The organism is Salipiger sp. PrR007, from assembly GCF_010499845.1.
GTDB lineage: Bacteria > Pseudomonadota > Alphaproteobacteria > Rhodobacterales > Rhodobacteraceae > Salipiger > Salipiger pacificus_A.
This window is the reverse complement of sequence record NZ_JAAGOZ010000026.1, coordinates 1-57671: the sequence shown is the minus strand read 5'-3', so window position 1 is coordinate 57671 and position 57671 is coordinate 1. Positions and strand designations below refer to the sequence as shown.

The following is a 57671-nucleotide window of genomic DNA, read 5'->3' as shown; positions in this document are numbered from 1 at the left end:
TCGCGGCTGAGGGTCAGCACCGATTTCGCCAGCACCGCGCGGAACAGCCATTCCGAGAGTGTCACCGTCACCGAGATCATCCGCCCGCCGCGCGAGCGGCGGACGATCTCCCAGCTCTCGATGAGACCGAAGCCGCGGGTGGTCTCGAGGCCGCCGGTGGTCATGTTGGTGGTGATGCGGGTGCCGGCGAGCCGCTCGAAGGCATCCTTGAGCCGGGTATAGCCGTCGCCCGAGGTGTCGCGGTTGGTGGCAACCAGCAGGTCATGCGCCTTGAGCTGCAGCGTGCGCGAGACCTCGCGGCCGGCGTTCAGCGCCGCCATCAACTGGCTGACGCAATAAATCAGGATGTCCTTGTCGTGGATCGTGGCGCGACCCTTGACCGAGGGGATGACGTCGATCTGCGTGCCGTTGTGCACGTAGCTCAGCAACCGCCGGTCGGGCCGGGTCGAGAGCGAGAAGATCGGGTGCTCCATCGAGCCGAGATCGTCCTTGGGCGCGGCATCGAAGATGTCACAGACGAAGAAGTCGGCGGTCGGATGACGGTCGGGCAGCAGCCCGCCGCCGGAGTGGTCCGCCCCCTGCGCGGGAGGCTGTGTCGCTGCGCTCATCGTCCCGTCCTGCCTGCCCGGCCCCCGGTTTTTCGCGGCGGATCTGCGCCCGCCCGCTTTCGGGGTTTCAGTGACGCTCAGCCTAGTTTTATCCACAGTCCCCGTCCAGCCCGAGTTCGGGGGATCGGAGTCGCTTTGCCGTGGGTTCAGAGTCGGCCCAACGTGGGTTCAGAGTCGCGGTTGCTCGCAGCGATGCATTTTTGCCGTTCAATATCAGAGACTTGGGAAAGGTCTTCCCAGACCGTAACGAATAAACTAACAAAAAATAACAACACTGCAGAAAGGGGCTGCCCCGGATCACATCGGTCCGCCCTCTCCCAAAGCCGTGAATTTGCGGAGAAAATCTGTAGATGTGCAGCTTTTGCTTTCATGTGCGCAGTTTTTCGTTATCCTGCAAAAAACGCCACACATAAAGGCCGAGCAGGGACATGAAAGCCGAGATCAAGACCGAGCTCCCCCCCTATTTCAACATTGATCCCGATGCCGCACTGAGCGCCCTCGGCAGGCCCTTCGAGACCTCCGGGTTCTCCGCCATCGCCCAGGCCTGCGAGGCGGGCCGGGGCGATCTTGCCGGGCGCGGGCTCGAGGAGAACGGCGGCCGCAGCCTGCGGCTCTTCTCGACCTGGGAGATCACCCGCTACCTCATCCCCGTCGCCATGGGGCATTTCCGCCGGGTGCTGAAACAGAACCCCGAGCTGCCGCAGGGCCGCTCCGAGACCGAGGGCGGCGCCAAGTGGTTCACCTTCGAGGAGGTGCTGCGGCTGCGCGCGCATTTCGCCGCCGGCGGGTCGAAGACCAAGAACTACCTGCCCTGGCGCCCCGAGGGGCTGCCCGCCAAGATGGTCGCCGTGGCGAACTTCAAGGGCGGCGTCGGCAAGACCTCGACCTGCGCGCATCTGGCGATGTCGGCGGCGCTCGACGGCTACAAGGTGCTGGTGATCGACCTCGACAGCCAGGGCTCGATGACCTCGATCTTCGGTGGCAAGGTCGAGGACGAATGGCAGACGGTCTTCCCGCTGCTGGCGCGCCACTACGGTCGTCACCTGCGCGGCGAGAACCAGCGTCGGCTCGACCGCGGCGAGGCCCCCCTGCCGCTCGACGACACGCTGACCGAGGCGCTGGAGGTCAAGGCCCCGGACCTCGTGCAGAAGACGCATTGGCCGAACATCGATCTCATCGGCGCGCAGCTCAACCTCTACTGGGCCGAGTTCCAGATCCCCGTCTGGCGCATGCAGGGCCGCGGCTGGAAGCTTTGGGATGCGCTGACCGAAAGCCTCGAGGAAGACGGCATCCTCGACCAGTACGACGTGATCTTCCTCGATACGCCCCCGGCCCTTGGCTACCTGACGATCAACGGGCTCGCCGCCGCCGACATCCTGCTGGTGCCGCTCGGCGCCTCCTTCCTCGAGTTCGACTCGACGGGGCGCTTCTTCGACATGCTGCATTCGACCTTCTCCTCGATCGAAGAGGCCGAGAACATGGCAGCCCGGGCCCTGGGCCGCGACGGGCTGTCGTTCCAATGGGACGCAGTGCGCGCGGTGATCACCCGCTACGACGGGACCCAGCAGGCCGAGCTCGCCGCGCTGATGCAGGCCTACCTCGGCCCGGTGCTCTCGCCGCACCGGCAGGATTTCACCGCGCTCATCGGCCAGGCCGGCGAGCAGGTGCGCGGCATTTACGAGGCCGACTACCGCGACTTCAACCGCGAGACCTACGCCCGCGGCCGCGAGACCTTCGACGCCACCTACGCAGCGCTGAAGCAGCTGCTGCTCGGCAGCTGGCGGCGCGACGAACAGGCTCTGAAGGCCGCCGAATGAGACTCTGTTTCGCTGCGAAACAATTTTCTGCGCGACGGGCTTACCCCGTCTTAACCAAGTTCGGGCGGGCTTGTGCCTGGACCCTTTCCTGACAGGAGCAGACGGATGGCCAAGCGCAAGAGACTGACCCCGCTCGAGACCGGCCCGCAAAGCAGCGAACCCGCAGCCGCGCTCGAGACCAAATCCATGTTCACCGCCCCGCGGCGGGCGGCGCCGATCGCCGACGTGGCGGCGGGGGCGGCGGCCAGCGCCGCGCTCGAGGAGCTTTCGGAACGCTGGGAGGCCGCGCGGCGCGAGGGCAAGCTGGTGCTGGAGCTGCCCCTCGAGCAGATCGAGATGACCCATTTGGTGCGCGACCGCATCGCCGAGGACCCGGAGGAGGCGCAGGCGCTGCGCGACAGCCTGCGGGCGCGCGGCCAGCAGACGCCGATCGAGGTGGTCGCCCTGCCCGGCCGCGCCGCCTACGGGCTGCTCTCGGGCTGGCGCCGCTGCCGGGCGCTGGCGGCGCTGCGAGACGAGACCGGCGAGGCGCGTTTCGGCACGGTGCAGGCGCTGCTGCGCCGCCCCGAGGACGGCCACGCGGCCTATGTCGCGATGATCGAGGAGAACGAGATCCGCGCCAACCTCAGCCATTACGAGCGCGCGCGCATCGTGGTGAAGGCCGCCGAGCGCGGCGTCTTCGCCTCGGAGAAGTCCGCCCTGGCCACGCTCTTCGCCTCGGTGCCGCGGGCACGGCGCTCGAAGATCAATTCCTTCATCGCCATCGTGAAGAGCCTCGACCGGGTGCTGCGCTTCCCCGAGGCTCTGAGCGAGCGGGCCGGACTGGAGCTGGCACAGCAGCTACGCGACCGTCCGGGACTCGCGCAGGAGATCGCGCAGGCGCTGAAGTCCGCGCCCCCCGCCGATGCCGCGGCGGAGCGCGAGATCCTGACCCGCTGCATGGCGGCGAAGCCGGTCTCCGAGCTCGCGCCAATGCAGAGCCAAATCCCTGAAGTAGAGCCGAAGCCTACGCCTGAGACACTGGCGCAATGGCCGGGGCTCACCCTGCGCCGCCGCGGCTCACGGCTCGAAATCGACGGGCCGGGCGCGGATGCAGAGCTGGGCGCGGATCTCGCCGCCTGGCTCTCGACCCGGTTCGGCGGATAAACACCATGACAGGCTCTGTTCCGGCATTTGTTTCGCTGCGAAACATTTTCGCGCGGCGCCCCGTTGGAGCTGCGGCTTGCGGCGGGGCGGTCTGCCCCGTAAGCCGGGCGGAAGACTGAAGGAGACGACGCGTGCTGCTGGGCCGGATCTACCGCATCTTCGAGCGCTATGCCGAGATGAACATCGCGCGGGATCTCCCGGGCACCTCGCTCACCGATGAAGGCGGCGCCGCCTACGGCGAGATCACCCGCATCGCCCTGCGCCGGCACCGCATCCACGTGGAGGGCTGGGCCGAGGCCCAGCGGATCGGGCTGGCGGTGAACCGCACCCGTGCCTGGACGGTGCCCGACCTGGTGCAGGGCGGCAGCGCGCGGCGCGGCTTTGCGCTCGACATCCCCTGCGAGACCGGGCCGATCGATCTCATCGCCGAGCGCGGCGAGGGTCTGCCCAGGGCCGGCCAAAGCCTGCCAGGCTTCTCCCAGGCCACGCTTATGCGGGCGCGGCTGCCCATGGCGCTGCGCTTCGTGGCGACGCTGGGGGCGCTGGCGCCGGTGATCTACCGCTGGAAATGGCAGGGCGATCTCGGCGCGCGCGAGGTGGTCAAGGAGCGGCTCGGGCTGGTGCCGCGCTCGGAGGCGGTGGAGATGATCTCGGCGTTGCTGCCGGAGGTGCCACCGCCTTCGCCGCCCGAGCGGGCCGCGACGCTGATCCTGCCGGTCTACAATGCCTTCCACCTGCTGCCCGAGGCGCTCGAGCGGATTGCGACGCACTCCGGCACGGCTTGGCGACTGCTGCTGATCGACGACGCCTCGCCCGACCCCGAGGTGCTGCCCTTCCTGCGCGCCTGGGCCGAGGGGCGGCCCGAGGTCACCCTGCTGGAGAACCCCGAGAACCTCGGCTTCATCGGCACGGTCAACCGCGGCTTCACCGAGGCGCTGGAGCACTGGCCCAAGGATCCGGTGGTGCTGGTCAATTCCGACGCCATGGTGCCCGCAGGCTGGCTGCCGCGGCTGCTGGCGCCACTGGCCGACCCCGATGTGGCCTCGGTCACCCCGATGTCGAACGATGCCGAGATCTTCACCGTGCCGGTGATCTGCCAGCGCAACGACCTGGCGCCCGGCGATGTCGATGCGCTCGACCGCGTGGCGGCGGGGTTCGACCCGCGTGCCGGGCTCGCCGAGGCCCCCACTGGGGTCGGCTTCTGCATGGCGCTGGCGCCGCGCTTCCTTGCCCGCGTGCCGCAGTTCGACACGGTCTTCGGCCGCGGCTACGGCGAGGAGAACGACTGGTGCCGCAAGGTGGCCGAGCTTGGCGGGCGGCATCTCTGCGCGCCCAATCTCTTCGTCGAGCACCGCGGCGGGCAATCCTTCGGCAGCGCCGACAAGCAGCGGCTGCTCGAGCGCAACCTGCGGGTGCTCGCCGGGCGTTACCCGGGCTATGACGCCGAGGTGCAGGAGTTCATCCGCCGCGACCCGCTCAACACCCCGCGGCTGGCGCTGGGGCTGGTGCTGGCGGCGCGGCGGCAGGCCGCGCTGCAGGCGGGGCCCGTGCCGGTCTACCTCGCCCATGCGCTCGGCGGCGGTGCCGAGACCTACCTGCAGGGCCGCATCGCGCAGGACGTGGCTGCGGGGCGCGCGGCGCTGGTGCTGCGGGTCGGGCAGGGCCATCGCTGGAAGCTCGAGCTCTACGGGGCCACGGGGATCACCCAGGGGCTGACCAATGATTTTGCCCTTGTCGAGAGACTGGTGGCGTTGCTGCCCGAGCGGCGCATCGTCTATTCCTGCGGCGTGCATGAGCGCGATGCCTCGGAGCTGCCGGACCGGCTGCTGCGGCTGGCGGACCGGCAGGACGGGCAGGGCAGGCACCCGGTCGAGATCCTGCTGCACGACTTCTTCCCGGTGAGCCCCTCCTACACGCTGCTGGGTGCCGATGGCCTCTACCGCGGCGTGCCGGTGGCGGGCGGCCCGCTCGAGGCCGACCCGGCGCATGTCTACGAGCGGCCCGGCGGCAAGCTGGCCTCGCTGTGCGACTGGCAGGAAGCCTGGGGCCGGCTGATGCAGGCCGCCGAACGGGTGGTGGTCTTCTCCGGCTCGAGCCGGGACATCCTGCTGCAGGCCTATCCGCAGATCGCGGGGCGCATCGCCGTGGTGCCGCATGTGCTGCCCGCCACGCCGCCACGCATCGCGCCGGGCAACGGGGCCGATGGCGCGCCGGTGATCGGCGTGCTGGGCAATATCGGCGAGCAGAAGGGCGTGGCGCTCTTGCAGGAGCTGAGCCGCGATCTCGCGCGCTCGGGGGCCGCGCGACTTGTGGTGCTGGGCCATATCGATCCGTCCTACAAGCTCGCCCCGCCGAGCCTCGTGCATGGCAGCTACGAGCTGCGCGACCTGCCGGGGCTGGTGGCGCGCTACGGGATCTCGGGCTGGCTGATGCCCTCGATCTGGCCCGAGACCTTCTCCTTCACCACCCACGAGATGCTGGCCACCGGCCTGCCGGTGGTGAGCTTCGATCTCGGCGCACAGGGCGAGGCGGTGGCCAGGGCCCTGGCGCAGGGCGCGCCCGGGGCGCTCTTGCCGGTGCCGCAGGGGACGCGTATGGATCCCGCCGATCTGCTGGGCGCGCTCGCCGAGGCGCGGTTGGTCTCTACGCCAGGGCTTCAGCTTCGGAACTGAGGGCAAACAGGGGCTCGTCGCGTCCGAGGAAGCGGCGGGCAATCTGGCGGTTCTTGTTGCGATAGAGCGCTTCGATCACCTGCAGCATCTCGTCCGAAAGCAGCTGGTGGCGGTAGAAGGCTGGTGCGCGGTGCCGCTCGATGATGGCGGTGCGCTCAGCCTTGAGCTGCTCGGGGTCGCCGGCGAGCCGGCGGTTGGCCTCGAGCATGGCCTGCAGGCCTTCGCGCGTCAGCCCGGAGTTGAGTGCTGCCTGACGTATGGTGAACCCGCGGGTGAGATCGATGCTGAGCCGATCGGCCATGTCGGAGATGATGTCGCCGTTTTTCATGTGGCTCTTCTGATAGAGCCGGACCTCGATGGCGCCGGTGCCGAGTCCATGGGCGGCCACGTTCAGGTAGTTCTGGTAGTCGAGGCGGGGGGCGACCTGGGCAATGAACTCGAGAATGTCGCGTTTCTCGCCCACCGATTTGACATGGTGGTTGTAGAGCGAGGCGATCATCTCCGCCTGCGGCCGCAGGTAGCAGATCAGCCGGACATCGTAGCCTTCGAAGATCTGGGAAATCAGCTTGAAGGGTGCGGGCCCGGGCAGGTTGGCGAAGGGCAGAAGCGAAAGCTCCTCGGAAGAGACCACCACGTTCGGCAGCCCGGCGTCACCAGCTTCCTTGCGCAGAGCCTGCCATATCTCGGTTCCTTGGGGCCGATGGCGCAGGGCATAGGCCAGTTCGTGGTGCCCCCAGTTCACCGGCTTCTGGGAAAGGCCCGTGCGGGGGTAGAGAAACCCCTGGCGTTCAAGCGCGGCGCGATTGTCGAAAAAGGCCTTCTGCAGGCTGGTGGTGCCAGTCTTGTGCAGACCGACATGGAGGAAAAGCGTGGGCATGTGGTTCCGGATGGATGAAGTATAGGACAGTGGAGGAGAATAGGCTCAGCGGTTCAGGATCTCGGCATGGTAGCGCCGGAGCAGCAGCAGACCGAGGGTCAGGCTGATCAGCGCGATGGAGAGCACGTAGACCGGCGAGGCGTAATTGGCGTCATAGGTCGGGTAGAAACCCTTGCGCATGATGCCGATGATATGCACCAGCGGGTTGTACCACAGGTAGCTCTGGTAGGGATGGGGGATGGTCTCGTAGAGGTAGAAGATGCCAGAGACCAGGAACAGCGGCTTGGTGACGATGCCCCAGGCCTGCTGCGCCAGCGGAAAGCGGGTGAAGACGAAACAGGTGAGCGTGCCAAGCCCCAGCCCGAGCAGCCCCGCCAGGGCGAAGGCCTCGAAGATATGCAGGAAGTCTAGGGTCACCCGGGTCTCGTAGATCAGCATGATGCCGCCGAAGATGATGTAGCTGACCAGCAGCTTGGTCATCACCGCCAGGATGAAGCGCCCGGCGATGGCATCGACGAACGTTACCGTCGGATAGGCCAGCAGCGGTTTCGAGAAGTTCAACGAACTGGCGATCTTGCCTTGCAACTCACTGTACATGACGAAGGGCATCATACCGGTGGCGTAGAACATCGGGAAGCTGATCCCGAGGCTGGGGTGGCGCAGGAAGGCCGAAAAGGCCAGAGACAGCATCACGATGCCGCCGATCGGCTCGAGGATGGCCCAGATGTAGCCGCCCGGCGAGCGGCCGTAGCTGGTGGCCATCTCGCGCAGGATCAGTGCCGCGACCGAGCGCGCGCCGGGAAAGGAGCGCCGGCCGGAAACCGTGGCCGTGGCAGGCGTCTGGGGGGGGGGCGCAAAACCTTCGGTGCTCATGCGTGGGGTCTTCCGGAAACTGGTATCTTGTGCGTCTGAGGTGTATTAGCATCGCCTTGAGGTAAATGACATTCCCATGGGGCTCGTTTGACACAACCCGCCAAGGACAAGGCTGCCAAGCAGGCGCAGCCGCAGCAGGGAGGGCAGGCCAAGCCCGGTTCCGCCCAGCCCAGCAGCCCCGCCGAGCAAAAGGCCGCAGCTGGATTGCCGCGCCCGGCGGTCGTGCCGGCACCCGGCCAGAAACCGGGGCCGAAGGCCGTAACCCAAGCTCCGGCCCGCCCTCCGGCGGGGGCGGCGAAGCCCCAGCGCAGGCACCGGTTGATGCTGCTGAGCTTCCTGGGCTGCGTCGTGCTGCCGGGTATTCTCACCGCGCTCTACCTCTGGCTGGTGGCGGCGGATCAATACGCCTCGAAGGTCGGCTTCACCGTGCGCCAGGAGGACGCCGCCTCGGCGGTCGACTTGCTGGGCGGGCTGACGAACCTCTCGAGCTCGAGTTCCTCGGACACCGACATCCTCTACGAGTTCATTCAGAGCCAGAAGCTGGTCTCGGACATCGACAAGAAGATCGACCTGCACGCGATCTGGTCGCCCGAGGGCTGGGACCCGGTATTCAAGCTCGAGAAGAATGCCTCGATCGAGCAGCTGCTGGCCTATTGGGGCGATATGGTCCGCATCTCCTACAGCGCCGGGCTGATCGAGGTCGAGGTGCGCGCCTTCCGTCCCGAGGATGCGACGCTGATCGCCCAGACCCTGCTCGACGAGAGCGCGGACGTGATCAACGAGCTCAGCGCCGTGGCCCGGGCCGATGCGATCAGCTATTCGCGCGACGAGCTCGACGAGGCGGTCGAGCGGCTCAAGGTGGCGCGCGAGACAGTCACCCGCTTCCGCAACGAGACCCAGATCATCGACCCGCAGATCGACCTGCAGAGCCAGGCCGGGCTGCTCAGCAACCTGCAGGCGCAGGAAGCCGAGCAGATCATCGAGCTCGACCTCCTGCGCGAGACCTCGCAGCAGAACGACCCGCGCGTCGCCCAGGCCGAGCGCCGGCTCGACGTGATCCGCACCCGCATCTCGGCCGAGCGCCAGAAGCTCGGCTTCGAGGGCTCGGGGGCGAACGGCCAGGTCTTTGCCGATCTCGTGGGCGACTACGAGCGGCTCTCGGTCGACCGGGAGTTTGCCGAGCGCGCGTACCTCTCGGCGCTGGCCGCCTATGACAGCGCGCTCGCCGAGGCCAAGCGCAAGAGCCGCTACCTTGCCGCCTACATGAAGCCGACCAGCGCCGAGACCGCCGAATACCCGAGCCGTCTCACGCTCCTGATGGTGGTCTCGCTCTTCCTTTTCCTGCTCTGGTCGACCGCGGTGCTGCTGGCCTATTCGGTCAAGGACCGCCGCTGAGGGCGCGCCGGAGATGATCCGCTTCGAGAACGTCAGCAAGACCTTCGTCATGGAAGGCAAGCGCAAGACCATCATGGAGAATGTCTCCATGACCTTCCCCAGCGGTCGCTCGGTGGGGCTCCTGGGACGCAATGGCGCGGGCAAGTCGACGCTGCTGAAGATGATCGCCGGCACCGAGCCGCCGACCTCGGGCAAGATCAGTTCCTCGGGCTCGATCTCCTGGCCGGTGGGCTTTGCTGGCTCCTTTCATCCCGAGCTGAGCGGCGCGCAGAATTGCCGCTTCATTGGGAGAATCTACGGCGTCGACACCGACGAGCTCATTGCCTTCGTCGAGGATTTCGCCGGGCTCGGTGTGCATTTCCACCTGCCGCTGAAGACTTATTCCTCGGGAATGAAATCGCGACTCGCCTTCGGCACCTCCATGGGTATCGCCTTTGACACCTACCTCGTGGACGAGATCACCGCGGTGGGCGATGCTTCCTTCAAGGCGCGCAGCGACGCGCTCTTTAAGGAGCGCATGCGCAACGCCGGAGCGGTGGTGGTGAGCCATTCGATGAAGCAGATCAGCCAGCTCTGCGACGCGGTGGTTGTGCTGGAAAACGGTCATCTGACCTTCCACGACGACGTCGACCGGGGCATCCGCGAGCACGAGGAGAACATGAAGCGCCGCGCCTGAACTTGCCCGCCGTTTGGTCATATTGCCCCTGATTAGAGACTGTTACGCTCAGACCCGCCCCAGCGCTGCAGCGAGGTAGAGGCTCGCCGTGGTCAGCCGGGTCTGCCGGTGCAGGCCGAGCCGGCGGAAGGTCAGCATCCGCGACAGCCCCGGTTGCGGTCGCTCCGCGCGCAGGGTCTCGATCAGAGCGCGGTTCTCCGGTGTGAGCAGCCCTGAGACCCTCTCCAGCGCCGCGAGGTTGGCGGCCATCCAGTTCGCGTAGGTCCGCCCCAGCACCTGCCGCGCCCGCACCAGCCGCGCCGAGAGACCCTGGTGCGCGCCCATGGCGTTGCTGAGGTGCTGGCGGTAATAGAGCACCTTGGCCGGGTCGATGACGATCTCGCCGCCAGCGCCGCTGACCAGCTGGTAGAGCCACCAGTCGTGGTAGGGAATGCCCTCGGGCACGCCCGCGCGGCGCACCAGCTCGAGCGCCCCGGCGCTGAGCGTGGCGCTGTGCCCGCTCACCACGTTCTGGGTCAGCGCATTGCCGAAACAGGGCCTGCCACGTGGCGGGCGCGAGCCGCCGATGCGGCGCAGCGCCTGGTCGGTGTGGATGCTCTGCGCGCCGTAGAGCGCCACCGGCCCGGCATTTTTCAGCGCCGCGAGCGCCAGCGCCAGCTTGCCGGGCAGCCAGACGTCATCCTGGTCCGAGAGCGCCACCGGACCGGCGGGCAGCTCGGGGTGGCACAGCAGCGACAGGAAGTTGGCGGCATGGCCGCGTCGCGGCCCCGCGACGATGCGCACCTCGCGGCGGGGGCTCTCGGCGGCGCGGAAGGCCTCGAGGATCGCCGGCGTGCCATCGCTGGAGCCGTCGTCGCTGACCCAGAGATCCCAGGTCTCATGGGTCTGCGCCCGGTAGGACTCGAGCTGCTCCTGCAGGTGCGCGGCGCCGTTCCAGGTGGCCAGCAGGATGGTGATCCGGGTCTGCCCCGAGGGGGGCTGGGGCGCGCGCATGGAGGGTCTCTCTGCCGGGGCTCTTGCCCTAGGTCATGCCGGAGCGCGGCGGAGCGCGCAACCGCGCGCGGCAGTTCTCGACAATGCGAGACATTTTGCGCGGATTTCAGGGCACGGCGTTAACCACGTGGCGAGGGTCGCGCGGGCATAGCTGGAGCTCATGCCGGTCAGGACCGAGGAGCCGAAATGGCGCAGCTCCGCCATGTGACGACGCAGTTTGCCGGGGGCGCACTCGCTCCGGCGGGTGCGGCGCAGATGGTGGGGATATCGGCGCTGCGGGCGTGGCCTGCGGAGGGCGGCCTGCATCTCTACAGCGCCGGGTCCGGGCTGCTGGGCTGGTCGGCGGGGCTGGGGATCACCGCGGTCCAGGGCTATGCAGGCTCTCATTCAGGACTTTCCGCGCCACGCCGGCTGCTCGCCGCAGAGATCGGCGGCGAAGATCTGCTGCTGGTGCCGGGCGGCGCCGGCGCGGGGATCGAGGGCTGGCGGCTCGGCGCGGGTGGCGCGCTCGCAGAGCGGGTTTCGCTGCGTTACGGCGATGGCGCGGCGCGGGCGCTGGCGGATCTGGCGGTGCGTCCGGGGCAGGGCGGCGGCGCGGATCTTCTGGTCGGCGCGGCGCGGCAGGGCGCGGGGATCGAGGTCTGGCAGGCCGGAGCCGGGGGCGTGCTGCGCTCGGTGGCCGCGGCTGGCGGCACGGGCCCGATTTCGGCGCTGGCGGTGGCGGAGCTTGGCGCGCAGGGCCGAGTGCTGGCGCTCTCGCCCGGGGAAAACAGTCTCTATTCATGGGAAATATCGCCCTCCGGCGCGCTCGGCGACATGCGCCAGCTGCGGGTGTACGACGGGCTCTTTCTCGACACGCCGACCCTGCTCGAGGTCACCCGGGTGGCCGGGCAGAGCTATGCGCTGATCGGCGCGGGTTCGGGGCACCTGGCGGTGGTGGCGCTGGCGGCGGAGGGCGGCATGCGGGTCACCGATCTTGTCGGCGACGATCTGCACACGCGCTTCGCCGGGGTCACCGCGCTGGCCAGCCTCACGGTGGACGGGCAGCTCTACCTGGTGGCGGGTGGCCGCGACGACGGCCTCAGCCTGCTGACCCTGCTGCCGGGCGGGCGGCTTCTGCACCTGGCAACGCTGGCCGATGACGCGGGCATGGCGCTGAGCGATCCCGCGGCGCTGGCGCTGGCGCGCAGCGGCAGCGGGGCCGGCACCGCGCTCGAGGTCTACGTCGCCGGCGGCTGGCCCGAGGGGCCGCCCGGCGCCGGGGGCGGGATCAGCCTGCTGCGCGCCGAGCTGGGGCAGATCGGCGCGAGGCTGCAGCTTGGCGCCGGGGCGGACAGCTGGCAGGGCGGCGCGGGCAATGACCAGGTCGCGGGCGGGGCAGGCGATGACACGCTGCGCGGCGGCGGCGGGGACGACGTGCTGATCGATGGGCCGGGGCGGGACCGGCTGCACGGCGGCGCCGGGGCGGATGTCTTCGTGATCGGCGGCGATGGCGAGCTTGACCGGATCGACGATTTCGAGCCGGGGGTGGATCGCATCGACCTCTCGGGCATGGGGCGGTTCTACACGGTGGCGGCGCTGACCATCACCCCCAGTTCCACCGGCGCGCGGATCAAGATCGGCGGGGACGTGCTGCAGGTGCGCAGCGCCGCGGGCACCCCGCTCTCGGCGGCGGATTTCGACATCGGGGACCTGCGCGACCTGTGGCATCTGGGCACCAGCCCGATCCCCGAGCCGCAGCCGGTGGAGGAGGTGCCGGAGGAGGAAGAGCCCGGATCAGAGCCTGACTCGCCGGAGGAGCCGCCGGGCGAAGGTCCAGGGGGCTCTCCGGGTGGAACGCCGACCGCCGCCGGCAGCCTGCTGCTCGGCGGGCCGGGAGACGATGTGCTGAGCGGCGCGGTGAGCGATCCCGGCTTTGATCCGGTCGCGGCTTCGGTCTACCGGCTCTACCGCGCCACGCTGGACCGCGCCCCCGACGCGACCGGGCTCTGGAGCTGGAGCACGCGGCTGCTCTCGGGCGAGCGCGATCTTGTCTCGGTGGCGGCGGGCTTCACCGGCGCGCCCGAGTTCCGCCAGACCTATGGCGCCCCCGATGACGCCGGTTTCGTGACGCTGCTCTATCGCAACGTGCTGGGCCGGGAGCCCGAGCCGCAGGGGCTGGGCAATTGGACCGCGCGGCTCGAGGCAGGCCTGAGCCGCGAGCGGGTGGTGCTGGGGTTTTCCGAAAGCCCCGAGTTCATCGCCGCCAGTGCCGCGGGGGCGGCCGGGCACAGCCGCGAGGCGCTGCAGCAGGGCTGGGCAGACGATGTCTTCCGGCTCTACCAGGCGGTTCTGGACCGCGCGCCCGACCTGCCGGGCCTGCTGAACTGGAGCGCCCGGCTGGCGCAGGGCCGGCCGTTTCTGGAGGTGGTCGAGGGGTTCACCGCCAGCGCCGAGTTCCGCCAGAGCTACGGTGCGCTCGACGCGGCGGGCTTTGTCGCGCAGCTCTACCGCAACGTGCTGGGTCGCGAGGGCGACGCGCCGGGGCAGGCCAACTGGACCGCGCGGCTCGAGGCGGGGATGACCCGCGCCGAGGTGGTGCGCGGCTTTTCCCAGAGCGCCGAGTTCACCGCCCGCAGCGCCCCGGACCTGCTGGCTTTCCTGCGCGGGCCCGGAGAGGACGACCTGCTCGACGGCGGCGGCGGCGCCAACCTGCTGGTCGGCGGCATGCTCTCGGACCGCTTCGTCTTTCGCGCCGAGGCGCGGGGCACCCATGTGGTGGCCGATCTCGAACGCTGGGACCTGCTGGTCTTCGAGGGGTTCGGTTTCGGCTCGGCGGCGGAGATCCGGGCGCATCTGGAGCAGGGAGAGCAGGGGGTGGCGTTTTCCGCCCAAGGCAGCAGCGTCACCCTGCAGGGGGTGCTTCAATCTGATATTCACGATGACATGTTGCTGGTCTAGGGCCAGCCAGTGTCAGGGCAGTGTCGGGCCTATACGGGGCTCGCGCGAAACCCCGTCAAGCCTGTGGCCGGTGAGGGGGGAGTGAGCTAGCTTTGGCAAGTTAGACCTACCTGTAAGCCCGGCTTCCAGCGGTTTCAGAGTTCAGAAGTTCGGAATTTCCCAAGCACCAGAGTAAAAACACGAAGGACATCATGTCGACCCAGACCCCCACCGCCTTTGAACAGCAGATGCTGGAATACATCAACCGCGCCCGCCTCGATCCCACGGGGGAGTTCGACGCGCTGATCACTGACGCCGCCAGCGGCACCGGCGCCCAGGCCAACATCACCCAGGCGCTGGACTACTTCGGCGTCGACCTCGATCTCTTCAAGCAGCAGCTCGCCGCCTATGACCCGGTGGCGCCGCTGGCCTGGAACAGCGCCCTGGCCGATGCCGCCGACGGCCACACCCAGCTGATGATCGACACCGAGACCCAGGCGCACCAGATCGGCGACGAGCCGGTGCTGCGCGATCGGGTCGTGGCGGCGGGCTACACCGGCTGGACGCGGCTCAACGAGAACGTCTTTTCCTATGCCGAGGATCCGCTGCACAGCCACGCGGCCTTCTACATCGACTGGGGCGCCGACCCCGGCGGCATGCAGAGCCCGGCCGGGCACCGCAACGCCATTCTCTCCTCGGGGGTGACCGAGATCGGCATCGGCGTCGCCGCCGCCTCGGGCAAAATCGGCCCCTACGCGATGACGCAGGATTTTGGCACCCGCGCGGACTACCAGTCGCAGCTGCTGGGCGTGGTGATCGACGATGCCGACGGCGATGATTTCTACGACATGGGCGAGGGGCTGGGCGGCATCACCGTCACCGCCACCGGCGCCGCGGGCACCTACACCACCACCAGCTGGGGTGCAGGCGGCTACCAGCTGGTGCTGCCGGACGGGGTCTACGAGGTCAGCTTCTCGGGCGCGGGGATTTCCGGCGACCTGAGCTACACGGTGCGCATGGATGGCGAGAACCTCAAGCTCGACGCCATCGCGGGCGAGGCGGCGGCAGGAGACCTCGTCTCTTCGGCGGCGCTGATCCAGGGCACGGCGGCGGACGAGCTGCTGCAGGGCACCGGCACGGTGGATCAGACCCTGATCGGGGGGGGCGGGTCGGACACGCTGCTTGGCGGCGCGGGCGATGACGTGCTCTTCGGCGATCATGCTCTCGAGCGCCCGGCCGAGGGCGACACGGTCTACCGGCTCTACCTGGCTACGCTGGATCGCGCCCCCAACCTCGAGGGCTACGGCAACTGGTCGGAGCGGCTCGAGAGCGGCGAGATGACGCTCGAGCAGGTCGCGGCCGGCTTCACCGGCAGCCCCGAGTTCCAGAACACCTACGGTGCGCTCGACAACGAGGGCTTCGTCACCCTGCTCTACAACAACGTTCTGGATCGCGACCCCGATGCCACCGGGCTGGCGAACTGGACCGCGCGGCTCGATGATGGTTCCTGGAGCCGCCCCGAGGTGGTGCTGGGCTTCTCGCAGAGTCCCGAGTTCATCGGCAACACCGCGGCGGATGCGGCGGCCTATGGCATCCACCACCACGCCATGACCGGCGAGACTGTGGCCTCCTGGGGGGACGATGTCTTCCGGCTCTACCAGGCGACGCTGGACCGCGCGCCGGATGTCACCGGCTTCGACAACTGGAGCGGCCGGCTGGCCGACGGGCAGTCCTATCTCGGGGTGGTCGACGGATTCGTGCAGAGCCGCGAGTTCCAGAACACCTACGGCGCGCTCGACAACGGTGATTTCGTCAACCTGCTCTACAACAACGTGCTGGGCCGCGAGGCCGATGCCACGGGGCTGGCGAACTGGACCGAGCGGCTCGACAACGGCATGAGCCGCGCCGAGGTGGTGCAGGGCTTTGCCCAGAGCGCCGAGTTCACCGCCGGCACCGAGGCCGATTACGAGGCCTGGATGCGGAGCCAGGGCACCGATGACGTGCTCGACGGCGGCATCGGCGAGGACGTGCTGGTCGGCGGGACCCATGCGGATCTGTTCGTCTTCACCAGCGGCGGCAGCGCCACGATCGCCGATTTCGAGGGCTGGGACACGCTGCGCCTCGAGGGCTTCGACTTTGCCGATGCGGCAGAGGCGGAAGCGGCCTTCGTGCAGGACGGCGACGATCTGCTGCTGACCGCGGGCGGATCGGACCTGGTGCTGCTGGGCATCGATCTCGACCTGATGACCGGGGCGCGGCTCGAGCTGGCCTGAGGGCCGGAGCCGAAAACAGTCTCTGATCCGGGCGATTTCGCCCGGATCGATCCTCTCTCAAGGCGTCCCCAAGGGCCGCCCGGGCCGTTGCGCCTTGCGCGCGCGGCGGGGCAGGATCCGCTTAAGGGCGCTGCGCCTACCCTGCCTGCCATGAGCCTCCGCGAGGGGGTATCGCGCAGGGAGCCGCCGCATGTCCGATCTGTCCGCCAATCTCTCACTGCCCTATCTCGCCCCGGCGCAGGCGCAGAAGCACGTCACCCACAACGAGGCGCTGCTGCGGCTCGACGCGCTGGTGCAGCTGGCGGTGCAGAGCCGCAACCTTTCCGAGCCGCCTGCCGCCCCCGCGCCCGGGGCGCGCTACCTGCTGCCCGCGGATGCCGGCGGCGCCTGGTCGGGGCAGGGCGGGGCGCTGGCCTTCTGGGACGGCACGGCCTGGCAGTTCCTCGCGCCGGGGCCGGGCTGGCGGGCTTTCGTGCTCGACGAGGCGGCGGCGCTGGTCTGGCAGGGGGGCGATTGGCAGGAGATGCCGCTGCCCAGCCGGGGCCAGATGCTCGAGCTTGGGGTGAATGCCGCGCCCGACGCGGTGAACCGGCTGGCGGTGGCCTCGGAGGCGACGCTGCTCAGCCACGTCGGCGCCGGTCACCAGCTGAAGATCAACAAGGCGGCGGTGGGGGATGCCGCCAGCCTGCTCTTCCAGTCCGGCTGGTCGGGCCGTGCCGAGATGGGCTGCGCCGGGGGCGATGATTTCGCGGTGAAGGTCTCGGGCGATGGCGCGACCTGGCGGACCGGGCTGAGCGTTTCTGCGGCCACCGGCGTCGCGCATCTGCCGCAGGGCGCGCGGGTCGATGGCGCGCTCGGCGGCTCGGGCGTGCTCGGCACGGTGGCGCAGGCGGCCGGCGAGAGCACCGGCGCGCTGCTCGAGCAGGGCTCGGGCGCCGAGGGCAGCTATTTGCGGCTGGCGGACGGCACGCAGCTTTGCTGGCATAGGCTGACCAGCAGCGCGGCGGGGGCGGTCGGCTGGAGCTACCCGGCGGGGTTTGCCGCGCCGCCCGTGGTGAGTGGCAGCTGTGCCTCGGGGGCGGCGCAGCTGCTCTCGGTCGGCGCGGTGGCCGCGGGCAGCGCCGAGATCTCGGCCTGGGATCTCAGCGGCGCGCGGGTCGCCACCGCCTGCGCGGTGCTGGCAGTGGGCCGCTGGGTCTGACGCCCCGGGCTCAGCGCGCCCGCGGCGCCTGCAGCTCGGCGAGGATGTCCCGCAGCCGCCCGCCGTAGCGTCCGGCGATGGCGTCTACCGAGAAATTCTCCCGAATGTGGGAATAGGCCGCCTCGGCCTTGGCGCGGCTGGCCTCGGGGTTGTCGCGCGCGGCGCGCAGCTGGCGGGCGGCATCGGCGACCGAGGGCTCGGCCCAGAGCGAGCCTTCGCGCACGAAGATGTAGTCGCCCTGCTCGAGCGGCACCTCCTCGTAGTCCACCAGCCAGGCGGTCTCGTCCGAGCAGAAGTCCATGTTGCCGGAATAGGCGGTGCAGATCACCGGCACCTTCAGCGCCATGGCCTCGATCATGCCAAAGCCCCAGCCCTCGGACTTGTGCAGCGAGATGTAGCAATCCGAGCCGGCCTTGAGCTGCAGAAGGTCGCGGTAGCTCAGCGTCTCGTTCATCACGACGATGCGCGGATCGCTCTCGATGATCGCGTCGACGCGGTTCCAGAGCGCCACCTGCACCGGGTCGAACACCTTGGTGCGGTTCTGCGTCTTCACCACCAGCCGCGCCTCGGGCACGCCCTCGAAGGCCTGCTGGAAGGCTTCCAGCACCGCCACCGGGTTCTTGCGCTGCACGAAGGAGAAGCTGTCGAAGGCGACGAGGCAGACGTGGTGGCTCGCATCGAAGCCGAAGCGCGCCTCGACGAAGCCGCGGGCGGTCTCGCGGGTGATGTCGGGGTGCTCCTCGTAGCACATGCCGACGTTGACCACCGGCTTGCCCTCGGCCCCCGGCTTGTAGATCCGCAGCCCGTAGTCGGTGGAGACCCAGATCTCGTCGAGCAGCGACATGCCGAGGTAGTGGCAATAGGCCGGCATGTCGAGTTCCCAGAAGAAGTAGCCGATGTTGTAGGCGCCCGAGAAGACATCGGGCTGGTAGGCATAGGCCAGCGGCACGGATTCCGCGTTAAGATGCAGCAGGTTGATCTTGGCCGGGCCGTAATCCTCGATCAGCGTCTCCGAGGAGAAGCCCTCGGGCGCCGGGTTGTCGAGGTCGAAGTCGACGCCGCGCACGTCGAGCCCGGTGGCGCGCAGGATCTCGGCCGAGAGCCGCGTGGCCTGGCCGAGGCCCGAGGCCTTGGCCAGCGGGCCGATGAGTTGCACGTCGACCTCGCGGCGGGCGGGATCGGGCAGCGGCATGGCGGCGGCCTCGAAACGGTTGCCGGCCTGGTCGAAGGTCAGGAAGGCGCGACTGCCGAGGTCGAAGTACTTGCGGCGCAGCGCCGCGGCGTAGCGGGCGCGGGGCAGGGCAATGGGCTGGACGGTGGGCTGGAGGGCGGGCTCATCACCCTCTTCGAGAAGGGCGTTGACGAAGAGCTCGAGCTCCGAGGCCCCGCCGGAAGCGTCCGGGGCGAGCAGCGCGTCGATCTGCTCCTGCGGGATGTAGCGCAGCAGGTCGGGGCGCTGCGCCGCCTGCAGCAGCAGCACCAGCATCAGGGTCTTGCGGCCCTCGGCGGTCTCGATGTCGAGGAACTTCAGCTTCGGGTTCTCGGCGTGGAAGCGCGCGGCGAACTGGCTCATCGGGAAGGCGGCGAGCCGGCGTGCCGGGGGCACCTCGCGCAGCGCCTCGGCGACCTCCTCCGGCACCAGGCAATCCTCGAAGTAGAGCGTCGCCACGTCCTGATGCGCCCACCAGAACAGCACGTCGAGATAGGCGTCGCGGTCGTTGAGGTTGAGCCGCCCCAGCATGTCGGGCCGGCCCATGAGCCGCCACCACATGACGCGGGTGAGCGTATTGGTCTGCCCGCCCATGGTCTGCGGCGCGTTGAGATAGGCGATCTGCTGCGCCGAGACCGGGATGCGGTGGTTCTCGCCGCTGCGGTAGGCGCTCATGTACCAGTAGAGGTAGTGGTCCTGGCATTCGAGCCCCGGCTCCACTGGGAAGCGCTCGTTCAGCCGGTAGCGGTAGCGCACGTAATCGAGATAAGCGGGCTGGCCGCTTTCGGGGATGTCGGGCACCAGCCGCTCGGTGGTCAGGAGGGTGCCGTGGCGCTGAAGCGCGGGCCGCGGCTCCGGCGCGGAGGGCAGGGCCTCGACCGGGGGCGTCTCGTCCAGAAGCGCGCGCAGGGCCGCCAGCTCGCGCTTCAGCGCGAAGCGGCAGCGGGTCACCAGGTCGGCCCCGGCGCCGGGTGCGGCGTCCTCGACCTTGAGCTGCAGCCGTCCCAGCTCGATCCCCTCCGGCCCCTCGATGCGCAGGCGCAGCGCGCCGCCGGCCTCGGCGATCTTCTGGTGGTGGATTTCCGACAGGCGAAACTGGAAGCCGCAGGTCGTCTCGCCGCCGGTCACGTCGCGCACGTCCTCGCGCAGCTCATCGGCGACGCGGGCGTCGATCAGGGTGGTCCCGGCGTAGAGCCCGACCGGCACCCGGCCCTTCTTGCTGTCGTGGCGGATCACCCAGCCGCGCAGAACACCGTCATCGGAGAGCCCGTCGAGACTGCCGCGGAAGGCGCCGTGGTACTGGTGGCCATCGGGCGGCGGCGGTGGGCCCTTCAGCACCCGGCGGGCGGTGGAGCGGAGCTTGGAGAGCAGCGGGCTCATCGGGATTTCCTTGGGCAGAAGGGCAGTCGGTGGGTCAGGCGGCTCAGGCGAGCGCGTCGTAGTCGGACTTGACCATCATCCGCGCCAGGGCGCGAATGTCGGTGCGCGCCTCCCAGCCGAGCTTCTCGCGCGCCTTGGTCGCGTCGCCGATCAGCAGGTCGACCTCGGCGGGGCGGTAGAACTTCGGGTTCACCTTCATCACCAGCTTGCCGCTCTTGCGGTCGGTGGCGGTCTCGGCTTCGCCTTCGCCTTCCCAGGCCAGATCCATGCCCAGCTCCTCGGCGGCATAGGTGAAGAAGTCGCGGATCGTCGTGGTCACCCCGGTGGCCAGAACGTAGTCATCGGCCTCGTCCTGCTGCAGCATGCGCCACATGCCTTCGACGTAGTCGCCAGCAAAGCCCCAGTCGCGCTGCGCGTCCATGTTGCCGAGCTCCACCGCCGCCTCGCCGCCGCGGGCCAGCGCCGCCAGGCCGAGGGTGATCTTGCGGGTGACGAACTCGGCGCCGCGCAGCGGGCTTTCGTGGTTGAACAGGATCCCCGAGCTGGCGTGCAGGCCGAAGCTCTCGCGGTAGTTCTTGGTGATGTAATGGCCGTAGACCTTGGCCACGCCATAGGGCGAGCGCGGGTAGAAGGGCGTGGTCTCGCTCTGCGGCACGGCCTGCACGAGGCCGAACATCTCGGAGGTCGAGGCCTGGTAGAAGCGCACGTCCGGGCGCAGGCTGCGCAGCGTGTCGAGCACCCGCACCACGCCCATGGCATCGACGTCGGAAGTGTAGATCGGCAGGTCCCAGGACGCGCCGACGAAGCTCTGCGCCGCGAGGTTGTAGAACTCGTCCATCTCGATCTTTTGGAGGGTCCTGAAGATGTTGTTCTGCTCGGTCAGGTCGAACTCGTGCAGGGTGACCTGGTCGGCGATCCCCAGCAGCTCCAGCCGCACGGTCTCGGAATGGGAGATGCGCCGCACCCCGCCGTGGACCTCGTAGCCTTTCTCGAGCAGCAGCTTCGCGAGATAGGCGCCGTCCTGCCCGGTGATGCCGGTGATGAATGCTGTCTTCATGGGGTCCTGCCTCTGAAACGTCCGTGTCCGGGCGGTATGCGCCGCCTTCTTGGTCCCTCTCCTGCGCGGGAACCCGTGCAGGAGCAGGACAAGTCCGTAGATTTGATAGAGGCCCGGTGGGGGGGGATCAAGCGCACAGGGCCAGCACCGTACCCCGGGGGCAAGGTGCTACATGCAAGACACGGCCTGGGGGGGTGACCCGCGCAATGATCAGCCGCGCCGCAGCCGGGACAGCACCGCGTTCAGGCGCCGGCGCAGAGGCCAACGCGGGGTGACATCGAGGAGCGCGAGGCCGAGCTGGCGCTCGTCGGGTCCGGCGCCCTCCAGCAGCGGGCTGCCGAAGAGGTCGAAGGCGAGGGTGAGCGCGGTGCTTTCCGCTCCCGGCGCGTGGCGCGGCGTCGCCAGCAGCAGGGTGACCGGCGCGGTGCTGCTGAGCACGCGCTGCAGAACCGGCTGGCCGGGGCTGAGCAGGCGCAGCGTGCCGGGCTGCTCCGGGCTGGCGCAAAAGGCCCGCAGCTGCAGGCGCAGCGGCACCGGCTCGGTGAAATGTCCGGCGGAGATCTGCAGCGTGGCGCGCGGGCTGCGGGTCCAGGCCGCGCCTGCGTCCGCGGGGTCCTCGGGATGCCAGCCACGGCCAAGGCGGATGCCGGTGCTCAGCTCGCGCCCCTCCATGGGCTGCTCGAAACGGCTGTGAGGCGGCAGCAGCATGGCGCTCATCCCTCCGGTGTCAGGCTGAGGTCGAAGAGCCCGAGCCCGGCCAGGCCGCGCTCCTGCCCGAGGCGGAGATCCGCCGGGGTGGCCGGGGAGAGCGGCTCGATCAGCAGCACCGCGGGGGCGGCTTGCAGGTCGGCCGCCTGCAGTTCGAGGTCAAGCTCCACCGGGGTGCTGCTTTGCCAGCGCGGTTCGGCCAGCAGCCTGCCGTTGCAGGAGATCCGCGCGCCCGAGGGGTGCTCGGGGCTGGCCACCGGGCGCAGGCTGAGCGTGAGGCGCTGCGCCGGGGCGCCGGGCAGGATCGGCAGGAAGAGCGCCAGGTGCGGCGCGTGCGATCCGGCGCCCCAGGCGGCACTGGCCTGCAGGCCCGGGGCGAGCAGGGCGCGCTGCGCCGCGAGGCCGAGATCGATCTCCTGCGGCAGCAGGCCAAAGCTCCAGTCCTGCGGGTTGGCAAGCAGATAGAGCGGGTTGCAAAGCTCGGGGTCGAGCAGCCGCGCGAAGCCGAGGCCGAGGCCGGGGGGCAGTTCGAGCCCCAGCGGCAGCTCGCCCGCCCCATCTAGCGCGCTGGCGGGCAGGCGCAGCAGCAGGTCGCCGGGCAGGCCGGTGCCGGTGACCGGCGCGGCATAGAGACAGGCCCTGCCGCACTGGACGCGCAGTTCGGCGGTCTCGCCGTCGGCGCGTGTGCCGCTGATGCCTAGGTGCAGCAAGAGCGCCTCCTGCCCGGGGCGCAGCGCGCGGTCTCCGCGCAGCCAGAGCTCGGCGCGCGGTGCAGAGGTCCGGCGCAGCCTCTCTTCCGGCGCGTGCCAGCCGGCGCCGAAGCGGATCTTCTGCTCGGTCGCCTCGCTGCCGGCCCGGGCGATCTCGCCGGCGAGCAGCGGTGGCAGGGTCTGGTCGGGGGAAGTTTCGGGGGCCGCCTTCGGCGGGTTTTGCAGGGCGCGGCCATAGGCCTCGGCGGTGGCGCGGGCATAGCCCTCCCAGGACATGTGCCGGGCGACATGCGCGCGCAGCGCCTCGGCGCGGTCGGCGGCGCCCGGGTCGGCCAGCGTGGCCGCGAGCGCGGCGCGCAGGCTCTCGGGGTCGGCGGGGTCGCAGTAGTGCGCGAGATCGCCGAAATATTCGCGCTCCGAGGAACGCTCCGAGAGCACCAGCGGCACGCCCGCCGCCGCCGCCTCGAGCGCCGCGAGCGAAGCGCCCTCGGCCCAGCTCGGCAGCACGAAGGCGCGGGCGCCTGCCAGTGCCGAGCGCAGCATCTCGCCGCCGGGTGCGAGCCGCCCGGGGCGGATCAGCCGCTCCCCGAGTTCGGCGCGGATCCGCGCGGCATAGCCGGGATCGCCGTCATGGCCGACCAGCACTAGATCGAGCGGCAGGTCCCGCAGCGCCCGCGCGAGGCTGAGCTGGTTCTTGCGCGCCTCGACGCGGCCGATGCAGATCACGTAATCGCCGGCGCCCGCGGGCAGGTGGGCCTGTCGGAAAAGCGCCGGATCGCCGCCCGGCCAGAGCGCCGCATCGACCGGGTTGTGGATCAGGCTGGCGCGTTCGGGCGGCACTTCGGCGCCGATCGCCGCCAGCGCCGCGCGCTCGGCCTCGCTGAGGAAGATCACGTGGTCGCAAAGCGCCAGCATCTCGCGCACCATGGCGTGATAGCCCGGGGCGATCTCGTGGTGCTGGCCGCGGGTCTGCAGCTGGCGGCGCAGCGCGGCGCGGGTCTGCGGCGGCAGATCCGGCTGCTGCAGCGGCTCCCAGAGCGGCATCTCGCTGAAATCGAGGTAGATCGGCGAGAAGACCATCCGCTTGCCCGCCGCCCTGAGATCGCGCAGCGCCGCCAGCGCGCTCTCGGGCGGCCAGACGTTGAACAGATGCACGGTCTCCTCGGGGATCTCCGCGGCGCTTTCGTAGAGCCCGGCCTCTGCGGGCCAGCCGATCCGCCGCAGCGCCTCGGCGCTGCGCGGCACCCGCACGCTGGGGCCGCCGAGCGTGCGGTCCTCGCCGCCATGCAGCAGCAGGCGCACGGGGGCGAGGGAGGGGTCGGTTTCGGCCATGCGTCTCTGGGGTGTCTCTTCGGGCGGGGAATTTGCCAAGGTTCTCGCAGAGCCCGCGCGCAGCGGCAAGTGCAGGGCGTCGGGCGGCGCCTGTGGCGTGGCTGCCGCGGCACGCAAGGCTGGCGGCGCGGATCTGGCAAAGCTGGAGCGGGGCGGATAGCTAGGAGAAAAGCATCCGGCCCCGCGCCTTTCGGGGGCGGAGCCGGGCGGGACGGGAGCATCTCTTGAGGCGATTACTGGCAGCGGCGCGCATCGGACGGAGCCCCTATTTCGACCGCTCCTGGTACGTCCGACGCTACCTGCCGGGCGCGCGCCCGGTCTTTGCGGCGCTGCACTACCTGCGCGAGGGTGCGGCGGCCGGCTTCGATCCGGGACCGGGGTTCAGCACCCGCGGCTATCTCGCCGCCCATCCCGATGTCGCCGCCGCCGGGGTGAACCCGCTCTTGCACTACGAGCGCTACGGCCGGGCCGAGGGCCGCGAACTGACGCCGCCGCTGGGGCCGGTCGCCCGCCCGGAGCGGGAGGGACGGCAGGCCGCCGAGATGGCGGTGATCGTGCATGCCTATCACACCGGGGTCTTCGACGAGCTGCGCCGGGCCCTGGCGGCCTTCCCCGAACATGCCGATATCTACGTCAGCTACCCGCGCGGCTCGAAGACCCATGACGAGGCGCTGATCCGGGCTGCCTTCCCGGGCGCGGTGCCTGTGGCGGTGGACAACCTCGGGCAGGACGTGGGCGCCTTCCTGCAGGTGCTCGAGCGGATCGACCGGCGCGGCTACCGGGTCTATTGCAGGCTCGGCTCGCAGGCGGAAAGGCTGCCCGCGTCCCTACGCGAGACACTGCTGCGCGGCGCCGTGGGTCCGGCAGAGCGGGTGGCAGAGTTCGAGGCGATCTTCCGCGACCGCCCCGAGGTGCTGCTCGGCGGCGCCCGCGAGCTCTTCCGGCACGGACCGAGCGCGCTGCCGGAGAGGGCTGCTGTGCTGACCGCGCTGCTCGGAAAGGCCGGGGGGCCATCCGATGCGCTGGAGACCGACTGGGGCTTTTTCGCGGGCGCCGCGTGCTGGCTGCGCGCCGAGCTGGTCGAGCGGCTGATGGGCTGCCTCAGGGCGGAAGAGTTCGGGCCGGTGCAGCGCGATGGCCAGCTGGCGCGGGCCGGCGAGCGGCTGCCGGGGCTGCTGGCTCAGGCGATGGGCGGGCAGGTGGCGCTGGCCTCCTGCCTCGATCCCGCAGCGCCGGTGGAGGTGATGCCCGGCCTGCCGCCGGAGGCGCCGCGCCGCAACATCCCGATGACCGAGCTGCTTGGCGGGCTGGGCACGCGCTGGATCACACCGGCGGTCGCGGCGATGGCGGCGGGGCAGGCGCGGGGGCTCGGCGCGGAGCGGCGCTACAGCCCGGCGGCGCGGGCCGCGGCACCGGTGGGCGATTATACCATTCTCACCCCGACCGGCGACCGGCCCGAGGCCTTCGCGCAATGCCTGCGCATGGTGGCGACCCAGAGCCTGCAGCCAAGGGAATGGATCGTGGTGGACGACGGCGCGCGCCCGCTTACCGAAGATATCGCGCTGCCGGATTGGGCGACCTACGTGCGCCGCGCGCCGGGCCCGCAGGATCCGCCGCATACGCTGCCCTGCAACGTGCTGGCGGGACTGGAGCACCTCAGCGCCGAGCGGGTGCTGATCTTCGAGGATGACGACTGGTACTCGCCGCTCTACGCCGCGTTCCTGCTGCCCTGGCTGGACAGCTTCGATCTCGTCGGGCTCAACCTGATCCGCTACTACCACCTGCAGGGGCGCGCCTGGAAACATGGCTTCCAGCCCGCCCATACCGCCTTTGCCCAGAGCGGTTTCCGCCGCGGCCCGGCGTCGGAATGCTTGGAGCGGGTCTGCCGCTCGGAGAACGAAGAGATCCGCCAGCAGGGGCTGATCGACCGCCACTGGTGGCACGGCTTCGAGGGGCCCAAGTACCTCATCCAGGATCATCCGGCGCTGCACCTGGGGCTGAAGGGCGGTTCTGGCCGTCCCGGGCTCGCCTCGGGCCACGACCGCGCCGAGGTGGATTACATCCCTGACCCGGATGGGGCATACCTGGCGCAGGTGCTGGGTCCGGATAGGGTGTATTACGAGGGCTGAGCGGGGCGGCGTATTCCGAGGCGGTCTGGGAGCGATGGGGCGTGGAAGACACGCTTGGCGGGATCACGACGGCGCGGGTTCAGCGAAATATTTACATTCGCGGCCATGAATGGAGTGTTGGGGTGAGGCTAGGGAGCTCATAACTCGGGGTTTGCCATTGCGGGGCTTCAGGAGGAGAGGAGCCTTTGTAGTTGTCCGAGAGGGAGGGTCCCGGGTGCGTTCGTGCGGCGCGACCCCAACCGCTCTTGAGCAGGCGAGGTGCGGGCTGTGCAAACCGGGTTCAAGGTTTTCTGGTTGACTTGAAAACTCGACAAAAGCGCGGGGGACCGCGTGGATTCAAACGTGAAGGCCAGGCAATGAGTGAGAACGACCGTGACCTCGCAGGAGGAGAGGCCCCCCTACGGTACCTTGCTGTGGTGCTGGGGATGCACCGTTCGGGAACCTCGGCGCTGGGGGGGATCCTGGCGCATCTCGGCTGCGAGATGCCGAAATCGCCGATGCCGGCCAATGAAAACAATCCCAAGGGCTACTTCGAGAGCCTGAAGGTCTACCAGCTCAACGACGAGATCCTGCGGGTGGTGCGATCGAGCTGGCGGGACTGGCGGGAGATCAGCCCGGCCTGGGTCGCCTCGGCCCAGGGACAGGCCTACCTGCTCCGGGCGCGGGATGTGCTGCTCTCGGAATTCGAAGGCGCGACACTGGGGGTGCTCAAGGACCCGCGGATCTGCCGCCTGGTGCCGTTCTGGGCCGAGGCGGCCCGCATGGCCGGCTTCCAGCTGCTGCCGATCCTGACCCACCGCAACCCGCTCGAAGTGGCCAAATCGATGCAGACCCGGGACGGGATCGACGCCTCGGAGGGGATGCTGGTCTGGCTGCGCCACGTGCTCGACGCCGAGGCGGGGACACGCGGCATGCGCCGCTGCACGACCAGCTACACCGCGGTGCTGCAGAACTGGGTCAAGCAGGTGATCGCGCTGCAGAGCGCGCTGGGAGTGAGCTGGCCGCGGTTCGACGACCGCAGCTCGATGGAGATCGAGGCCTTCCTCTCCGGCAAGCTGCGGCATTTCGAGGAAGTCCCCGAGAAGATCATCGAGAACCCCACGCTGTCGGTCTGGGTGCGCGACACCTACGCGATTCTCGAGCGCTGGGTGCAGCAGCCGGAGAAGACGGCCGATCACAAGCGGCTCGACCGGATCCGCGCCGAGTTCAATGCCGCCGCCCCGGCCTTCGGGCAGCTGGTCGGCCCGCCGGAACAGGACCGCTTCAGCCTGCAGGCGAAGCTGCAGGAGGTGCAGCAGCAGGGCCGTGTCGAGCTTGCGCAGGCACAGCAGCAGATCGCGCCGCTGCAGGCCGAGCGGGACGGCGCCTTGGAGAAGGTCAAGGCGGCCGAAACCGGATGGGCTGAGACGCGGGCCGAGCGGGACGATGCCCTGGAGAAGCTCAAGGCGGCCGAAACCGGATGGACTGAGACGCGGGTCGAGCTCGAGGACACGGTCTCCGGGCTTCGGGCCGAACTTTCTCAGGCCCAGAGCGCCCTGGCGCAGCGCCGCCTCGAGTCCGAACAGGAGGCGGCGCGGGCCAAGGCTGCGGAAGAGGAACGCGATGCCGCCCTCGAGGGGTTTGGGGAACTCGAAAAAGAGATGGCGGCGCTCAGGGAGCGCCATGCAGCCCGGCTCGCCGATGTGACCGGGCAGTGGCGCCGGGAGACCGCGGAGCTGACCGTGGCGCTGGACGAGCTGCGCAACCTGTCCTCGGACAACCAAGCGCATTTTCGGGATCTCAAGCAGAAGCTTGCCGCCCTCTCCTCGGAGAAGGCGCAGCTTGAAGCCTCGAACCGGGCAAAGGAGGCGCGGCTGCGAGGGCTCACCGCCGACTACGAGACATATGCGCAGAAGGCCAAGAAGGCCGCAGAGGAGGTCAGGGCGCTGCGCAGCAGCACCTCCTGGCGCATCACGGCGCCGGTGCGGCGGGTGCTCAACGCGTTGCGCGGGCAGCGCTGAAGTGAAGTGGCGGGGCCCTCTCTCCGGGTGGCCCCGCGCCCTTACCCCCTGAGCAGCCCCATCAGATACCGCCCGTAGTCGTTCTTGCGGAATTTCTCGGCCCGTGCCGCAAGCTGCTCGCGGTCGATCCAGCCCTGGTCGAAGGCGATCTCCTCGGGGCAGCCGGCTTGTTGGCCCTGACGTTTCTCCAGTGTGCGCACGAAGTTGCCCGCGTCGAGCAGCGAGCCATGGGTACCGGTGTCGAGCCAGGCATAGCCGCGGCCCATGCGCTTCACGTCGAGCTGGCCCTCGTGCAGGTACATCTCCAAGAGCGTGGTGATCTCCAGTTCGCCGCGCGCCGAAGGCTGCACTTGCTTGGCGCGGTCGGGCGCCGTGCCGTCGAGGAAGTAGAGCCCGGTCACCGCATAATTCGACGGCGGTACCTCGGGTTTCTCGATGATCGAGGTGGCCCGGCCGTCCTTGTCGAAATCCACCACCCCGTAGCGCTCGGGATCGGCGACGCGGTAGCCGAAGACCGTGCCGCCGCTCTCGCGGGCGTCGGCCTGGGCCATCATCTCGGGCAGCCCGTGGCCGTAGAAGATATTGTCCCCCAGCACCAGCGCCGAGGGGGCACCGGCGAGGAACTCCTCGGCCAGGATAAAGGCCTGCGCCAGCCCGTCGGGGCTGGGTTGGACCACGTAGGTGAGCGAGATGCCCCACTGGCTGCCGTCGCCGAGGGTGCGCTGGAACTGCTCCTGGTCCTGCGGCGTGGTGATCAGGCAGATCTCGCGGATGCCGGCGAGCATCAGCACCGAGAGCGGGTAGTAGATCATCGGCTTGTCGTAGATCGGCAGCAGCTGCTTCGACACGCCTAGGGTGATCGGGTAGAGCCGGGTCCCGGAGCCTCCTGCGAGGATGATACCCTTGCGCTTTGTCATTTTACACAGTGCCTCAAGTCAGGAGTGGTTTGGGAGGAAAATCTGGCCCCGGTCTGATCAGGCCGGGGTCTTCTGCGCAGCATCGCCGGTGCCGAGCCGCTGGCCGACCCCCGCGCGGGCCTGCAGCGGGCGCCACCAGGCCTCGTTGTCGAGATACCATTGCACCGTCTTCTCAAGGCCTTCCTCGACGGTCACCGAGGGGCGCCAGCCGAGCTCTTCGCGGATCCGCGAGGGATCGATCGCGTAGCGCGCGTCATGGCCCGGGCGGTCGGTGACGAAGGTGATCTGGTCGGCGTAGGAGCCGTTCTCCTTCGGACGCTTGGCGTCGAGGATGGCGCAGAGGGTCTTCACCAGCTCGAGGTTGGTGCGCTCGTTCTCGCCGCCGATGTTGTAGCTGCGCCCGAGCGCGCCCTTTTCCACCACCAGCAGCAGCGCGTCGGCGTGGTCCTCGACGTAGAGCCAGTCGCGGATGTTCTCGCCAGTGCCGTAGATCGGCAGCGGCTTTCCAGCGAGCGCGTTGAGGATCACCACCGGAATGAGCTTTTCCGGGAAGTGGTAGGGCCCGTAGTTGTTCGAGCAGTTGGTCAGCACGACGGGCAGCCCGTAGGTCTCGTGCCAGGCGCGCACCAGGTGGTCCGAGCTGGCCTTGGAGGCCGAGTAGGGCGAGCGCGGATCGTAGGGCGTCTCTTCGGTGAACTGCACCGAAGGATCGGCGGGCAGCGAGCCGAAGACCTCGTCGGTGGAGATGTGGTGGAAGCGGAAGCTCTCGGGCTTGCCCTGCGCTGTCCAGTAGGCGCGGGCGGCTTCGAGCATGTTGTAGGTGCCGGTGATATTGGTCTCGATGAAATCGCCCGGCCCGTCGATCGAGCGGTCGACATGGCTTTCCGCCGCCAGATGCATCACCGCGTCGGGCTTGTGGGCGGCGAAGATCCGGTCAAGCGCGGCGCGGTCGCGGATGTCGGCCTGCTCGAAGGCGTAGAGCGGGCTCTGCGCGGCCTCAGCCACGTTGTCGAGGCAGGCGGCATAGGTGAGCGCGTCGAGGTTCACCACCTCGTGGCCGCGGGCGATGGCAAGGCGCACCACCGCCGATCCGATGAAGCCAGCGCCGCCGGTGACCAGAAGTTTCATGCCTGGGAGTCCTCGAAGGTGAAAGGGCTGTCGAAATCCTTCAGCAGGGGGGCCGCGGCGTCTTTTTCCGACAGCACCGCGTTGCTGGTGTCCGTGCCCCAGTCGATGCCGATCCCGGGGTCGTCGAAACGCACCGCGCCGTCACACTCGGGGGCGTAGTAATCGGTGCATTTGTAGATGATCTCGGTGTCGTCCTGCAGCGTGGCGAACCCGTGCAGGAAGCCCTCGGGGATCAGCAGCTGGCGACCGTTCTCGAAGCTGAGCTCATAGCCCACCCATTTGCCATAGGTCGGCGAGTCCTTGCGGATGTCCACCGCCACGTCAAAGAGCCGCCCGCGGCCGCAGCGCACCAGCTTGGCCTGGGCATGCGGCGGCGCCTGGAAGTGCAGCCCCCGCACCGTGCCGGTCTTGGCCGAAAGCGAATGGTTGTCCTGCACGAAGTCATAGTCGAGCCCCTGCTCGGCCATCCGCGCCTTGTTCCAGCTCTCGGAAAAGAACCCGCGATTGTCGCCGAACCGGCGGGGGGTGAGCAGTTTTACCCCTGCCAAGATGGTATCTTCGATTTCCAGCATAAGGCGAGTTCTTACCGTGTAATCCAATTCGAAGACCTGTCTATACAGGAAGCTACCCCCAAGAAAAGGGGGCGAGCCAAGAAGCGCGCGATCTGCGGCAGGGGCGTCCCTTGGAAGGGCTGAAAGGCAACACAGAAACGGGAAGTTGCGATTTGTGAAGGCGTTGGCGGCGAGCATTAGCCGTATCGCTGCTCTGAAGGACAACTGGTGCTTGTAGCTCTCGCCAGAAGACGGCAGAACGGCAAACGGTGACGTCTGGCTGTGTTGGGCCACTTGCAGGATCACCGCCCAAGATGTGGTGCGATCCATAGTAAGAGTATTTTAAGGATGAGGCATCAGTGCTTATGATGAAACTGCCACAGGAAGCAATTATACGGCGTCTGACTAGGCGTCGGCACGGTGCGCCGCAGCACAATGCGACGGGAATACGGGGTCATATCGATATCGTCGATGGCCGTACGATCACTGGATGGCTTCAGGGGCAGGGCAGCAAGCGGATGCAAGTCCGGGTCGTTGCCGAGGACGACGGGCGACTGCTGGCAGAGACCGTGGCGGATGTGGTGCGAGGAGACTTGCTGGAGAGTGGCATCGGGGATGGCCAGCACGGTTTTCAGCTGAGCATCGAGGTGGAGCCCCAACGCGAGCTTAAGGCAAAGGTCCTCTCTGCTGAGGGTGGGGTCTGCATCGGAGAGGTCTTCCTGCCGCGAACGAATGCTGTGGTCGACCCCGGGCCGAAGGCGGTCAAGCGGCGTGATGAGATGCTGCGGCCCTTCCTATCCTCAGTGCGGGTCAACCGGGTAATCGGAGATGTCGATTCTCAGACGTTAATTCTCTACGACTTTCTTCTTGAACACTATCATCTATTCGATGCCGATTTCTATCGCGCCACATATGGGAACGAAATTACCCCGGAGGAGGATGCACTTGCTCATTATCTGAAGTCGGGATCAGCGCGCGGGCTCTGGCCCAACCCGTTTTTTGATCCGGTGGAATATGTTCGGATCAATCCGGATGTTCTAGACAGCGGCATCGATCCGATCATCCACTACTTCCTGTTCGGCTGGAACGAGCGGCGCGAGACCGGGTCGCACTTCGACGCGGAGTTCTACCTCGAGACCCACCCGGACGTCCTACAGGCAGGGATTAATCCGCTCTATCACTACCTGGCCTTCGGTAAGAAGGAAGGCCGGATTCCGGTTCGTCTGAGCGAAGCGGCCCTGCAGGCCGCGGAGACTCTCGCCCCGGTCGCCACCGGCTTCGGTGCCCGCAGCAGCGGGCTGCTTCTTCTGGTCTCGCATGACTTCGAGGTCGGCGGCGCGCAGCAACTGCTGCGCAGCCTCGCCGAGTGGCTGCTCGCCTCGACGAAATACGACGTGAAATTCGTCGCGATGAAGGACGGCGCCCACAGGCACCTGTTCGAGGCCATCGCCCCGGTGCATGTGGTCTCGCGGAACATGGACCCGGCGCAGGCCGAGCAGGAGATCCGCGCCTTTGCCGGAGAGACCGTGCGGGGGCTCTTCGTGAACTCGGTGGCGAGCACCGGATTCTTCGAGGTCTGGAGCGAGGACACGCCGGCGGTCAGCTACGTTCACGAGCTCGAAAAGATCATCGGCAAGTACCCGGGTTGCATCGAGCGCCTCGCCGAGCGCTGCAACACCATCCTCGGCGGCAGCGCCGCGGTGACCGAGAACCTGCGGCAGACCCATGGCGTCGATCCTGAGAAGGTGCGTCTGGTCTACGACTTCATCGGGCCGGTGTCGGAAGTGACCCCCTCCGAAAACGCCCGTGCCGCGCGCCGAGTCAGCCTCGGGCTGGACCCGGAGGCCTTCGTGGTCATGGGTTGCGGCGTCATGCACTGGCGCAAGTCGCCAGACAAGTTCATCGAGATCGCCGAGCGGGTCGCGCGACAGAGCGGCCGGCCCTGCAAGTTCGTCTGGATCGGCGGCGGCCCCGACGAGGAGGCCTGCCGCCAGATGGTGCGGGACAAGGGCCTCGGGCAGGTCGTGGACCTGATCGGCTACCAGGAGGATGTGGCCGGCGTTCTGGAGGCCGCGGATCTTTTCCTGCTGCCCTCCGAGGAGGACCCCTTCCCGCTGGTCTGTCTCTACGCGGCGGCGAAACAGGTGCCGGTGGTCTGCTTCGAGGAGGCCGGCGGCATGCCGGAGTTCGTCGCCCGCGGCTGCGGCCTCGCGGTGCCCTTCGGCGATGTCGACGCCATGGCGCAGGCGGTGCTGGACTACATGGCCGATCCCGCGCTGCTCGCCGATCACGGCGCCACCGGCCGTGCGGCGGTGCAGGCGGAATTCTCGGTGACCGCGACCGGCCCGCAGATCCTCGATGTGCTGCGCAGCGCCATGGGCGTCGCCCCGCACGTCAGCATCGTGGTGCCGAACTACAACTACGGTGCCTATCTCGAGCAGCGGCTGACCTCGATTTACGAGCAGAGCTTCCAGGACTTCGAGGTGATCTTGCTGGACGATGCCTCGCCCGACGGATCCGGGGCGATCCTCGAAGACTGGGCGCGGCGCCGCCCGGCGACGCGCGCAATCCTCAATGAGCAGAACTCCGGATCGCCCTTCGCGCAATGGATGAAGGGCATGCGCGAGGCGCGCTCCGATCTGGTCTGGATCGCCGAGGCGGACGACTACTGCGAGCCCGGGCTGCTCGCGGCGCTGGTGCCGGCGATGGACGACCGCAACGTGTTTCTCGCCCATGCCAAGTCGATGCCGGTGAACGCCGACGGCACGTCGCTCGGGGATTACGACACGCTCTATCTCAACCGCATCGCCGAAGGGCGGTGGATGCAGTCCTATGTCGCCACCGACCATCTCGAGGTGAATGCCGGCCTCGCGGTGGGCAACGTCATCCCCAACGCCAGCGCGGTGATGATCCGCAAGTTCGAGCCCGAGCCTGCCTTCGTCGAGCAGGTCACCTCCATGCGGATGTGCGGCGACTGGTATTTCTACCTGCGCGCCCTGCGCGGCGGCAATATCGCTTTCGACGCGCGCACGCTGAACTACCATCGCCGGCACGGCAACACCGTGACCCATCAGACCGAGGGCAGCCTGCGCTACTTCGAGGAACTGGCGGAAATCCGGCAGTACGTGGACCGCACCTACCGAATCGCCGAGGAGACTCAGGCGCAGGCGGATGCCTTCACGTTGCAGGACCTCGACCGCTTCGGCATTGAGGATGCCGAGAAACGCGACGCCGTCCGGCAGGCGTCGCGCCTGAGCGCGGGCAAGGAGATCCCGAGCCTGCTGATGGTGGCCAGCGACCTCTCGCCGGGTGGCGGGCAGATGTTCGCCATCCGCCTGGCCAACGCCTGGGCGTCGCGCGGCGGCCGGGCAGTGCTGCTCAACGTGGGCTATTCGGCGACGCACGAGAAGGTGCTGTCGCGGATCGATCCCGGCGTTGTGCTGATCCGGGAGAACGATCCGAAGCTCCGCAACCTCGCGGGCCTCTGTGCCGACTACGACATCGACATCATCCACTCGTCGATCTGGTGGGCCGACAAATACGTCCGCCAGCAGATCGAGGCCCTGCCGCAGATGCCTTGGGTGACCACGATGCATGGCTGTCACGAAACACTGCTGGAAAACTCAAAGCTGGATGTCGACTTTGCGGGCGACTACGCCTTCATGCGCGATAGAATGGATTGCTGGATCCACATCGCGGACAAGAACATGAGGGTTTTCCAGGAGCTTGGCGCTCCACATCACCACGAAAGGATTGCCAATGGCGTGCCCTCTCCGGCGGTCAGGGCCGTCAGTCGAGCCGAACTGGGCCTGCGCGACGACAGCGTCGTTATTTGCCTGGTCAGCCGCGGCATCAAGGAGAAGGGCTGGTTCCAGGCCGTCGAGATCGTCGGCAAGCTCAACGAAGAGGGGCTGAACGTCGAGCTGATGCTTGTGGGAGAGGGCCCTGCTGCCAGGGACATCCGTCAACAGGGTCAGGATTTCGTGCACCTCTACGGACACGTCGATAATGTGGATGAGCTAATCTCCGTGTGTGATGTCGGCATCCTTCCGAGTACCTTCATAGGAGAATCTATGCCCCTAGTTCTTTTGGAAATGATGGCCTTGGCAAAACCGATCGTCGCAACGAACGTCGGAGAGATTCCGGAAATGATCGGAAGCGGTGACAGCGCTGCGGGAATCGTGGTGCCGAATATTGATGGTGACGTGGATATTCCCGCCTATTGCGAGGCGATAAAACGCATGATCAGGAGCGAGACCGTATTCTCGGCCTATTCGAAGGCTGCCAAGCATCGGTTTGATGAGAAGTACGATATCAAGAAAATGATGCAGGACTACGCGTCGCTCTACGACAAGTGCATCGAAGAGCGCGCCTCTGCGCTGAGCTGCGAAGAAGCTTTCTGAGAAGTTGAGCTCCGGACGCCAAGAAACCGCACCGGAGGTGCAAGGAAGATATGAAGCAAAATCTAAAAAAACCTATTGTCGCCGGCGTCGGCTGGGAGCCGGTGGATGAAACGCAAGACCTCAATCTGGTTCTGAAGAAGCTCGGGAACAACACCGGGAATCTGATCTTTTCGGAGTCTATCTTCCGGCTCTTTCCGGAAGCGCAGCGGTCACCGTTCAACCATCTCCACAAGCGAATAGGTAGCGACCGGGATTGCATTGTCATCGCGGCGGCGAACTGGCTGAACGAGAAGGCGGATTTCTCGGGGTTGGTCGAGACGCTGGAGCAGACCAATGTGCCGATTGTCGTTCTGGGCCTGGGGGCGCAGGCGGGCATGGACGGCAGGATCCCGAACCTGCGGCCCGGAACGGAGAGGTTCGTCAGGCTGCTGGCGGAAAGAAGCCCGCTAATCTCGGCGCGCGGGCAGTTCAGCTGCGAGGTGCTGGAAAAATATGGCGCCACAAACGCCGTCCCCACCGGCTGCCCCTCCATGCTGATGGCGGGGCACCATGCGCCCCGGTTCCGCGTCACGCCGGGCTGGGACGATCTCCGTCCCGAGGAGGTGCTTGTCTACGGCACGCGTCATCATTTCCATGCGGCAAGCGGTATCTCGGCCGAGCTCTACAAGGTGGCGCTTCAGAAGCAGTTCGACATCCTGCTGCAGTCCGAACTAGCGGATTTCTATTTCGCCCTGGATCGTTGCGGTGAACTCGACAAGCCTGAGGAGGTGAAGAGCCATCTCGCCAAGGTGTACCAAGACAGCCCCGAGGCCGTGGCCAGATATCTTGCGGACCACGGGCGGGTATTCTTCGAGCTGGACGGCTGGTTTGATTGCTGCCGACAGAAATCCTTCCTGATTGGGACCCGGATTCACGGCACGATCTCCGGCATTCTCTCCGGCACGCCCTCGCTGCTGATCGCCCATGACTCCCGAACCGTGGAGCTCGCGGAAACGATGAACGTGCCCTATGTGCTGGAGCAGGGGCTTGATGTTCGGGACGAGAGTACGCTGCGGGGGCTCTATGAGAGCCTTGAGGGCCACAGCTTCCAATCATCATATGAGAGATATTTGAAGAACTTCAATAGCTTCTTCGAAAGATGCGGCTTGGAGGTTTCGATCTCCTCGAGAGCCGAAGAGGCCGCGCTGTCATGAAGAAGCTGTTCTTGCACATCGGCATGCAGAAGACGGGGACCAGCAGCATTCAGTTGATGCTGCACTCCTCTGAAGAGGCTTTGCGCAAGCAGAGCTTCTTCTACCCGAGGCTTCCCATGGCGGGGCAGGATGGCATTTGGAAGACCGCGTTTCGGCAAAACCTGCTTGCGGCGAGCTTAGCCGACTACCCTTCGGTTTTTGCCAAATACGACCCCGGGCAGATCGAAGTCATTCGCGCCGAGATACTCTCTAGCCCGCTGGTGCCGATCATTTCGGCGGAGGACTTTTCCAGGCAGAGGGATTTTGGCCGTCTCAAGGAGCTTCTCAAGGGCTTCGAGGTCTCCGTCATCGTCTACCTGAGGCGCCAGGACAAGTTCGCGGAGTCCCTCTACAACCAGAGAAACAAGATCTTACTGTCGCGGATGAGTGAGTTCCTTCTGGACGAGACCCTGGTGACTCCTGAGGGCCTCAACAGGTTCCTGACGCAGGAGAACTACACGCGACTGCTCGACTACAAGTCGCTCGTGGAGCGGCTTCGGAACTCGCTCGATCTTTGTGATATTCACATTCGCGAATACGAGCGCGATCTTCTTGTCGGTGGGGATGTCTGTCTTGATTTCTGTTCCATTCTGGGCATCGATGCCGCGCAGATGACTTTGCCGAAGCGCGATGCGAACGGGAATGTCGACAACAGGTACTTCGCGAAACTTCGGGACATCTACGCGACCTCCGGGAAAGAGCCTGCGATGTCCTTCATGCAGTCTCTCAATGATCGCATTGCTTCCGGAGAAGACCTGAGCGGCAAGTATGCGTTGATGACCTCCGAGGTCCGGCGTGCGTTTCTCAGGCAGCACACTCCCAACAACACGTGGATTGCCGAGCAGTTCGGCGTCTTCTCCGGAGGTGTGGGATGATCGCCATATACGGAGCGAATGGGTTTATCGGCAGGAGCCTGGTTCGCCAACTGTCCGAGAAGTTCGCGATACGCGCGGTTTCCAGAGGGTTTGACGAGCAGTTCCTCTCGGAGTTCCGGTCCCGCGTGGACATTCGGGAAGGCGACTTCGGCAGCACGATCTCGATGTTGTCGAGCCTCAGCGATGTGGACACCGTCATACAGCTGATCAGTTCCTCGAGCCCCGGCATGGGCAACCGGGTTCTAGTGGATGACATACAGGAGAACGTAATCCCGCATGTGTCGTTCATCCAGAATGCCATGGCCGCCGGGGTGCGCCGGTACATCTTCGTATCGTCAGGCGGCACGGTCTACGGCCCCAACGCCCCGGTCCCCACGGCGGAGACGGCGCGGACCAACCCGATCAATTCGCATGGCATGACCAAGCTGATGATCGAGAAATACCTGCAGATGTTCAGCCGCGTGGACGGGCTTGAGTACGTCATCCTGCGCGTGTCGAACCCTTACGGACCGGGGCAGACTTTTCGCAAGGGGCAAGGGCTGATCCCCGCGATCCTGCAGCGTCATCGCGAAGGCCGTCCGATTCAGATTTTCGGAGACGGCAGCAGCGAGCGCGACTACATCTATATCGACGACCTGACCGCGGCCGTGGAGAAGGTGGTCACCTGTCCGGAGGCGGGCAACGAGGTGCTCAACATCGGCAAGGGCGAGGGGCGCTCGATCCTCGAGGTGATCGAAACGCTCGAGGCGGTGCTCGGCGTGCGCTTCGAGAAGGAATTCCTGCCGGGCCGAAACACCGACGTGAGCCGGAGCATCCTCGATATCTCGAAGGCGCGGCAACTGCTGTCCTGGTCGCCGGACATTTCCCTCGAAGAGGGCGTCGCACGCATGTTTGCCGCCCAAGGCTGAGCGGGGCCGATTTGCGCTCCCCCCGGCAGACGGGTTCCTGTCGGCGCAAAGAGGGACTATGTAGCGCGATACATAAGTAACGAAGCGGTGGTGAGGCCCCATGAAAATCGCAGTTATCGGCACCGGTTACGTCGGCCTTGTTTCCGGGGTGTGTTTCTCCGACTTCGGCCACGAGGTGGTGTGCGTCGACAAGGACCCGCGCAAGATCGAGATGCTCGAGCGGGGCGAGGTGCCGATCTACGAGCCGGGGCTGGACACGCTCATGGCCAAGAACGTCGAGGCCGGGCGGCTGTCGTTCACCCTCGACCTGCACGCGGCCATCGACGGGGCCGAGGCGGTGTTCATCGCGGTCGGCACGCCGACCCGGCGCGGCGATGGCCATGCGGATCTCACCTACGTGATGGCCGCCGCCGAGGAGATTGCCAAGGCCGCCGATCACTATATCGTCGTGGTCACGAAATCGACCGTCCCCGTGGGCACCAACCGCAAGGTGCAGCAGGTGGTCGCCGCCGCCAATCCCGCGCTCGACTTCGACGTGGCTTCCAACCCCGAGTTCCTGCGCGAAGGCGCGGCGATCGATGACTTCATGAAGCCCGACCGGGTCGTGGTGGGCGTCGAGAATGACCGCGCGGCCAAGGTGATGGAAGACATCTACCGCCCGCTCTACCTGCGCGACTTCCCGATCGTCACCACGGACCTTGAGTCCGCCGAGATGATCAAATACGCCGCCAACGCCTTCCTCGCGACGAAGATCACCTTCATCAACGAGATCGCCGCGCTCTGCGAGAAGGTCGGCGCGGACGTGAAGAGCGTGTCCAAGGGCATGGGGCTCGACGGGCGCATCGGAAACAAGTTCCTGCACGCCGGGCCGGGCTATGGCGGCTCGTGTTTCCCGAAAGATACCAAGGCGCTGGCCCGCATTGGCCAGGAACATGCCGCGCCGATCTCCATCGTCGAGACGGTGATCAAGGTCAATGAAGACACCAAGCGGCGGATGACCGACAAGCTGCTCGACCTCTGCGGTGGCAGCTTCAACGGCAAGAAGGTCGCCGTGCTGGGCGTCACCTTCAAACCCAACACCGACGACATGCGCGACGCGCCCTCGCTGACCATCGTGCCGTCGCTGGTGGGCGGTGGGGCCTCGGTCTCGGTGGTCGACCCGCAGGGCCGCCGCGAGGGCGAGGCGCTGCTGCCGGGCGTGGCCTGGGAGGACGATCCCTACGCCGCCGCCAAGGACGCCGACCTGCTGGTCATCCTCACCGAGTGGAACGAGTTCCGCGCGCTCGATCTCAAGCGGCTCGCAACGGGCATGGCCACCGCGCGCCTTGCCGACCTGCGCAACATCTACGCGGTCGAAGATGCCAAAGCGGCGGGCTTTGCCGCCTACGAGAGCATCGGCCGGGCCGGATTCCCGGGCTGAGCCGCCAGCACGCCAGACAAGAGAGACATTGTAGGAAGGCCCCGGATTTTTCCGGGGCCTTCTTCCGTTTCAGCGGGCGGGCAGCACCTCAGACCAGGATCATATCGTCGGTGATCTCGGCCAGCAGGATCTGGCTGAAGGTGATGCTCACCCCTTGGTCCTCGAAGCTTACGTCGCTGCCGGTTTGGCTCATGTGGCTCAGCGCCGTGGCGGCATCGGCATAGCCGAAGCCCTCGAGCGAGATGTAGTCCCAGGGCTCGAGATCGAGCACCCGGTGGCTGCCGCCTTCGGTCTGGGCGAACTCGAAGGCATCGGCGCCAATGCCCCCCGCCAGCAGGTTGTCGCCCGCGCCGGGGTGCAGCAGGTCGTGGTAGATCGAGCCGCTGCCGTAATCGACGTCGCGCAGCCATTCCTTCAGAGCGTCGGCGGTGGCCGCCTTGAACTCGGTGCTCTGCGAGAAGCCCTCGACCACCTGGGCGCGGGACATGCCGCCGTCGAGCCGCGCGGTCCAGTTGGTCAGCCCCGTGGCATCGGGGTCGCGGTCGAGCACGTTGTTGTAGAGCAGGGTGACGAAATCGCCGTTGTCGAGCGCGCCGTAGGTGGCCTTGAACTCGGCGCTCTGCACGAAGCCGTCGATCACCTTGCCCAGCTCCATGCCGTCCGCGAGTCGTCCGGACCAGTTGAGAAAGCCGTTGATGTCCGGCGCGCGGTCGAGCGTCGCCTGGTAGAGCCGGTAGACATCGTCGCCCCAGGTGGCGGCGGAGCCGTCCTCGGTGAAGGCATAGCTATAGGCGAAGGCGGCCCCGGCGGTGCCGGCCTTGAACTCGGCGCTTTCCGAGAAGCCCTTGACTACCTCGGCGCGGGACATGCCGCCGTCGAGCCGCGCGGTCCAGTTGGTCAGCCCCGTGGCGTCGGGGGCGCGGTCGAGCACGTTGTTGTAGAGCAGGGTAACGAAGCTCTGGTTGTCGAGATTGCCGTAGGTGGCCTTGAACTCCGGGCTGCCGGTGAAGCCGTTGATCACCTCCTGCAGGCTCATGGTGCCGGTGAGCAGACGTTCGGTCCAGTTGTGATGCCCGGTAAGGTCCGGCGCGCGGTCGAGCGTCGCCTGGTAGAGCCGGTAGACCTGCCCAGAGGCCTCCTCGGCATAGCTGCCGGCGAAACCGTCGCCGAAGAGCCGGTCGTCGCCGCTGCCGGTGGTGATCTCGTCGAGCAGCGTGCTGCCGAGATAGGTGACCGGGGTGGTGACCTGATCGAGCAGGAAGGTGCTGTTGGAGCTCGAGCTCGAGGCGTCCACGGTCAGCGGCGCGCTGCTCAGCAGGGCCATGAGCGCCGCGTCGTCGTCGCTGTCGAAGAGCTGCTCGAGCGCGGTGTAGAGGGCGGGCAGATCCCAGTTCAGCCCGGTGAAGCTGGCGATCACCCCGGCCGGGCTGCTGATCTCGAGCCCGGTCAGCGTGCCGGCGAGATCCGCGGGATCGTCACTGGCTGCCAGCCCGGTGCCGGTGAGCCTGGTGGTATAGCCGGTCTCCTCGTTGCGGACGGTGAGCTGGGTGCTGCTCGCGCTCAGCAGCGCGATGTCGAAGCCGCCCTCGGCGCTGTTGTAGAATGCATCGTCGAAGATATCGCGATCATTACCGAAATAAGTCAAAAGCATTCGTGTGTACCTTTATTAAATATGTGAAATCATTGTGGGATACGGACCCATGGCGGTGAGCCGCCCGGAAAATTCCGGCGGGGCATCAGGCTGTCAGCTCTGCGGTCCTCCTCCTGCGCGGCTGCGAGGCGCCCGCCCCGGGCCGGGGCCGGCGGTGCCTGTAACAAGGATAAGAGAGGGGTGGACGGGGCGCCTGTAAGGGAGCCTGCCGGGGCGTGGCAAAATGGCCGGACGCTGCTGGGAGACCTGGAAACCACCATTGCAAATTCCTTCACCACGAAACGACTTATCAGAGTGTCGTGTCAAAAAGGGTCCGGCAGAACGCGCGTTGCTTGAAAATTGTCCCGCAAACATACCACAGCTACCGCCGCGCTGAGAACGGTTTTGACCAGCAAACGCTGCGCAGATGGTCCAGATTTCGGCAAGGAGGCCGCGCCACGGCGGTCCGCTCAACAGTCAGCACAATCGGGATCACTCGAAGCATTTCATCGGGCGGTGGGGATGCCCGCTAGTGCAGCGCGCCTGCGACAATCAACGCGGTGACGACGAGTGCGGCCAGCGCGCAGAGCCAGAGGCCGTAGCGATTGATCCAAGGTGTCGCCTGATAGCAGGCACCACAGTCGCGCTGACCAAACCACAGCCTGTGGCTGCAGTGAGTGCAGATTCATTTATACGGCGGTGAGTGAGAGTAATTATAAATGATATAAATTTTTCTCACTGTGATTACATCAAGAAATTTTTTTATCGCATCGAGATTAAACTTGTTAGACAAGAGATTTTCTTCCAGTTGGGGAAGGGGCGGGAAATTTATATTCAATGGGTTGCGTTTAATAAGTCTCCGTCACATTCATAAATTAGAATTTCATTTCGGGTCTCGAACGTCAGAAATGTAGAAAAGCTCTGGAAAACTAGTGATCACTTAAATGTGATGTTGCTCACTGAAACCTGATAGCTGTCGAAATTTGGGCAGGACTGCCGAACGCTATCGGGTACCGGTTCCAAGCATCCTTACGGCCCAGAGATGCCGTAGAGGCTAGGCTTTCGAGGAAGTTCCTTTGTTAACGTATGGTTAACATGAGGGCCGGTCAGGTTCGGCTTGATAAATGTCCGCAGTGCGGCGGTACTTTGACAAAATGAAGATCTCTTAGGGGCATTATTTTGCCTTAATGCAGTCTGAAATGCGTCATTTTAGATCATGTTCGCGATGTAAGTCATTGGGTTGCCGATACCTTTTACTGCCCTAATAAAAATGGGAACAACTGACCTCCCCACCCAAGTGGCCGAAAGTTGGGCGCGATATCGTGACGGTAAGATTATGAGAACGAGTCCCTTGGAAGTGCGCTGCCAGCAATGTGGTTGCCGTGCGCTGTTTCACGAACCATTCAAATTCTCAAACGCCAGGAGGTTCGAGTGCTCTCCCCAGGGCGCCCATCTTTGGGGCAAGGTCGTGGTGGAGGAGCTTTATCCAGAGCACTTTCCGTGGGAGCCGCCGCAGCTCGATCAGAAGAAGGTGAGCAAATTTCACCAAGGGCCCTTGCGCGGCTATGAGTTCAACCGGTTCGGAATGATCGAGTGCTGCGACTGCGACGAGAAATATCCAGCTGAAATTTCCTGGCCGGAAGAAGCCTTTTGGCAGTGGAAAATTCTTAACGAGACGATTGTTGCGAGAAATGCAGAGCACGCTCAATTGATTGCCAAATTTCTTTCTGAATCCAAGCGACCTGTGACGGTCACGCCATCTCTGAGAAATATCCCTTCTAAGCTTCTAGTTGGAAATAGAGCTGATGAGCTGACCGACCAGATTTTTGAAGATTTGAAGAAGGCTTGGTAGTGCTTATTCCGGATAGTGAAATGAATTCAAAACAGGTGCGTGCGGGATATACCTGGGCGTCGGCGGAAGAGAATGCCGCTGCGCTGTCTCGGAGCAGGAACCAATACGCGGCAGCGATGGAAGCAGCCTGCATCCTCAACGTGATCGCAGGAGTTTCTCCGGAAGGGCAACTTGCCGAAGCTTCGTTCTGGAAGTCGCAACAAAGACGCTGCGCCGATTGATTTGCGACGCGCCTAGGGCACCGTTGCCGCACCGTTGTGGTGTCCTTTGTGGTGGAGTTCTTTCCCGTTCAAAAGGTTGGCCTTTTTCGTGCGAAGAGGATCTCGCGCCACGCACGTCATTATTAGCCACAGCCGGACCTTTGGTAGGGCCAATTTAAGGGTGCGCCCAGCGAAACACGTCGGAGCAAGGGTAGACGGTCGCGCATTTCGGCTCGTGCTTAGTCTCAAAGGCGCTAGGGTCAGGATGCATTGATCTCAGTTGCGCTGCGTGATTCACGCCTCCGAAAACGGAGCGATTACATGAGCGATCTCTTCTGGCTGACCGACGCGCAGATGGCACGTCTGGCTCCCTTCTTTCCCAAGTCACACGGGAAGCCCCGGGTTGATGACAAGCGGGTGCTGAGCGGGATTATCTTCATCAATCGCAATGGCTTGCGTTGGCGTGACGCTCCTGCTGCATATGGTACTCACAAAACACTTTACAGCCGCTGGAAGCGGTGGAGCGAAAAGGGCATCTTCGCGCGGATGATGGCCGGACTGGCGGCGGAACGCGGTGAGAAGACGACCGTGATGATCGACGCGACATACCTCAAGGCCCACCGAACGGCGACCAGCATGGCCGCCAAAAAGGGGGGCGTGGTCGCCTGATTGGTCGAACCAAAGGCGGTATGAACACCAAGCTGCACGCCATCTGCGACAGTCAGAGAGGACCGATCGACCTGTTCGTCACCGCTGGACGGGTCAGCGATTATATCGGCGCACGGGCGCTGCTCAGTCGCCTACCAAACGTCAAATGGCTACTCGGGGATCGTGGCTATGACGCTGACTGGTTCAGAGAAGCGTTGCAGGACAAGGGGATACGCGCCTGCATCCCAGGCCGGAAGAAACGCAAGACGCCGGACAAATATGACAAGCGGAGATACAAGCAGCGCAACCGCATCGAGATCATGTTCGGCAGGCTCAAGGACTGGAGGCGCGTCGCGACCCGCTATGACCGATGCCCCAAGGCGTTCCTCTCAGCCATCGCCCTCGCGGCTCTCGTCATTTACTGGTTATGAATCCTGACCCTACTCACTTCGATCACCTCAATGGAGATTCTTAACTCCGAGGGCTTCATGCTATCAGGAAAACTAGGAGCGATGAGTTTGACAGGTCTAGTCTCTCCTGGAACTAGGGCGGGAACTAAATGACCAGAGTTGAAACGATGAGTAGCTTCAAATCCATCCTCGACCAATGGAACCGAACTATCTTTTACCATATATCGAATACCATACTTGAAGAATAAAACTCGTTGTTTCGAGATATTGTGTATCAAGCATTCGATGACCGAGAAATCATCCACTACCGCAGCTCGCTCATCAAAGAAAAACGTGCATTCCCCAGTCTCTATTTTTTGAGATGGCGGCTCGGAAGAATAAAAGCCTGGACTACAAGATCCGGATCCTCCGTTGCTACCATGAATAGGAGGAAGGCAAGCCTTAGATAAAAATAAAGACCCCCCCGCATATGAATATACGGGAAAATTAGTAAAAAAAATTACTGCAAGAATGGCTGTTCTGATCATACTTCGCTCCCATTGACTAACATGGCCTTGACAGTCTCTCCAAGTGGCCATTTTCGCAACTGCCGAGTAAGCGCCCGATGAGCGCCGCCTACGCGGTGGCCGCCTGGGTGTTCACCGCCGAGATCGGAGAGATGTCGTTGAGGGCTGAGTGTGGTCTTGATCGCGGCCTGGGCGCGCTGCCATGTTGCCCTCTTCCGCACATGGTTACCGCTTGCGGCGGGTCTCCATACCCCAGAATTCGGCGGAGGCATGGTCGATGTCGATGCTTGCATGGAAACGGCAACTCAGGGTGCGGGTGTATAGCGGCTAGGGTGTTGGATGATCATTTGGGGAAGGATTTCGAGGCATGTTACGCCCCGTGACAGCCGTTCGCCCTACCTGGAATGCACCATGGTGAAATCCCCCTTTGAGAAGTAGCGGAAGGATTTTCGCATTTCGCGTATCGGCGGCCCGGGCGGGCTGCGTGTCGCGGGGTCTGATGCCGGGCCGCACCGGTTCCAACGCTATCCCTGAGCGCGCACTGCCCGCGATGCCGCGACTCCTAGATAAAAGGTATCAAATCCATCCGCCCTATGCCATTTCAGGTATCATCGGATACCGCCCCGAGCATTGCAGCAGAGGGGCTCTTCGGGCGACTACGCCCCCCTGAGGACCGTCGGCGCCAGGGCATCCTGTTCTTTCCCCTGCCACGCCGCGACCAGGGAGGAAGGACGCCCCATGACTGCACCCAATACCGACGCACCTGCCAGGGCGCGCGAGACGATCAACTTCAAGATGATGGCCCTCGGGCCGATCGCCGGGCTGCTGCTCGCGCTGGTCCTGCCCGAGAGCCTGTCGATGCCGGGACGGCTGGCGGCGGGCTCGGCGCTGTGGATGGCGATCTGGTGGATGACCGAGGCGGTGCCGATCCCGGTGACCTCGCTGCTGCCGCTGGTGCTCTTCCCGCTGTTCGGCGTCGGCAGCTTCGCGGCCATGGCCGCCCCCTATGCGAACTCGGTGGTCTTCCTCGTGCTCGGCGGCGTGGTGCTGGGGCTCGCGACCGAGCGCAGCAACCTGCACCGCCGCATCGCCCTGCGCACCATCCAGGCGGTCGGCACCCGTCCCGACCAGATCGTGCTCGGCATGATGATCGCCTCGGCCTTCATCTCGGCGTGGATTTCCAACACCGCGACCGCGGTGATCATGGTGCCGATCGGGGTCTCGATCCTGCATCTCGTGCGCGATCTCGCCAAGGAGCAGGGGCTTGAGACCCGCGACAGGAATTTCTCGGCCGCGGTGATGCTGGGCATCGCCTATGGCGTCACCATGGGCTCGATCGCCACGCTGATCGGCCAGCCGCCGACCGCGCTGATGAAGGCCTATCTGCTCGAGCAGCAGGGCTATGACATGGGCTTCGCGCAATGGATGCTGATCGGCGTGCCCTTCGCCGCGATCATGCTGGGTATCGGCTGGGTGCTGCTGACCAAGGTGATCTACCGCTCGGAGTTGCGCGAGCTGCCCGGCGGGGCGGCGCTGATCCGCAGCGAGGTCGAGGCGCTCGGCCCGATGAGCAAGGCGGAATCGCGCGTCGCGCTGATCTTCCTCGGGGCCATCTTCTTCTGGGTCGCGGTGCCGCTGCTGACCAAGATCGCCGCCGTCGATGCCGCGCTGCCCTTCCTGTCGGGGATCTCCTCGAGCCAGGTGGCGATCGCGGCGGCGCTGGCCTGCTTCCTCGTCTCCTCGGGCGAGCGCGAGGCCTCGGGCCGGCCCGTCGCGCTGCTGACCTGGGACGCCTCGCGCGACATTCCCTGGGGGTTGCTGCTGCTCTTCGGCGGCGGGCTGAGCCTCTCGGCGGCCTTCACCGCCACGGGCCTGTCGGTCTGGGTCGGCAACCAGGTCGCCGCCTTCGGGGACATGCCGCCGCTGGTGGTGCTGATGGTGGCCGCCGTGGTCGGGCTCGGCCTGACCGAGCTGACCAGCAACACCGCGACGGCGGCCGCCTTCTTCCCGATCATGGGCTCGGTGGCGACCGGCGTCGGGATCGATCCGCTGATCATGACCGCGGTCATGACGCTGGCGGTCTGCTCGGCCTACATGCTGCCGGTCGCGACACCGTCGAACGCCGTGGCCTTCGGCTCGGGCGAGGTCTCGATCAAGCAGATGGTGCGGGCCGGGGTCTGGCTCAACGTGATCTCGCTGCTGGTCATCTTCGGGGTCATCGAAACCCTCGTGCCGCTCGTGCTGGCCCGCTGAGCCGCCCCGGTCCCGGCCCCGGTCCTGGCCCCATCGCCGCTGCGACGGGCGGGGCCAGGGCCTTCCTCTCCGCCCTCCTCCCAGCGGCCCGCGGCCGCAGACGCTCCCAACACTGAGGTTCCCATGACAGACTCGTCCGCTTCGCCCCAGCAGACCGCGGCAGGCCGCGATCTCTGCCGGGCCACGGCGATCCGGCGGATCACCGCCCGCATCATCGAGGCGCCGACCACCCGGCAGCACAAGCTCTCCAACACCTCGGTGCGCCACCAGGGCTACATCTTCGTCTCGGTCGAGCTGGACAACGGCGTCACCGGCTTCGGCGAGGGCTCGACCCTCGGCGGGCCGCGGTGGGCCGAGGAGAGCGTCGAGGCGATGAAGGCCAATATCGACGCCTATCTCGCCCCCGCGCTGATCGGCCAGCCCGCCTGCCTTGCCGAGGCGGCGAGCCTGCGGATGGAGCTTGCCGCCAAGCGCAACTACACCGCGAAATCGGCCATCGACATGGCGCTGCTCGACGCTTTGGGCAAGACTCTGGACGTGCCGGCGCATGTGCTGCTCGGCGGCGCGGTGCGCACCTCCTTCGAGGCGATCTGGGCGCTGGCCTCCGGCGATGCGGCGCAGGAGGTCGAGGAGGCGCTGGAGATGATCCGGCGCGGCTGGTTCCGGCGCTTCAAGATCAAGCTCGGCTTTGCCGATCCGGCCACCGACCTGGCCCGCCTTGCCGCGCTGCACAAAGCCCTGCCCGCGGGCACGCCGCTGGTCGCCGACGTCAACCAGGCCTGGAGCGAGGCCGAGTGCATCCGCCACCTCCCGGCGCTGCGCGATCTCGGGGTCAGCCTGATCGAGCAGCCGATCGCCGCCGGGCAGACCGCCGCCTCGGCGCGCATCGCCGCCCGTTCCGAGGTGCCGGTGATGATGGACGAGAGCGTCTCGACCCTGGCCGAAGCGGCGCGCGAGAGCGCCGCGGCGACCGGCTCGGTGCTCTCGCTCAAGCTCTGCAAGCACGGCAGCGCGCACAACCTCAAGCGGGTGGCGGGCATCGCCGCCGCGCACGGCGTGCAGCTCTACGGCGGCTGCCTGCTGGAAAGCTCGATCGGCGCCGCCGGGCACCTGCAGGCCTTTGCCACCCTGCCACGCCTGGACTGGGGCACCGAGCAGTTCGGCCCGAAGATCCTGGTCGAGGACCTGGTGACCGAGGGGCTGCGCTACGCGGATTTCCAGGTGCATCTGCCGCAGGGGCCGGGGCTTGGCGTCACGCCGAACCCCGACGTCATCGACAAATACGCAAGGAAGGAGTGAGCCGATGGGTGAGACCGATCTTCATCCCCGCCTGGCCGCCATGGCCGAGGCGCTTGCCGGGCGGGCGCATCTGCAGCGCCTCGGGGCGCTGTTCTCGGAGACCGTGCTGCTCGAGGTGGACGGCGCGGAATACTACCTGATGTTCCACCGCGGCCGGATCGAGGAGATCCGCCCCGGCCCCTCGCGCAAGATCCCCTGGCGCTTTGCCCTGCGCGTCGACCGCGAGGCGCTGCTGAAATTCTGGGAGCCGGTGCCCGAGGCGGGCCTTCACGACATCTTCGGCTTCGTGAAGACCGGCCGTGGCAGCATCGAGGGCGATATCCTCGCGCTGGTCAAGAACCTGCGCTTCTTCAAGGAATTCATGGCCCTCGGCCGGGAGGTCTGCGCATGAGCCGCATCGAGTCCATCATCGGACGCTATGTGACGATTCACGTCGGGGGGCGCCCCCACCGGGTCTATTTCGAGGAAGCCGGGCAGGGCCGCCCGGTGATCTGCTTCCACACCGCCGGCGCCGACACGCGGCAGTGGCGGCACATCCTGAACGATGCCGAGATCACGGCGCAGCACCGGGTCATCGCCGTCGACATGCCATGGCACGGCAAGTCGTTGCCGCCCGAGGGCTGGCAGACCGAGGAATACCTGCTGACCACCGAAGCCTACATCGAGGTGGTGCTGGCCATGGTCGCCGCGCTCGAGCTGGAAAGCCCGGTCTATGCCGGCTGCTCCATGGGCGGGCGCATCGCGCTGCAGCTGGCGCTGCGCCATCCCGAGCCGTTCCGCGGCTTCATCGCCATCGAGGCCTCGGATTTCCAGCCCGCCTGGTACGACATCGACTGGTTCCACCGCCCCGACGCCCATGGCGGCGAAATGGGCGCGGCGCTGGTCTCGGCCAATATCGCGCCGCAGGGCCCGGAGGCCGAGCGCTGGAACACCCAGTGGATGTTCATGCAATCGGGCCCCGGCGTGTTCCGCGGCGATCTGAGCTTCTACACCCGCGACGACAGCCTTGTCGGACGGCTCGGCGAGATCGACACCTCGGCACGGCCGCTGCACATCATGGTCGGTGAGTACGACATGACCTGCACCCCCGAGGATGCCGAGCGCACCGCCCGGGCCATCCCCGGGGCCACGCTTGCCCTCATGCCCGGCATCGGCCATTTTCCGATGAGCGAGAACCCCGCGGCGTTCCGGCCGCATTTCATCGCGGCGCTGGCGCGCATGGGCTAGCGGGGGCAGGGCGAGCGCGGGCAGGGCGCGGCAGGAGAGGCGATGGAGCTGAAACGGCTGAGATATTTCCTCGCGGTGGCCGAGGAATTGCACTTCGGCCGCGCCGCCGCCCGGCTCGACATGGCGCAGCCGCCGCTCAGCCGCCAGATCGCCGCGCTCGAGGCCGAGCTGGGCGCCAAGCTCTTTGACCGCTCGCGCAGCCAGATCCGCCTCACCCCGGCGGGCGAGCTGTTTCTCGAGCGGGCGCGCGACCTGGTCGAGCGGCTCGACAGCGCCTTTCGCGAGACCCGGCTCATCGGCGAGGGCGGCGCGGGGCGGCTGCGGGTGGGGTTTGTCGGCTCGGCCACCCACGGGCCGCTGCCCGAGGTGATCAAGACGTACCGCGCGCAATATCCCGGGGTCGACCTGATGCTCTCGGCGATGAACAACGCCGAGCTCGAGCGCGCGCTGGCCCAGCAGGATCTCGATATCGCCGTGGCGCGCCCGGCGCTGAAGGGCGAGGAGCTGCGCACGCTCCGTCTGGTCGAGGAGGCGCTGGTCCTGGCGGTGCCGGAAAGCGCGCCGCTGGCCACGCGCGGCGCGGCGATCCCGCTGCCCGAGGTCGAGGCCGAGACCTTCGTGCTCTACCCGCACCGGCCGCGGCCGAGCTTTGCCGATGACGTGCTGCGCTGCTGCGAGATGAACGGCTTCATCCCCCGCGACCAGGTCTTCGCGCAGGACTACCAGACCGCCATCTCGCTGGTCTCGGTTGGGGTCGGCCTGTGCATGGTGCCCGAGAGCGTCAGCCGCGTCAGCCGCCCCGGCGTCGTCTTCCGCCGCTTCGACGGGCACAACCCCGGCACCCGGCTGACGATCTGCGCGCGGCGGGACAACCGGCTGGCGCATGTGACCAATTTCTTCACCATCACGCAAAGGCTGCTCCGGCAGGGCGGTTGAGCTGCGGGACAGGGCCGGGCAGGGCGCGCCGGACCGCCGGCGCGGCGGTTGGCCGCGAAGACGAGAGCCTGGCGGGACACGAATGGGCTCTTGAGACGTTGGGGGTACTGCACTGCCCCCACTCAGGACTTCCTTGATGCCTTCCGAGCCCTTTTTCGAGCTTGCCCCCTACCACCTCACCCTGGCCATCGGCGGCCTTGTCGTCATCCTCGCGCAATGGCTGCCCCGCCTCGTCTCGCGGCGCGAGCCCGCGGCGGCGGCGCTGATGATCCTGTTCGGGGCCGGGGCCGCGCTGCTGTTTCCCGGCGCGGCGCCGATGCCCGATCCGCGGCAGACCCCGCTGCCCTGGGAGTTGATGAGCGAGATGGCGGTGATCGTCGCGCTCTTCGGCGCGGGCATGCGCATCGACGAGCTCGGACCCTTGCGGCGCTGGCGCCCGACCTGGCGGCTGCTGGGGATCGCGATGCCGCTGACCATCATCGCGGTGGCCTGGCTCGGCACCGGGCTGGTCGGGCTGACGCTTGCGGGGGCGATCCTGCTGGGCGCGGTGCTGGCGCCGACCGACCCGGTGCTGGCCTCGGACGTGCAGGTCGGCCCGCCGCATCAGGGCCGCGAGCATCCCGTGCGCTTTGCCCTGACCACCGAGGCCGGGCTGAACGACGGGCTGGCCTTTCCCTTCGTCTATCTTGGCCTGCTCATCGCGGCCGAGGGGCTGTCGCCGGCGACATGGGGGGCGGAGTGGCTGCTGCAGGACGTGCTCTACCGAACCGTGGTGGGGGCCGTGTCCGGCTGGCTCGGCGCGCGGCTCTTGGGGGTCATCCTCTTCAGCGTGCCGCGCGGCGCGGTGCTGGCCGACACCGCCGCCGGCGTGCTGGCGCTGGCGGGCATCGTGCTCTGCTACGGCTCGACCGAACTCGTCGAGGGCTACGGCTTCATCGCGGTCGCGGTCATGGGGCTGACGCTGCGCCGGGTGGAGAAGGACCATGCCTTCCACCGCCGGCTGCACGATTTTTCCGAGAGCATCGAACATGCGCTGACCGCCTTGCTGCTGGTGGCCCTGGGCAGCGCCCTGCCGCGGCTCTTTGTGGACCTGACCTGGACGCATCTCGTCGTGGCACTGCTGCTGCTGCTGATCATCCGACCTCTGGCGGGCTGGCTGGCGCTGCTGGGCACCGACCTTGGCCGGCGCGACCGGGCGGTGATGGCGGTCTACGGCGTGCGCGGGATCGGCTCGATCTATTACCTCGCCTACGCGGCGAGCCATGTGGAGTTCGCCGACGAGGCCGAGATCTGGTCGCTGGTGGCGCTGGTGATCGTCCTGTCGACGGTGCTGCACGGCTTCAGCGTGGGCTGGGCGGTGGACCGGCTCGACGAGGGCGAGGGCAAGGGCTGACGCCTTGCCCGTCGGGGCCTCTCGGGGGGAAGACCGTTCCCCAGGCGGGCAGCTTCCCGAACGCAAGGGCCCGGCCTTCCGGCCGGGCCCTGCAGGTTCTGCTTGCGGGAGTGGGCCCGTTCGGACCCGGTATCAGACCCAGTAGTTGGGCACGCCGTAATAGTCGTGCGTGCGGGCCTCCCAGTCGCGGTCGCGGTGCCAGTCGTCCCCGCGCTCCGGCGCGCCCTCCAGCTGCTCGGACGTGATGTCGGTCACGTAGCCGCCACGGCTGGTGTCGTAGCTCAGCTTGGCCCAGGGGATCGGGTGGTGGTCTTCCCCCATCCCCAGAAAGCCGCCGAAGCCCATCACCGCATAGGCCACCTTGCCGGTCGCCTTGTCGATGGTGAGGTGGTCGATCGTGCCGATGTGCTCGCCGGTGCGGGAATAGACCGCGGTGCCGTTGACCTTGTCGGACGAAATCATTGTCGAGCTCTCATGCATCGTGACATCTCCTCCTGATGTGACAGTAAAACGGGCAGGCAGGGGGCAATGTTCCGGCGCCCCCCGGGGCGGACGGCGGGAAAGAGCGCCTTTCCGCCGAGGCCGCGCGCCACGGCGGTGCGGTCAGATTGTCAGGGCCGGAAGAAGGGCACGCCCGTCTTCAGGCTGTTGACCTGCGAGACAAGGTAACCGGCCTCGGCGCTCTTCTTCAGGTAGTCCTGCCAGTCGGGATCCGCGGCCAGCGCCGCGCGCTTCTGCGCCCGGTCATCCGCGTTCTCGTAGACCCAAATGTGCACGTAGCTGTTCACGTCGCCGCTTTCCGTGCGCATGTAGAGCGCCGGCTCTTCTCTGCGATCATGCTCGCCGCAACCGTATTGTTCTGGCTTTGAGAGAGAGAACGAGTCTGGAACCTAGCGGCTCGCGGCACAATGGTTTGTTCGTGGTCACTTTGCCCTAGGAATGTGCGTCCGCGCGGATCGTGGTCGTGGCAAATACCGGCAAACAAGCGGTGCTCGACCCGGGCTAGGGGGCGACGTGCGTGTGAAGATCGATCCCTGGCTACCGGTCTTGCCAGGCGCTGAGGTTCGACATCTCAACCTATCACTGCAAATCTCGTTGCACCGGGTCCGCCGGTCATGCCGCCAGACCACTTCCCCATAAAGCTCCACTGAAGCTGGCCTCCCAGCCAAGCGCCTGGGGGTCGGTATCGACGTCGAAGATGTGGACCTTCTTGCCGCGGGCGAGGGCGGCCAAAGCGAGGATGCGGGTCAGCGTCGTCTTCCCGCTGCCGCCCTTCATCATCATGGTCGAGATGGTCTTCAAGCCCGGTCCTCCTAGTCCTGCGGTCCACATATCCGGGACGCCAGACCTCCGGCACCCCAAGCCTCCAGCTATCAACATCACCACGGCTCCGGCCATCAAGCTTTCATCATCTCAATGAGTTAAAAACTCAATATTTCAATATCTGCAGCATTCCGCCGATCCAGCAGTCCAGTAATCGTGCAGTCATTCATTCCTGCTCTCCTGCTCTCATGCATTCCAGCGACCCAGCACCTGCAGAGATTTCTTGGCCCGGAGATTGCGCGCGGAGCGCACATGGGACTGGGGCCAAGAAATGCACATTGGCCCTCTCCACCTGGCGTGGGGCGCAGGCGCCCCACGCCAGACACATCGGGACGGGTGTGATCCGCGGACGGCCCCGGCGGCAGCTCTCGCAGGGGCGAGATTGCCCCCTCCTGACCTGCGGATCACCGCGCCCTGCTTGAGTGACCCCGAGGGGTCACCGGACGCGATACGGAGACCATAAAGGCTGTCCGGTTTCCGCAAGCGGAAATCCCCGAAGGGGCGAAAACCGGCCTTCATGGTCGGTTGGCTGGAACGGTATGATGTTGTACGCCTATAGGGCGTATTTGAATTTTGTTTACTGCTTGAGGTTGCGATATGCCCCGCGGGCCCGGTCTCACCCACAAGGACACCGCCCAGACCCATCGTCTCATGGCGGAGGTTGAATGAGCGAAGGGACGCTGTCGCTTGAGGAGGCCGTTCTCGGCTATCCGCTCGAGAATCTCGCGCGCCGCAGCCGGAGCGGCGGGACCGGCACGCGCATTCCGGGTGCCGGTCAAAGCAGCGTCCAGGCCCGGTCCTTCCGCGCCTTTGCCGGCAATGCGCAGCGATCGCCGCAGTCTGTGGTGAAGCGGATCCGGGCCGGGGGGTGTCACTCGAAGGAGGAGCTGACCCGTCAGCTGAATTACATCACCCGGGAAGACGCGGCACATGCCACCTGGACCAACTTCGCCGGGGTGGACCGCGATCTGCGGCCGACGACGTTGTCTCGGGCTGTCGAGGACTGGTCTTCGTCCTGGCGCGGCGCGCCCCGCCGCGGGCACACCGACCACATCATTCTCAGCTTCCCCAAGGGGACCGGCATCGACGCGGCCGAGGCCGTTGCCCGGGAGTGGGGGCAGGCGATCTTTGCCAGCGGCGACTATGGAGATCAGTGGCGCTATGTCGCCGCGGTGCACCGCGACCCGGATCACATCCATGCGCATTTTGTCGTCGACAAGGTCGGCTGCGACTGGGGCAACTTCCTGTCGATCAGCATGAAGTCGGAGCTGAACTACGACGTGATGCGCGAGTGCCATGCCGAGCTCTCGCGAGCGCATGGCATCGACATGGTGGCCTCCAACCGCCTGTCGCGCGGGATCATCGAGTACCCGCCGCGCGAGACCGAGTATCGCGCGGCGCATGACAAGACGGGCCGGGGCGACCTGGTTCCACCGCCGCCGATGTCGGACGCGGAGAGGGCGCACCGGCGCGCGGTGGTGCAGGACTTTGCGCGGCAGTATTCCAGCCTTGGTCTGCTCGCCTCGCTCTCCAGTCCTGGCAACGCGTTCATGGAAAAGCTGTCGCAGGCGTTCTTCGCGTCGGCGCAAACCCTAGAAGAGGGAGGCTCTCTCATGCCCGAGGCAGACACCCTGATGTCACCGCAAACCCACGCTGCCACGCAGGACGGGAGCTTTGATCCTGTCGCGGCCATGACGCGTGCACGCGAGCAGTTGCTGGCCGAGGCGCGGGAGACCTGGGAGAGCATCCAGGCCATGGATGCCGGGCCAGAGCGGGTGCGGATGGAGGCGGAGTTCTCCCGCACCAGCGCGGAGCTCATGGCGGCGACCCAGACCGATCCCTTCTTCCAGGACCATGCGGTGATGGCTGAGACGCGCGACGATTTCTTTGCGCATCTCACCCCCGCGTCGCTGCAGCACGTACGGGACGGGCTCGAGGCGGAGGACCCACGCGTTGGGCAGATCGACAGCACGCTGGACGACATGCGCGAGGCGCTGGTCGCCGCTTTTGCGCAGGATGCGGGTCTTATGGTGCAGCTTGGCACGACGCCCGAGGAGTTGGCGGAATACGCGGCGCAGGGAGACCACTCCCTGGCACAGGCGGCACTGTGGCAGGGCAGGGCGGAAAGCCTGGACGAAGGTGAATCCGCGCGCCTGACCAAAGTGCTGGAAGAGGGACATCGGATCATCGACAGCGTGGCGGTGCCGCGGGACCTTGTCGAGCAGCTGGCGCTCGATCAGCTGCTGACCGTGGACAAGCACCACCAGCTTGCCGACGTGCCTGCCATAGAGAACCTTGTCGACAGGATGGCGGATACGCTTTCCGATGAAGATCTGGCCAAGGTGCTCGCGGGCGACAGCACCCCTCTGCAGGACGAAATCCGTGATCCCGCGGTGCGGGCGGCTGTCGCGGCCGAGCTGAAGAGCGAAGCCGATGTCGTGGTGGGGCAGGGGGACCGCGAGCGCGAGACCGTGGAGGCGTACCAGGTCATGGCGCAGGTGCGGCAGGCTGAGCTCGCGGCTGAGCATGCCGCCGAGCAGGGTGCCGACATCATGGACGGGCACGAACTTTAAGCTCAGGGAGGGTCCTTCCGACGATCCACAATCTAGATACGGCGTGGCGCTACCCGCTCGCCTGCGCCCTCACCTCCCTAATGAGAAATCGCGGAGAGCTTGCAGAAACCTATCAGTGCTCGCCCAGAATAGCTCTCGCTGCAGCGCGGGCGAAGTCGATGGAATGGCCAAGGTTTTCGAGCTCCATCGCACTTAGTCTGAGGACTTCCTGATCTTCAGCACGCAATGTGTACCCCTCATCGGCGTTTGCTAAGTTGAGTAGAGCTGCCATTAGTTCCACGCGCTGCATGGTCTTTAACTTCTCCCATTTGGCCAACCGCCGATCATCCTTCCAGCCGCTGTCGACGTGGAAGTGCTGAGGGTGAGCGAAATGGGACCAGGCGTGCTACCAACCTGGCCCCCTCTGGGGCACACAAAATCTCGACTCACACTGGCGACAAATGATCGCCTCCCGGCCCGTCTCATATTGTCTTCCTTGGTCAAAAATGTTCAAATTTCGACAATCTTGCGTAAAAGTTTGGAGATTTGATGGGTCAGCACTCGATGAGCAAGCGGCATTGGGAGGTGGCCAACCTAGGATGGCTTGGAGAACGAAGCTCGAAGTTCAGGCAGGAGGTCAGAAACCACGTTCTCGTAAGGCGCTACTCGTCCGGCGACTATCCACACCACGTAGGTGACGAAGCCGGTGGGATTTACGGCGTCATCGAAGGGAGCTTTGGCACATACGCGGCGAGTGAGGCTGCAGGCATCGTACTGGGGCATATCTTCCGAAAGGGCGCGTGGTTCGGACAAGGCCCCATAACATCCGGAAAGCCACGATACCTCAGCTTCAAGGCGATGGAAGCTTCGGTCATCCTCTACCTGCCGCCCGCCGCTCTCAACCAAATAGCTCATAGCTTTCCTGGTGCCGAGCGGGAGTTGATGTCCCTTTCTGAGTACAACCAGTTGATCATGACCCGGGTCGTCTCGGACTTGCTGATCAGAAAAACAGACTGCCGGATCGCAGCAGTCCTCTTGAGGCTTTTCGAGATCATGCCCAGCGGCCTCAGGGCAGGAGATACATGTCGTCTTACTCAGGCCGAGCTAAGCGAAATGACGAACACCTCAAGGCACACAGCGAATACGGTTCTGAAATCTTTCGAGCTGAAAGGCTGGATCGAGGTTAGCTATGGCAGCATCACCTTGATGAGGCCTGATGAGTTGCGCCGATGCGCATACGCATGAGGATCCAAAAGGCCGAGCTCCGAGCTCAAAGGCGGAGCCTGTCGGTCCCAGTGAGGACAGGGCTATGGACTGCGTTCATGTGCTCTGCCCCTGCTGAAGGACTATACCCGAGCCAAGGCGTGACAAACGAAATGAGTTTCGTCCAGCACGTCAGCGCAATACAGTAGTAAGAACGCCTAAGAAAGGTGAACCATCATGACAAAATACGATAGAGATTCCAGAGCGTTTTCTTCAGGTCGGGGATTCTCGATAGCGTCCCTGATCGGGCTCGTAGGCGTGGTCGCTGGTACTATCCTGTGGTCGGCGGGTGCACCATTGCTTTTAGTTTTTTTAGTTTATTTTAGCGTGCCTGGAGCGATGATCCTAGCGCTCTATCTGCTCTGGAGACGCTCTGAATAGCGCGAGCTCGAGAGTCATTGCGACAGGATCCGGTCACCTCCGTCAAGCCGGCATAGTTTCCGATATGGCCTGACACCATAAATTCCTGCGGGTGTTAGTTCGGGGATAAGGCCATTCGCCAGGTGCGATCTCGGCGCCGAGGCTTGCTTGGTCCCGATCAACTTGGCAGCGATTTTCATCCCTCGCGGAACGCCTTCGAGAAGTAGTCGGTGAAGGGTTTCACCAGGTAGGCGAGCGGCGTGCGGTCCGCGGTGCGCAGGAAGGCCTCGACCGGCATGCCGGGGACCAGGGTCGAGCCCTCGGGCAGCCTCTCGATCTGGCCCTCGTCGAGCATGATCTCGGCGCGGTAGAAGCTGGACGAGGTGTTCTGGTCGGTGAAGGCATCCGC

Annotated in this window: 42 protein-coding genes and 2 pseudogenes (1 of these 44 running past the window's edge); 27 read left to right on the top strand and 17 right to left on the bottom strand. The window is 66.3% G+C overall.

The window, feature by feature from the left end; translation table 11 throughout:
- Window positions 1-608: the 5' portion of a replication initiator protein A gene (locus tag G0Q01_RS12380; protein ID WP_164213442.1), read on the bottom strand. 427 nt of this gene lie to the left of the window's left edge; 608 of the gene's 1035 nt are visible here — the first part of the coding sequence; its start codon is at window positions 606-608; its stop codon lies off the left edge, out of view.
- Between the two features lie 428 nt (window positions 609-1036).
- Here G0Q01_RS12380 and G0Q01_RS12375 point away from each other — a divergent pair, with 428 nt between their 5' ends.
- The 3 genes from G0Q01_RS12375 to G0Q01_RS12365 all read left to right on the top strand — a co-directional run bounded on the left by G0Q01_RS12375 (window position 1037) and on the right by G0Q01_RS12365 (window position 6243).
- Complete coding sequence (locus G0Q01_RS12375) at window positions 1037-2425, top strand: AAA family ATPase (protein WP_164213441.1); 1389 nt, start codon at window positions 1037-1039, stop codon at window positions 2423-2425.
- A gap of 105 nt (window positions 2426-2530) precedes the next feature.
- The gene (locus G0Q01_RS12370) at window positions 2531-3571 is read left to right on the top strand and encodes a ParB N-terminal domain-containing protein (RefSeq protein ID WP_164213440.1); all 1041 of its coding nucleotides are present in this window, start codon (window positions 2531-2533) and stop codon (window positions 3569-3571) included.
- 131 nt (window positions 3572-3702) lie between these two features.
- The gene (locus G0Q01_RS12365; protein ID WP_164213439.1) at window positions 3703-6243 is read left to right on the top strand and encodes a glycosyltransferase; all 2541 of its coding nucleotides are present in this window, start codon (window positions 3703-3705) and stop codon (window positions 6241-6243) included.
- On the opposite strand, the gene G0Q01_RS12360 is transcribed toward G0Q01_RS12365, so the two are convergent.
- Together G0Q01_RS12360 and G0Q01_RS12355 are read right to left on the bottom strand one after the other, a co-directional pair.
- Complete coding sequence (locus G0Q01_RS12360; protein WP_164213438.1) at window positions 6215-7120, bottom strand: hypothetical protein; 906 nt, start codon at window positions 7118-7120, stop codon at window positions 6215-6217. The two genes, G0Q01_RS12365 and G0Q01_RS12360, sit on opposite strands and share 29 nt — an antisense overlap.
- Before the next feature lie 45 nt (window positions 7121-7165).
- Window positions 7166-7993: an ABC transporter permease gene (locus G0Q01_RS12355; RefSeq protein ID WP_164213437.1), complete on the bottom strand. Its 828-nt coding sequence runs from the start codon at window positions 7991-7993 to the stop codon at window positions 7166-7168.
- Between the two features lie 87 nt (window positions 7994-8080).
- Here G0Q01_RS12355 and G0Q01_RS12350 point away from each other — a divergent pair, with 87 nt between their 5' ends.
- Both G0Q01_RS12350 and G0Q01_RS12345 read left to right on the top strand, forming a co-directional pair.
- A complete protein-coding gene (locus tag G0Q01_RS12350; RefSeq protein WP_235940101.1) occupies window positions 8081-9388 on the top strand; it encodes a hypothetical protein in 1308 nt (435 codons plus the stop codon).
- 13 nt (window positions 9389-9401) lie between these two features.
- Window positions 9402-10064, top strand: coding sequence for an ABC transporter ATP-binding protein (locus G0Q01_RS12345; RefSeq protein WP_164213436.1), 663 nt, complete (start codon window positions 9402-9404; stop codon window positions 10062-10064).
- Between the two features lie 48 nt (window positions 10065-10112).
- Here the strand turns inward: G0Q01_RS12345 and G0Q01_RS12340 are convergent, their stop codons facing one another.
- Window positions 10113-11057, bottom strand: a complete 945-nt coding sequence (locus tag G0Q01_RS12340) for a glycosyltransferase (RefSeq protein WP_164213435.1) — start codon at window positions 11055-11057, stop codon at window positions 10113-10115.
- Window positions 11058-11243: 186 nt separating this feature from the next.
- On the opposite strand from G0Q01_RS12340, the gene G0Q01_RS12335 reads away from it, so the two are divergent.
- The 3 genes from G0Q01_RS12335 to G0Q01_RS12325 all read left to right on the top strand — a co-directional run bounded on the left by G0Q01_RS12335 (window position 11244) and on the right by G0Q01_RS12325 (window position 17450).
- A complete protein-coding gene (locus tag G0Q01_RS12335) occupies window positions 11244-13997 on the top strand; it encodes a DUF4214 domain-containing protein (RefSeq protein WP_164213434.1) in 2754 nt (917 codons plus the stop codon).
- Window positions 13998-14188: 191 nt separating this feature from the next.
- Window positions 14189-16249: a DUF4214 domain-containing protein gene (locus G0Q01_RS12330; RefSeq protein ID WP_164213433.1), complete on the top strand. Its 2061-nt coding sequence runs from the start codon at window positions 14189-14191 to the stop codon at window positions 16247-16249.
- Between the two features lie 190 nt (window positions 16250-16439).
- On the top strand, window positions 16440-17450 hold the full coding sequence (locus G0Q01_RS12325; protein ID WP_164213432.1) for a DUF2793 domain-containing protein: 1011 nt from the start codon (window positions 16440-16442) through the stop codon (window positions 17448-17450).
- 10 nt (window positions 17451-17460) lie between these two features.
- Here G0Q01_RS12325 and G0Q01_RS12320 read toward each other — a convergent pair whose 3' ends face one another.
- From G0Q01_RS12320 to G0Q01_RS12305, 4 genes are all read right to left on the bottom strand, one after another.
- A complete protein-coding gene (locus G0Q01_RS12320; protein ID WP_164213431.1) occupies window positions 17461-20040 on the bottom strand; it encodes a glycosyltransferase in 2580 nt (859 codons plus the stop codon).
- Between the two features lie 43 nt (window positions 20041-20083).
- Window positions 20084-21097, bottom strand: coding sequence for a GDP-mannose 4,6-dehydratase (gene gmd / locus G0Q01_RS12315; protein WP_164213430.1), 1014 nt, complete (start codon window positions 21095-21097; stop codon window positions 20084-20086).
- Window positions 21098-21307: 210 nt separating this feature from the next.
- Window positions 21308-21805, bottom strand: coding sequence for a hypothetical protein (locus G0Q01_RS12310; RefSeq protein ID WP_164213429.1), 498 nt, complete (start codon window positions 21803-21805; stop codon window positions 21308-21310).
- A 5-nt stretch (window positions 21806-21810) separates the two neighbouring features.
- On the bottom strand, window positions 21811-23847 hold the full coding sequence (locus tag G0Q01_RS12305; RefSeq protein ID WP_164213428.1) for a glycosyltransferase: 2037 nt from the start codon (window positions 23845-23847) through the stop codon (window positions 21811-21813).
- A gap of 224 nt (window positions 23848-24071) precedes the next feature.
- Here G0Q01_RS12305 and G0Q01_RS12300 point away from each other — a divergent pair, with 224 nt between their 5' ends.
- Both G0Q01_RS12300 and G0Q01_RS12295 read left to right on the top strand, forming a co-directional pair.
- Entirely contained in the window at window positions 24072-25976 is a 1905-nt protein-coding gene (locus tag G0Q01_RS12300) for a rhamnan synthesis F family protein (protein WP_164213427.1), read from the top strand.
- Window positions 25977-26332: 356 nt separating this feature from the next.
- Window positions 26333-27976: a hypothetical protein gene (locus tag G0Q01_RS12295; RefSeq protein WP_164213426.1), complete on the top strand. Its 1644-nt coding sequence runs from the start codon at window positions 26333-26335 to the stop codon at window positions 27974-27976.
- A gap of 41 nt (window positions 27977-28017) precedes the next feature.
- Here the strand turns inward: G0Q01_RS12295 and rfbA are convergent, their stop codons facing one another.
- Genes rfbA through rfbC form a run of 3 tightly spaced genes read right to left on the bottom strand, consistent with a single transcriptional unit; the run spans window position 28018 to window position 30593 of the window.
- The gene (rfbA, locus tag G0Q01_RS12290; RefSeq protein WP_164213425.1) at window positions 28018-28893 is read right to left on the bottom strand and encodes a glucose-1-phosphate thymidylyltransferase RfbA; all 876 of its coding nucleotides are present in this window, start codon (window positions 28891-28893) and stop codon (window positions 28018-28020) included.
- Window positions 28894-28950: 57 nt separating this feature from the next.
- Window positions 28951-30021 (bottom strand): dTDP-glucose 4,6-dehydratase, encoded by a 1071-nt coding sequence (rfbB, locus tag G0Q01_RS12285; protein WP_164213424.1) that lies wholly within the window; start codon window positions 30019-30021, stop codon window positions 28951-28953.
- Window positions 30018-30593, bottom strand: coding sequence for a dTDP-4-dehydrorhamnose 3,5-epimerase (rfbC, locus tag G0Q01_RS12280; protein WP_164213423.1), 576 nt, complete (start codon window positions 30591-30593; stop codon window positions 30018-30020). The genes rfbB and rfbC overlap by 4 nt, the downstream gene beginning before the upstream one ends.
- A 497-nt stretch (window positions 30594-31090) precedes the next feature.
- On the opposite strand from rfbC, the gene G0Q01_RS12275 reads away from it, so the two are divergent.
- The 5 genes from G0Q01_RS12275 (at window position 31091) to G0Q01_RS12255 (ending at window position 39410) form a co-directional block, all read left to right on the top strand.
- Window positions 31091-34975, top strand: a complete 3885-nt coding sequence (locus tag G0Q01_RS12275) for a glycosyltransferase (RefSeq protein ID WP_164213422.1) — start codon at window positions 31091-31093, stop codon at window positions 34973-34975.
- Between the two features lie 50 nt (window positions 34976-35025).
- Window positions 35026-36168: a polysaccharide pyruvyl transferase family protein gene (locus tag G0Q01_RS12270; protein ID WP_164213421.1), complete on the top strand. Its 1143-nt coding sequence runs from the start codon at window positions 35026-35028 to the stop codon at window positions 36166-36168.
- Window positions 36165-37082, top strand: coding sequence for a hypothetical protein (locus G0Q01_RS12265; RefSeq protein ID WP_164213420.1), 918 nt, complete (start codon window positions 36165-36167; stop codon window positions 37080-37082). Before G0Q01_RS12270 ends, G0Q01_RS12265 begins: the two co-directional genes overlap by 4 nt.
- Window positions 37079-37990, top strand: a complete 912-nt coding sequence (locus tag G0Q01_RS12260) for an NAD-dependent epimerase/dehydratase family protein (protein WP_164213419.1) — start codon at window positions 37079-37081, stop codon at window positions 37988-37990. Before G0Q01_RS12265 ends, G0Q01_RS12260 begins: the two co-directional genes overlap by 4 nt.
- 100 nt (window positions 37991-38090) lie before the next feature.
- The gene (locus G0Q01_RS12255; RefSeq protein WP_164213418.1) at window positions 38091-39410 is read left to right on the top strand and encodes a UDP-glucose/GDP-mannose dehydrogenase family protein; all 1320 of its coding nucleotides are present in this window, start codon (window positions 38091-38093) and stop codon (window positions 39408-39410) included.
- Window positions 39411-39498: 88 nt separating this feature from the next.
- Here G0Q01_RS12255 and G0Q01_RS12250 read toward each other — a convergent pair whose 3' ends face one another.
- Window positions 39499-41061 carry a DUF4214 domain-containing protein gene (locus G0Q01_RS12250; protein WP_164213417.1) on the bottom strand — a complete coding sequence of 521 codons (1563 nt, stop codon included), beginning with the start codon at window positions 41059-41061 and terminating at the stop codon, window positions 39499-39501.
- Between the two features lie 1065 nt (window positions 41062-42126).
- Here G0Q01_RS12250 and G0Q01_RS27325 point away from each other — a divergent pair.
- The 10 genes from G0Q01_RS27325 (at window position 42127) to G0Q01_RS12205 (ending at window position 51764) form a co-directional block, all read left to right on the top strand.
- Window positions 42127-42198, top strand: a complete 72-nt coding sequence (locus tag G0Q01_RS27325; protein WP_370526725.1) for a zf-TFIIB domain-containing protein — start codon at window positions 42127-42129, stop codon at window positions 42196-42198.
- Between the two features lie 193 nt (window positions 42199-42391).
- Window positions 42392-42892 carry a hypothetical protein gene (locus G0Q01_RS12245; protein WP_164213416.1) on the top strand — a complete coding sequence of 167 codons (501 nt, stop codon included), beginning with the start codon at window positions 42392-42394 and terminating at the stop codon, window positions 42890-42892.
- Between the two features lie 20 nt (window positions 42893-42912).
- A complete protein-coding gene (locus G0Q01_RS12240) occupies window positions 42913-43113 on the top strand; it encodes a hypothetical protein (RefSeq protein WP_164213415.1) in 201 nt (66 codons plus the stop codon).
- Between the two features lie 300 nt (window positions 43114-43413).
- Window positions 43414-44171, top strand: a protein-coding gene (locus G0Q01_RS12235) for an IS5 family transposase (protein ID WP_164213414.1) whose coding sequence is annotated in 2 segments (ribosomal slippage) — window positions 43414-43738 and window positions 43738-44171 — 759 coding nt in all. Because the reading frame shifts where the segments join, the coding sequence is not laid out codon by codon here.
- Window positions 44172-45394: 1223 nt separating this feature from the next.
- On the top strand, window positions 45395-46909 hold the full coding sequence (locus tag G0Q01_RS12230; RefSeq protein ID WP_203595004.1) for a DASS family sodium-coupled anion symporter: 1515 nt from the start codon (window positions 45395-45397) through the stop codon (window positions 46907-46909).
- A 123-nt stretch (window positions 46910-47032) separates the two neighbouring features.
- The gene (locus G0Q01_RS12225; RefSeq protein ID WP_164213413.1) at window positions 47033-48208 is read left to right on the top strand and encodes a muconate/chloromuconate family cycloisomerase; all 1176 of its coding nucleotides are present in this window, start codon (window positions 47033-47035) and stop codon (window positions 48206-48208) included.
- 4 nt (window positions 48209-48212) lie between these two features.
- Window positions 48213-48599, top strand: coding sequence for a hypothetical protein (locus tag G0Q01_RS12220; protein WP_235940100.1), 387 nt, complete (start codon window positions 48213-48215; stop codon window positions 48597-48599).
- Entirely contained in the window at window positions 48596-49435 is an 840-nt protein-coding gene (locus G0Q01_RS12215) for an alpha/beta fold hydrolase (RefSeq protein WP_164213412.1), read from the top strand. Before G0Q01_RS12220 ends, G0Q01_RS12215 begins: the two co-directional genes overlap by 4 nt.
- 42 nt (window positions 49436-49477) lie before the next feature.
- Window positions 49478-50371, top strand: a complete 894-nt coding sequence (locus G0Q01_RS12210) for a LysR substrate-binding domain-containing protein (protein ID WP_164213411.1) — start codon at window positions 49478-49480, stop codon at window positions 50369-50371.
- A 136-nt stretch (window positions 50372-50507) separates the two neighbouring features.
- Window positions 50508-51764, top strand: coding sequence for a sodium:proton antiporter (locus G0Q01_RS12205; protein ID WP_164213410.1), 1257 nt, complete (start codon window positions 50508-50510; stop codon window positions 51762-51764).
- Window positions 51765-51896: 132 nt separating this feature from the next.
- On the opposite strand, the gene G0Q01_RS12200 is transcribed toward G0Q01_RS12205, so the two are convergent.
- The 3 genes and pseudogenes from G0Q01_RS12200 to G0Q01_RS12190 all read right to left on the bottom strand — a co-directional run bounded on the left by G0Q01_RS12200 (window position 51897) and on the right by G0Q01_RS12190 (window position 53066).
- The gene (locus G0Q01_RS12200; protein WP_235940099.1) at window positions 51897-52244 is read right to left on the bottom strand and encodes a PRC-barrel domain-containing protein; all 348 of its coding nucleotides are present in this window, start codon (window positions 52242-52244) and stop codon (window positions 51897-51899) included.
- A 131-nt stretch (window positions 52245-52375) separates the two neighbouring features.
- Window positions 52376-52585 (bottom strand): annotated as a pseudogene (locus tag G0Q01_RS12195) (NIPSNAP family protein); the annotation flags it as partial.
- A gap of 292 nt (window positions 52586-52877) precedes the next feature.
- The gene (locus G0Q01_RS12190; RefSeq protein WP_235940098.1) at window positions 52878-53066 is read right to left on the bottom strand and encodes an AAA family ATPase; all 189 of its coding nucleotides are present in this window, start codon (window positions 53064-53066) and stop codon (window positions 52878-52880) included.
- Window positions 53067-53752: 686 nt separating this feature from the next.
- On the opposite strand from G0Q01_RS12190, the gene G0Q01_RS12185 reads away from it, so the two are divergent.
- Window positions 53753-55660 carry a relaxase/mobilization nuclease domain-containing protein gene (locus tag G0Q01_RS12185; protein ID WP_164213408.1) on the top strand — a complete coding sequence of 636 codons (1908 nt, stop codon included), beginning with the start codon at window positions 53753-53755 and terminating at the stop codon, window positions 55658-55660.
- A gap of 112 nt (window positions 55661-55772) precedes the next feature.
- Here the strand turns inward: G0Q01_RS12185 and G0Q01_RS12180 are convergent, their stop codons facing one another.
- Window positions 55773-55976 carry a hypothetical protein gene (locus G0Q01_RS12180; protein WP_164213407.1) on the bottom strand — a complete coding sequence of 68 codons (204 nt, stop codon included), beginning with the start codon at window positions 55974-55976 and terminating at the stop codon, window positions 55773-55775.
- Window positions 55977-56188: 212 nt separating this feature from the next.
- On the opposite strand from G0Q01_RS12180, the gene G0Q01_RS12175 reads away from it, so the two are divergent.
- Complete coding sequence (locus tag G0Q01_RS12175) at window positions 56189-56884, top strand: Crp/Fnr family transcriptional regulator (RefSeq protein WP_164213406.1); 696 nt, start codon at window positions 56189-56191, stop codon at window positions 56882-56884.
- A 574-nt stretch (window positions 56885-57458) separates the two neighbouring features.
- Here the strand turns inward: G0Q01_RS12175 and G0Q01_RS12170 are convergent.
- Window positions 57459-57671, bottom strand: a pseudogene (locus tag G0Q01_RS12170) (HlyD family type I secretion periplasmic adaptor subunit); the annotation flags it as partial.

Coding starts and splice junctions, on each gene's coding strand:
- G0Q01_RS12220 (WP_235940100.1), top strand. CDS start 48,213: ATGGGTGAGACCGATCTTCATCCCCGCCTGGCCGCCATGGCCGAGGCG.
- G0Q01_RS12340 (WP_164213435.1), bottom strand. CDS start 11,057: ATGCGCGCGCCCCAGCCCCCCTCGGGGCAGACCCGGATCACCATCCTG.
- G0Q01_RS12230 (WP_203595004.1), top strand. CDS start 45,395: ATGACTGCACCCAATACCGACGCACCTGCCAGGGCGCGCGAGACGATC.
- G0Q01_RS12370 (WP_164213440.1), top strand. CDS start 2,531: ATGGCCAAGCGCAAGAGACTGACCCCGCTCGAGACCGGCCCGCAAAGC.
- G0Q01_RS12345 (WP_164213436.1), top strand. CDS start 9,402: ATGATCCGCTTCGAGAACGTCAGCAAGACCTTCGTCATGGAAGGCAAG.
- G0Q01_RS12260 (WP_164213419.1), top strand. CDS start 37,079: ATGATCGCCATATACGGAGCGAATGGGTTTATCGGCAGGAGCCTGGTT.
- rfbB (WP_164213424.1), bottom strand. CDS start 30,021: ATGAAACTTCTGGTCACCGGCGGCGCTGGCTTCATCGGATCGGCGGTG.
- G0Q01_RS12250 (WP_164213417.1), bottom strand. CDS start 41,061: ATGCTTTTGACTTATTTCGGTAATGATCGCGATATCTTCGACGATGCA.
- G0Q01_RS12225 (WP_164213413.1), top strand. CDS start 47,033: ATGACAGACTCGTCCGCTTCGCCCCAGCAGACCGCGGCAGGCCGCGAT.
- G0Q01_RS12275 (WP_164213422.1), top strand. CDS start 31,091: ATGCAAGTCCGGGTCGTTGCCGAGGACGACGGGCGACTGCTGGCAGAG.
- G0Q01_RS12175 (WP_164213406.1), top strand. CDS start 56,189: ATGGGTCAGCACTCGATGAGCAAGCGGCATTGGGAGGTGGCCAACCTA.
- G0Q01_RS12210 (WP_164213411.1), top strand. CDS start 49,478: ATGGAGCTGAAACGGCTGAGATATTTCCTCGCGGTGGCCGAGGAATTG.
- G0Q01_RS12310 (WP_164213429.1), bottom strand. CDS start 21,805: ATGCTGCTGCCGCCTCACAGCCGTTTCGAGCAGCCCATGGAGGGGCGC.
- rfbC (WP_164213423.1), bottom strand. CDS start 30,593: ATGCTGGAAATCGAAGATACCATCTTGGCAGGGGTAAAACTGCTCACC.
- G0Q01_RS12375 (WP_164213441.1), top strand. CDS start 1,037: ATGAAAGCCGAGATCAAGACCGAGCTCCCCCCCTATTTCAACATTGAT.
- G0Q01_RS12325 (WP_164213432.1), top strand. CDS start 16,440: ATGTCCGATCTGTCCGCCAATCTCTCACTGCCCTATCTCGCCCCGGCG.
- G0Q01_RS12200 (WP_235940099.1), bottom strand. CDS start 52,244: ATGCATGAGAGCTCGACAATGATTTCGTCCGACAAGGTCAACGGCACC.
- G0Q01_RS12240 (WP_164213415.1), top strand. CDS start 42,913: ATGAATTCAAAACAGGTGCGTGCGGGATATACCTGGGCGTCGGCGGAA.
- G0Q01_RS12270 (WP_164213421.1), top strand. CDS start 35,026: ATGAAGCAAAATCTAAAAAAACCTATTGTCGCCGGCGTCGGCTGGGAG.
- G0Q01_RS12305 (WP_164213428.1), bottom strand. CDS start 23,847: ATGGCCGAAACCGACCCCTCCCTCGCCCCCGTGCGCCTGCTGCTGCAT.
- G0Q01_RS12255 (WP_164213418.1), top strand. CDS start 38,091: ATGAAAATCGCAGTTATCGGCACCGGTTACGTCGGCCTTGTTTCCGGG.
- G0Q01_RS12295 (WP_164213426.1), top strand. CDS start 26,333: ATGAGTGAGAACGACCGTGACCTCGCAGGAGGAGAGGCCCCCCTACGG.
- G0Q01_RS12185 (WP_164213408.1), top strand. CDS start 53,753: ATGAGCGAAGGGACGCTGTCGCTTGAGGAGGCCGTTCTCGGCTATCCG.
- G0Q01_RS12320 (WP_164213431.1), bottom strand. CDS start 20,040: ATGAGCCCGCTGCTCTCCAAGCTCCGCTCCACCGCCCGCCGGGTGCTG.
- G0Q01_RS12360 (WP_164213438.1), bottom strand. CDS start 7,120: ATGCCCACGCTTTTCCTCCATGTCGGTCTGCACAAGACTGGCACCACC.
- rfbA (WP_164213425.1), bottom strand. CDS start 28,893: ATGACAAAGCGCAAGGGTATCATCCTCGCAGGAGGCTCCGGGACCCGG.
- G0Q01_RS12205 (WP_164213410.1), top strand. CDS start 50,508: ATGCCTTCCGAGCCCTTTTTCGAGCTTGCCCCCTACCACCTCACCCTG.
- G0Q01_RS12215 (WP_164213412.1), top strand. CDS start 48,596: ATGAGCCGCATCGAGTCCATCATCGGACGCTATGTGACGATTCACGTC.
- G0Q01_RS12335 (WP_164213434.1), top strand. CDS start 11,244: ATGGCGCAGCTCCGCCATGTGACGACGCAGTTTGCCGGGGGCGCACTC.
- G0Q01_RS12355 (WP_164213437.1), bottom strand. CDS start 7,993: ATGAGCACCGAAGGTTTTGCGCCCCCCCCCCAGACGCCTGCCACGGCC.
- G0Q01_RS12265 (WP_164213420.1), top strand. CDS start 36,165: ATGAAGAAGCTGTTCTTGCACATCGGCATGCAGAAGACGGGGACCAGC.
- gmd (WP_164213430.1), bottom strand. CDS start 21,097: ATGAAGACAGCATTCATCACCGGCATCACCGGGCAGGACGGCGCCTAT.
- G0Q01_RS12330 (WP_164213433.1), top strand. CDS start 14,189: ATGTCGACCCAGACCCCCACCGCCTTTGAACAGCAGATGCTGGAATAC.